Here is a 54,778-nt window from a genome sequence, read left to right on the forward strand (position 1 = left end):
CGGCATCGCCGAGCCGTAGGTGAGCACGACCGCCATCTGCAGGATCGTCTTCACCCGGTTGCGGATGTTGTCGGCCGTCGCGCCCGCGAACGTCTCTGCGCAGTCGCCGCCCTGCAGCAGGAAGGCGTGGCCCTGCGCCGCCGCGGCGAGCCGCTCGCGCAGCATGTCGACCTCGCCGGCGAAGACGAGCGGCGGCGCGCTGCGCAGCTCGCGGCGCACGTGCTCGACCGCATCCTCGTCCGGCCACGCGGGCTGCTGCTTGATCGGCAGCGCGCGATACGCGTCGAGGCCGTGCTCGAGGGAGCGTCGCTCGTCCGGGTCGGTGATCGCGATGGTGTCGGTCATGCCAGCCTCTGCTTCATGCGGCGCCGAGCGCGCCGCAGATCAGTCTAGCGAGCGGGTCATCGCCCGCGCTTCGCGGCGAGCGCGCTGCGCTCTGCCTCGACGCGCGACTTCACGCTCGACGCGTACACGTCGACGTACTCCTGGTCGGAGATGCGGTTGAGCGCCACCATGATCTCGTCGGTGATGGAGCGCAGCACGAAGCGGTCGCCCTCGAGGTTGTAGTAGCGCGAGAAGTCGAGCGGCTCGCCGAAGATGATGCCGATGCGGCCGACCTTGGGCAGCCTGCGGCCGATCGGCATGATCTTCTCGGTGTCGACCATGACGCACGGCACGACCGGGACGCGGGCGTCGAGCACCATGCGGGCGACGCCCGTGCGGCCTCGGTACAGCTTGCCGTCGGGGCTGCGCGTGCCCTCGGGGTAGATGCCGATGAGGCCGCCGTCCTGCAGCTGCTGGAGCGCGGCGTTGAGGCTCTGCGAGCTCTTCTCGCCGCCCGAGCGGTCCATCGGCAGCTGCCCGACCGCGAGGAAGAACCAGCGCACGAGCTTGCCCTTGAGACCGGGGCCGTTGAAGTAGTCGGACTTCGCGAGGAACCAGACGCGGCGGTCGATGACGAGCGGCATGAGGAAGGAGTCGATGACCGAGAGGTGGTTGCCGGCGATGATCGCGCCGCCGTGCTCGGGGATGTTGTCGAGGCCGACCACCCATGGCCGGAAGACGCGCGTCATGAACGGGCCAATCACCCAGTGCCGCAGCAGCCAGTAGAACATCGCACCTCCTTCGCGCCCCGAGCCTAGGGCAGGTGTGGACGCCCGACGGACATGCGCCCCGCCTGCCGCCGACCGGCGCGCTCGACCATAGGATGAGCCCAACGCACGACAGCCGAAGGAGTCGCAGTGCCAGAGATCACCGTCCCCGAGGGCGTCATGCCGCCGGTCGTCGCCGCTGACCCGGAGGCGAACGTCACCGACCTGCTCGAGGAGACGCTCCTGAACCACCCGGACGCGCCGCTCTTCGCGGTGCCGGAGGGCGAGGGCTGGCGCGACATCCCGACGCGCGAGTTCCACCGCCAGGTGATCGCGCTCGCGAAGGGCTTCGTGGCGGCGGGCGTGCAGCCCGGCGACTTCGTCGGCTTCATGTGCAAGGTGCGCTACGAGTTCTCGCTCGTCGACTTCGCGCTCTGGTACGCCGGCGCCCGCATGGTGCCCGTCTATGAGACCTCCGCGCCCTCGCAGATCCAGTGGATCCTCTCCGACGGCGGCGCGACCCGCGTCATCCTCGAGGACGCCGACCTCGTCTCGCGCTTCGACGAGGCGCACGGCGACCTGCCGGCGATCACCGACGTGTGGCGCATCGACCGCGGCGACCTCGATCGGCTCGTCGAGCGCGGCGTCGACGTGCCCGACGACGAGATCGAGCGGCGCCGCTCGATGGCCCGCGGCAGCGACCTGGCGACGCTCATCTACACGTCGGGCTCCACCGGCCGCCCCAAGGGCGTCATGCTCACGCACGCGAACTTCGTCGAGCTGTGCCGCAACGCGCGCGTCGTGATGGCGGATGTCGTGGGCCCCGGCACGTCGACCCTGCTGTTCGTGACGCAGGCGCACGTCTTCGCCCGCTTCATCTCGGTGCTCGCGATCGCCGCGAGCGTGCGCGTCGGCCACCAGTCCGACACCAAGAAGCTGCTCGCGTCGCTCGGCTCGTTCAAGCCGACCTTCTTCCTCGCCGTGCCGCGCGTGTTCGAGAAGGTCTACAACGCGAGCGAGCAGAAGGCCGAGGCCGGCGGCAAGGGCAAGATCTTCCTGCGCGCCGCGCACGTCGCGGTCGCGCACTCGAAGGCGCTCGACGCCGGCCACGTGCCGCTCGGCCTCAAGCTGCAGTTCGCGCTCTTCGACCGGCTCGTGCTCAACAAGCTCCGCACCGCCATGGGCGGGCAGGTGCGCTACGCCGTCTCCGGCTCCGCGCCGCTGTCGACGTTCCTCGCGCACTTCTACCGCTCGCTCGGCATCCGCATCCTCGAGGGCTACGGCCTGACCGAGACGACGGCGCCGCTCACCGTGAACGTGCCCGACCGCTTCAAGATCGGCACCGTCGGACCGGCGCTGCCCGGCAACGGCGTGAAGATCGCCGAGGACGGCGAGGTGCTCGGCAAGGGCGTCGCCGTGTTCGACGGCTACTGGCACAACGAGCAGGCGACGAAGGATGCCTTCACCGAGGACGGCTGGTTCCACACCGGCGACATCGGCTCGCTCGACGCCGACGGCTACCTGACGATCACGGGCCGCAAGAAGGAGCTGCTCGTCACCGCCGCGGGCAAGAACGTCGCCCCGAACACGCTCGAGGACCCGATCCGCTCGAACACGATCATCGGTCAGCCGGTGGTGGTCGGCGACCAGAAGCCGTTCATCGCCGCCCTCATCACGCTCGACGGCGAGATGCTCGCGACGTGGCTCGACAACCACGGGCACGACCGCACGATGTCGCTCGAACAGGCGGCCGCGCATCCCGCGGTCGTCGAGGAGGTGCGCAGCGCCATCCAGAAGGCGAACACGCTCGTCTCCCGCGCCGAGTCGGTGCGGAAGTTCGCGATCCTGCCGGTCGAGTTCATCGAGGCCAACGGCCACCTGACGCCGAAGATGTCGATCAAGCGGCAGAACATCATGGACGACTTCAAGGCGCAGATCGACGACATGTACGCGTCGAACTCGACCGCGCACGACGTCGGCGCGTGACCGGCATCGCATGATCGTCCCCGCCACCGCCCACGGCACCGCGGCGGTCGCCGACCACTACGACGAGCTCGACGCGGTGTACCGCAGCCTGTGGGGCGAGCACGTGCACCACGGGCTGTGGACGACCGGGCGCGAGCGGCCGGCCGAGGCGGTCGAGGCGATGGTCGACGCGGTCGGCGAGCGCCTGCGGCTGCAGCCGGGTGCGGCGTGCGTCGACATCGGCTGCGGCTACGGCGGCACCGCGCGGCGGCTCGCGGCGACGCGCGGGGTGCGGGTCGTCGGGTTCACGCTCTCGGGTGAGCAGGCGAGGCACGCCGCCACGATCCCTGCCGCCGACGTCGACATCCGGGTCCGCGACTGGCTCGACAACGGCCTCCCCGACGCCTCGGCCGACGCCGCGTGGGCGATCGAGTCGAGCGAGCACATGGCCGACAAGCAGGGCTTCTTCGACGAGGCGCACCGCGTGCTGCGGCCCGGCGGCCGCCTCGTCGTCTGCGCGTGGCTCGCCGAGACGGGCGCGCGCGGATGGAAGGTCCGCCACCTGCTCGAGCCCATCTGCAGCGAGGGCAGGCTGCCCTCGATGGGCACGCGCGAGGAGTACGCCGCGATGGCGCGCACCGCGGGCTTCGAGGTGGTCGGCTACGACGACGTCAGCCGCCGCGTCGCCCGCACCTGGACGATCTGCACCGGCCGGATGCTGCGCGCGGTCGTCGTAGACCCCGAGATGCGCCGGCTCGCCCGCACCGCGCGCAACCGCGTCTTCGCGCTGTCGCTCCCCCGGCTGATGCTCGCGTACCGCACCGGCGCGATGCGCTACGGCATCTTCACGCTCGAGAAGCCGGCCTAGTACCAGGGAGCCTGGCGCACCTCGGCCATCGCGACCGAGCGCATCGGCTTCTCGAGCGCCTGCAGGTACAGCTTTCCGTCGAGGTGGGCCACCTCGTGCTGCAGCATCTGCGCCATGAGCCCCTCGCCCTCGAGCACGACCTCCGCGCCGTCGAGGTCGACGCCCTCCACGCGGCAGAACGGGTGCCGCGGGGTCGGGAAGCCCAGCTCCGGCACCGACAGGCAGCCCTCGTCGACGAGCACCGGCTCGCCGCGCACCTCCACGATGCGCGGGTTCAGCACGTAGCCGACCTCGCCATCGACGTTGTACGAGAAGGCGGCCTTCGCGACGCCGATCTGGTTGGCGGCGACGCCCGCCCGACCGGGCACCTGCACCGTGTCGAGCAGGTCCTGCACGAGCGCGGCGGTCGCAGGCGCCGCCGGGTCGACCGCCGCGGCGCGCTCGCGCAGCACCGGGTCGCCGAAGACGCGGATGTCGCGGACGCTCATGCCGGGCGCACCACCGCGATGAGGTCGCCGGCCTCGACGGGCGTCGTGCCGGTGAGCGCCATCCGCTCGACCGTGCCGGCGATGGGCGTCGTGATCGCGGCCTCCATCTTCATGGCCTCGATCGTCGCGATCGGGTCGCCCGCGGCGACCGTGTCGCCCTGCGCGACCTTGACCGTCACCGCGCCCGCGAACGGGGCCGCGACCTGGCCGGGCACCGAGGCATCCGCCTTCTCCGCCCGCGGCTTGTCGACCGTGACCGAGCGGTCGCGCACGTACACCGGGCGCAGCTGTCCGTTCAGCACCGTCATGACCGTGACGATGCCGTCGTCGTCGGGCTGGCCGACCGCCTCGAGCTCGACGTTGAGGGTCACGCCGCGGCCGATGCCGACCTGGTGCTCCTCGCCCGGCTGCATGCCGTAGAGGTAGTCGATCGTGTCGACGACCGACAGGTCGCCGAACTGCGCGCGCGTCTCCTTGAACGCCCGCGTCGGGCCGGCGAAGAGCAGCTCGTTGAGCGCGTCCTGCCGGTCGGCGCCGGGCGTCTCGAGGCGGGTGCGCTGCTCGCCGGTGAGCGGCGTGATCGAGATGTCGACGTCGCGCCCCTCGAGCACCTTCGAGCGGAACGGCTCGGGCCAGCCGCCCGGCAGGTCGCCGAGCTCGCCGGCCATGAAGCCGATGACCGAGTCGGGGATGTCGTACTTGCGCGGGTCGCGCTCGAAGTCGTCCGGGTCGACGCCCTGCGCGACGAGCTGCAGCGCGAGGTCGCCGACGACCTTCGACGAAGGCGTCACCTTCGTCGGCCGGCCGAGGATGCGCGACGCGGCCGCGTACCAGTCCTCGATCTTCTCGAAGTCGTCGGCGAGGCCGAGCGCGATCGCCTGCTGCCGCAGGTTCGAGAGCTGGCCGCCCGGGATCTCGTGGCGGTACACGCGGCCGGTGGGGCCGGGCAGGCCCGACTCGAACGGCTTGTAGAGGCGGCGGACCGCCTCCCAGTAGGGCTCGAGGTCGCTCGCGGCGTCGAGCGAGAGCCCGGTGTCGCGGTCGGTGTGCGCGACGGCGGCGATGAGCGCCGAGAGCGAGGGCTGGCTCGTCGTGCCCGCCATCGGCGCGCTCGCGACGTCGACGGCGTCGACGCCCGCGGCGGAGGCGGCGAGCAGGGTCGCGAGCTGGCCGCCCGCGGTGTCGTGCGTGTGGAGGTGCACAGGCAGGTCGAAGCGCTCGCGGAGCGCGGCGACGAGCTTCGACGCGGCGCCCGCGCGCAGCAGGCCCGCCATGTCCTTGATCGCGAGCACGTGCGCGCCGGCGTCGACGATGCGCTCGGCGAGCGCGAGGTAGTAGTCGAGCGTGTAGAGGTCCTCGGCGGGGTCGAGCAGGTCGCCGGAGTAGCAGAGCGCCACCTCCGCGACCGTCGTGCCGGTCGCGAGCACCGCGTCGATCGCGGGGCGCATCTGGTCGACGTCGTTGAGCGCGTCGAAGATGCGGAATACGTCGATGCCCGTCGCGGCGGCCTCCTCGACGAAGGCCTCGGTCACCTCGGTCGGATACGGCGTGTAGCCGACGGTGTTGCGGCCGCGCAGCAGCATCTGCAGCGGGATGTTCGGCATCGCCTCACGGATGGCGACGAGCCGCTCCCACGGGTCCTCGCCGAGGAAGCGCAGCGCGACGTCGTAGGTCGCGCCGCCCCACGCCTCCATCGACAGCAGCTGCGGCGTCATGCGCGCGACGTGCGGCGCGACCGCGACGAGGTCGGCGGTGCGCACGCGGGTGGCGAGCAGCGACTGGTGGGCGTCGCGGAAGGTGGTCTCGGTGACGCCGAGCGAGGTGCGCTCGCGGAGCGCCTTCGCCCAGCCGGCCGGGCCGAGCTCCTGCAGGCGCTGGCGCTCGCCGTCGGGCGCGGGCGCCTCGAGGTCGATCGCGGGCAGCTTGATCGCCGGGTTGATGACGTCGACGGCCTCGCCGTTCGGCTGGTTGACGGTGACGTCGGCGAGCCAGGCGAGCACCTTCGACGCCCGGTCCTTCGGCGGGTTGATGCGCGTGAGCTCGGGGTGCTCGTCGATGAAGTGCGTCGACACGTCGCCGGCGCGGAAGTCGGGGCTGTCGAGCAGGTTGAGCAGGAACGGGATGTTCGTGGCGACGCCGCGGATGCGGAACTCGCTCACCGCGCGGTGCGCGCGGCGGATCGCCGTGTCGAGGTCGCGGCCGCGGCACGTGACCTTCGCGAGCATCGAGTCGAAGTGGGCGCTCACCTCGGTGCCGGGGTTGATCGTGCCGCCGTCGAGGCGCACGCCCGCGCCGCCCGGCGAGCGGTACGCGGTGATGCGGCCGGTGTCGGGGCGGAAGCCGTCGGCGGGGTTCTCGGTCGTGACGCGGCACTGCAGCGCCGCCCCGTGCATCTGGATCTGGTCCTGCGTGAGGCCGAGGTCGGCGAGCGACTCCCCCGCGGCGATGCGGATCTGGCTCGCGACGAGGTCGACGTCGGTGATCTCCTCGGTGACCGTGTGCTCGACCTGGATGCGCGGGTTCATCTCGATGAAGACGTGCTGGCCCTCGCGCTCGCCCGCGGTGTCGAGCAGGAACTCGACGGTGCCCGCGTTCACGTAGCCGATCGAGCGCGCGAAGGCGACCGCGTCGCGGTAGAGCGCGTCGCGCTGCTCCTGCGAGAGGTTCGGCGCCGGCGCGAGCTCGACCACCTTCTGGTGGCGACGCTGCACCGAGCAGTCGCGCTCGAACAGGTGCACCGTCTCGCCCGACGCGTCGGCGAGGATCTGCACCTCGATGTGTCGGGGGCGCACGACGGCCTGCTCGATGAACATCGTCGGGTCGCCGAAGGCGCTGTCGGCCTCGCGCATGGCGGCCTCGAGCGCGTCGCGGAGGTCCTCGCGGCGCTCGACGAGGCGCATCCCGCGGCCGCCGCCGCCGGCGACGGCCTTGCAGAAGACCGGGAAGCCGAGCTCATCGGCGCCCGCGACGAGCGCCTCGAGGTCAGTGGTGGCCGGGGTCGAGGCGAGCACGGGCACGCCGGCCGCGATCGCGTGCTCCTTGGCCGTCACCTTGTTGCCGGCCATCGCGAGCACCGTCGGGCCTGGGCCGACGAACGTGATGCCCGCCTCGGCGGCGGCGGTCGCGAGCTCGGGGTTCTCGCTCAGGAAGCCGTAGCCGGGGTAGATGGCGTCGGCGCCGGCGTCCTTGGCGACGCGGATGATCTCGCTCACCGTGAGGTAGGCGCGCACCGGGCGGCCGGGCTCACCGATCTGGTACGCCTCGTCGGCCTTCTGGCAGTGCAGCGAGTTGCGGTCCTCGTGCGCGTACACCGCGACCGTGCGGATCCCCAGCTCGTTGGCGGCCCGGAAGGCGCGGATCGCGATCTCGCCACGGTTGGCGACAAGCAGCTTCGAGAACATGGCGGATTCCTCCGAGAGGTGCGGCGACGCGGTCTTTCCAATCTAGTGCCGCTAGGCTTGGCCGCCGTGCACGTACTCTCGATCAGCTCCCTCAAAGGCGGTGTCGGCAAGACGACCGTGACCCTCGGTCTCGCCTCCGCAGCCTTCGCCAAGGGCCTCCGCACGCTGGTGGTCGACCTCGACCCGCAGTCGGACGCCTCGACCGGCATGGACATCGAGATCGACGGGCGCCTCAACGTCGCCGACGTGCTCGCGAACCCGAAGGACAAGATCGTCCAGCAGGCGATCTCGCCGTCCGGGTGGACGCAGGGCCACGGCGGCACGATCGACGTGCTGATCGGCTCGCCGTCCGCGATCAACTTCGACGGCCCGCACCCGACCATCAAGGACATCTGGAAGCTCGAGACGGCCCTCACGACCGTCGAGGACGACTACGACCTCGTGCTCGTCGACTGCGCCCCGTCGCTCAACGCCCTGACGCGCACCGCGTGGGCCGCCTCCGACCGCGTGCTCGTCGTCACCGAGCCCGGCCTGTTCTCTGTCGCCGCCGCCGACCGCGCGCTGCGCGCGATCGAGGAGATCCGCCGCGGCCTCAGCCCGCGCCTGCAGCCGCTCGGCATCGTCGTGAACCGCGCCCGCCCGCAGTCGCTCGAGCACCAGTACCGCATCCAGGAGCTCAAGGACATGTTCGGGCCGCTCGTGCTCGAGACGATCCTCCCCGAGCGCACGTCGATGCAGCAGGCGCAGGGCGCTGCCCGCCCGCTGCACGTGTGGCCCGGTGAGGGCGCGCAGGAGATGGCGCTCCAGTTCGACGAGCTGCTCCAGACCGTGCTCACCGCCTCCGGCCGCGCCGGCGACGAGGCCGCGTCGGGCCGCAAGGTGCCCGCGCCGACCGCAGCCGTCGACGCGACGGCGGCCGCCGAGCTCGAGGCCGCGGCGGAGGCCGACGCCTCGTCGACGAGCGCCTCGGCGCCCGCAGCCGACAAGCACCAGTAGGAGCGCCCGCTCCGCGAGTGGCGATCGAGCCGCCGCCACGACGAGTGTCGACTTCCGGTCAGCGTGTCGCGACACTCCCGCAGCAACCCGACACTTCCGCCCGGGTAGCGGCACCGACGCGCCGCGAGTGTCGACTTCCGGTCAGAGTGTCGCGACACTCCCGCAGCAACCCGACACTCGCACCTACGACACCGCGCGCACGACGGGACGGTTTCAGCGCAGCGCGCGGAGCACCTGCATCCCTGCGTCCTTCATGCCCAACCGGCCCGCGGCCGGAACCGGGCGTCAGGCCGTCCGGCTCCGGCGCGCGCGGCGCGCCGCGAGCTCGTCGACGTGGCTGTCGTCGACCGGGGTGACCTCGAGCTCGATGAGCTGGGTCTCGACCTCGCGCAGCACCTTGCCGACGGCGATGCCGAACACGCCCTGGCCGCGGCCGAGGAGGTCGATGACCTCGTCGCTCGAGGTGCAGAGGTAGACGCTCGCGCCGTCGGAGATGAGCGTGGTCTGCGTGAGGTCGCGCACGCCGGCCTCGTGGAGCTGCTGGATGGCGACGCGGATCTGCTGCAGCGAGATGCCGGTGTCGAGCAGGCGCTTGACGAGCTTCAGCACGAGGATGTCGCGGAACGAGTAGAGGCGCTGGCTGCCGGAGCCGTGCGCGGGGCGCACGGTCGGCTCGACGAGCCCGGTGCGCGCCCAGTAGTCGAGCTGGCGGTAGGTGATGCCGGCGGCGTCTGCGGCGATCGCGCCGCGGTAGCCCACCGCGTCGGTCTCCTGCGGCAGCCCGTCGGTGAACAGCAGGCCTGCCTCGAAGCGGCCGCCCTCGGTGGTGCCGGTGCTGCCCTGGGTGTCATCCCGGCTGCCGTCACGCATGGCCGTTCCTTCCGCTGGCTGGGCTCAACCTTCAAGAAGAGATTGAGTGTTCGGCCCTACCGTAGCGACCCGCTCCCCCGTCGCCCCGCATCTGGCTCGCGGTTCGGCGTGTCGGAGCCGAGTCTACGCCCTGGCGCCCACGCGCGCCCTCAGGCGTCGAGCGCGTCGCGCGTGAGGAGCTCGCGGACCGACTGGATCTGGCCGGCGAGGTCGCGCGCAGCCTCGGCCGCCTTCGCCTGGCTGCCCGTCTCGCGACGGCCGCGCATGGGCTTGAGGGCCGACTCGATGAGCGCCGCCTCGCGCTGCGCCGACTGGCGCATGCCGCGCAGGTGGCGCGGCTCGATGCCGTAGCGCTGCAGCTCGACGAGCGCGCGCAGCGCCTGCACCGCCTCGTCGCCGAACGGCTCCGCACCGGGGAGCAGCTGGGCGGAGAGCGCGTCGGTGAGCAGCTGCTTCGAGGCGCCGGCCTCGGCCTGCAGCTCCGCGCGCGACAGCCGGCGCTCGGCGGTGAGGATCGACGGCGCCTCGACGCGCACGTTGGCGCCCGGGATCTGCGGCGTGCGGCCTTGGTCGATGTCGTCGAGGTGACCGAGGATCACCTTGAGCGGCAGGTAGTGGTCGCGCTGGAGCGTGAGGATGTAGCGCAGCCGCTCGAGGTCGGCGGCGTCGAACTTGCGGTACCCCGACGGCGTGCGCTGCGGCGAGATGAGCCCCTGGTCCTCCAGGAACCGCAGCTTCGACGGCGACAGGTCGGGGAACTCCGGTCCGAGCTTCGCCAGCACCTGACCGATCGAGAGGAGGCCGGCAGGCTTCCTCGCGGCTTGGGCGCTCACGCCCGGGCGTCGAGGTCGAGGCGGGAGCGGTAGAAGGTGAGGCGGAACTTGCCGACCTGGACCTCGGCACCGTCGCGCAGCACGGCGCGGTCGACGCGCTCGCCGTCGTGGTACGTGCCGTTGAGGGAGCCGAGGTCGCGCAGCTCGAAGGTCGTGCCGTCGCGCGTGAACTCGGCATGACGACGCGAGACGGTCACGTCGTCGAGGAAGATGTCGGCGTCGGGGTGACGACCGGCGATCGTGGAGTCCTGGTCGAGCAGGAAGCGCGCGCCCACGTTCGGGCCGCGTCGCACGACGAGGATGGCGGAGCCCGACGGCAGCGATGCCACGGCCTCGCGGTCCTCCGCCGAGGTGCCCGACAGCATCGCGGCGAGCTGCGCGCGATAGTCGTCACCCCACGACTGCGTGCTCTCGCCGTCGCCCCTGGGCGGGTCCTGCTCGGTCATGCGCTTCCTCCACGCGATGGCGCCGGCGGTCCGGCGGTGACGATCAGCATACGGTCTCGAGGCGGCGTCCGGACTCGGAGCCGGCGTCGCCTGAGAGGCCCACCCTAGCGAACCCCGCGGGCTCGTGGCGCCGTCACGGCAGCCCCGCGAACTGGCGCAGCAGCGCGGCCGTCGCGGCGGCCGCGGCGACCGCCACGATGAACGGCGCGCGCACGGCGAAGAGCCCTGCCGCGACCGCGACCGCGGGGATGCGCGCGTCGAGCACGATGCCCTCGTCGCCGCCCAGCATCTGCACGGCGACGAGCCCCGCGAGCAGCGACACGGTGAGCAGCTCGAGCGTCCGGCGCGGCCGCGGCTGGTCGAAGAGCCGCGGCGGCACGGCGTAGCCGAGCAGCTTGATCGCGAGCACCGCGATGCTCGCGAGCAGGATGAGGTGCCAGGTCGTCATGGGCGCCCGCCTCGCGGATGCGTCGGACCGGCGTGGCGGGAGCCGTGCACCTCGGCCGGACCCGGGTCGGGCAGCCGCGACTCGTGCTTCGGCCCGAGCCAGTTCGTCAGCCCGACGACGACCCCGATCGCCGCGGCCACGATCACCGGAAGCCCCGCGGGCAGCACCGGCAGCAGCGACGCCGCGACCACCGCACTCGCCGCGGCGACCGCGATCGCCTGCCGCGCGCGCAGCCGCGGCCAGAGCAGGCCGACGAACGCGGCCGCGGCAGCCGCGTCCAGCCCCCACTGCTTGGGGTCGCCGAGCAGGTCGCCCAACAGCGCTCCCGCGAGCGTCGCGAGGTTCCACCCCACCCAGATGCCCACGCCCGTGACCCAGAAGCCGACCCGCTGGGCGCGCGCGTCGGGCTGCGCGAGCGCCACGGCCGTCGACTCGTCGATCGTCACGTGCGCCGCGACCGGGATCATCGCGCCGCGGGGCGCCACCACCCGGCGCATGCTCATGCCGTAGAGCGCGTTGCGCAGCCCCAGCATCGCCGCGCTCGCGACGCCCGCGATGCCGCCGCCCGCGGCCATCACCCCGATGAACGCGAACTGCGAGCCACCCGAGAACATCAGCGCGCTCAGCACCATCGTCTGCCACAGGTCGAGCCCCGCTGTGATCGAGAGGGCGCCGAACGAGAGCCCGTAGGCGCTCGTGGCGATGACGACGCTGAGCCCCGCGCGCCACGCGCGCCGCTCCGCATCCGTCTGCACCGGACCAGCGTACGTTGAGGGCATGCACCTGATCGTCGGCGACGACCGCCTCGCGCGCCCGGTGTGGGCCGCGTCCGACCCGCTGCTGCGCGACTACTACGACCGCGAGTGGGGCATGCCCGTGCGCGACGAGACGGGCCTCTTCGAGCGGCTCTCGCTCGAGGCCTTCCAGTCGGGGCTCTCGTGGTCGACCATCCTGCGGAAGCGCCCGGCGTTCCGCGCGGCGTTCGCGGACTTCGACCCGGATGCCGTCGCCGCGTTCGACGACGCCGACGTCGCGCGGCTCATGGACGACGCCGGCATCGTGCGCAACCGCCGCAAGATCGACGCCACGATCGGCAACGCGCGCGCCACGGTGGCGCTGCGCGCGGAGGGCGGGCTCGCGGCGCTCGTCTGGTCGTTCCAGCCGGAGTCGACGCCTGCGCCCGAGACGTTCGCCGACGTGCCGACGCAGTCGCCGGAGTCGATGGCGCTCTCGAAGGAGCTCAAGCGTCGCGGCTTCGCGCACGTCGGCCCCACCACGATGCACGCGCTCATGGAGGCGGTCGGGATCGTCGACACCCACCTGGTCGGCTCGCACCGGCGCGGCTCGAGCGGCGTCTGGACGGCAGAGGGGCGGCGAGCATGAGCCGCATCCTCATCGTCCAGTCGCGGCCCGAGGACGACGTCGCCGCGGCAGAGCTCGAGGCGATGGTGCGCTTCGGGCGCCTCGACGAGGCCCGCGTCGAGCGCATTCGCCTCGACCGCGACCAGCCCGCCATCGACCTCGCCGGCGTCGACGCCGTGCTCATCGGCGGCGGCCCCGCGAACTTCAGCGACGACCCGGAGCTGCGGCCCGCCGCGCACGCGGGCGTCGTGCCGTGGCTCACCGCGCTCGCGACGCAGGTGATCCGCGACGACATCCCCTACCTCGGCGCGTGCCTCGGCCTCGGCGCGGTCGTGCACGCGCTCGGCGAGCGGATGGTGCGGGGCATCGCGGAGTCGGTCGCCCCCGTCGAGCTGAGCCTCGTGGGCGAGGACTGGCTCATCGAGGGCCTCCCCCGCGCGTTCACGGCCTTCGGCGGCCACAAGGAGGGCATCCGCGAGGCGCCTGCGGGCTCGGTCGCGCACCCCGTCACGACGCTCGCCGTCTCCGCCGCGTGCGTGCACATGCTGCGGGTGGGCGAGCACGTCGTCGCGACGCAGTTCCATCCCGAGCTCGACGCCGACGGCCTCGAGCAGCGCATCCGCGCCTACCGCGACCACGGCTACTTCTCCCCCGACGAGGTCGACGACCTCGTGCGGGCCGGCCGGGCCGCGCACGTCGAGCATCCGCAGACGATCCTCGCTCGCTTCGCCGAGCGGTACGGGCTCACGCGATGACCCGGGTGGTCGCGGCGTTCGACGCGTTCAAGGGCAGCCTGACGGCGCTCGAGGCGTGCGAGGCCACCGCCCGCGGCGTGCGCGCCGCGGTGCCCGGCGCCGAGGTCGTGCTCGTGCCGATGGCGGACGGCGGCGAGGGCAGCCTCGACGCGCTGCTCGCGCGCGGCGGCGAGCTGCGGTCGACCGAGACCGTCGACGCGATCGGCAGGCCCGCGGTCGCGCAGTGGACGCTCGACGGCGGCCACGCGGTGATCGAGCTCGCGCAGGCCGCGGGCCTGCCGCAGGTCGAGGACGCGCCGCTCCGCCCGCTCGAGGCGTCGACCGCCGGGCTCGGCCGCGTCGTGCTCGACGCCCTCGATGCGGGCGCGACGGAGCTGACGCTGCTGCTCGGCGGGTCCGCCACCACCGACGGCGGCGCCGGGGTGCTCACCGCGCTCGGCGCACGGCTGACGGATGCCGCGGGCAGCCCCGTCAACGCGGGCGGCGGCGGCCTCGGCGCGCTCGAGCGCATCGACGTGACGGCGATCGATCCGCGAGCGCTCGCCGCGCGCTGGCGCTTCGTCACCGACGTCGACGCACCCCTCACCGGGCCGCGCGGTGCCGCGGCGGTCTTCGGGCCGCAGAAGGGCGCGACGCCCGCCGATGTCGCGACCCTCGACGCCGCCCTCGGCCGGCTCGCGGGCGCCGCGGCCACCGCGCTCGGCGTCGAGCGCGCGGCGATCGCCGACGTGCCGGGCGCCGGTGCGGCCGGGGGCGCTGCGAGCGTGCTGCGCGCCCTCACCGGCGGCGAGATCGTCGCGGGCGGCGCCTGGTTCGCGGGGCTCGTCGGCCTCGACCAGGCGGTCGCCGGCAGCGCGCTCGTGCTCACCGGCGAGGGCAGGTTCGACGGCCAGTCGGCGGGCGGCAAGGTCGTGTCGGTCGTGCACGCCGCCGCGCGAGCGCAGGGCGTGCCGCTCTGCGTGCTCGCCGGTGCGGTCGACGCGGACGCCGCCGCGGCGATGGGGGTGCCGGCGATCTCGATCGCGGCCGGGCCGGCGGACCTCGTCGGGCTGCAGCGCGACGCGGCCGACCTGCTCGCCGCGGCCGCCGCATCCGTCGCGCGGCTCGCCCTCCGCTAGGCAACGCGAGCCGGCACGCGACGGCTGGACACGCCGCGCGCGGGGAGTCAGACTGCGTGCATGGATGAGGCGGACACGCCGATCCGCACGCCTGACCAGCGGCTGCGCGTCTTCGTCAGCTCCACGCTGAAGGAGCTGGCCGCCGAGCGCCAGGCGGTCCGGTCGGCGATCGAGGGGCTGCAGCTCGCGCCGGTGATGTTCGAGCTGGGATCCCGGCCGCACCCGCCCCGGTCGCTCTACCGCTCCTACCTCGCGCAGAGCGACGTCTTCGTGGGCATCTACGGCGAGCGCTACGGCTGGGTGGCGCCGGGCGAGGCGGTCTCGGGGCTCGAGGACGAGTACGCCCTCTCGGGCGAGCTGCCGTCGCTCATCTACGTGCTCGACCCCGCGCCCGAGCGCGAGGCGCGGCTCGCGGCGCTGCTCGACCGCATCCGTGCGGACGACCGTGTCTCGTACCGCGCCTACCGCGACCCCGGCGAGCTCGCGACGCTCGTGCGGCAGGACCTCGCGACGCTGCTCGCGGAGCGCTTCGACGCCGGCCGCCCGCGCGGTGCGATGCGCGCCGACGCGATGCCGGGCATCCCGGCCCCCTACAGCGCGATCGTCGGCCGCGACGCCGAGCGCGACGCGCTGCTCGCGATGCTCGCGCGCCCCGACGTGCGGATCGTGACGATCGTGGGCGACGGCGGCATCGGCAAGTCGCGGCTCGCGATCGAGGTCGCGGGGGCAGCCGCGGCCGCCGGTCGCCCGGTCGCGTTCGCGATGCTCGAGACGATCACCGTGCCGGAGCGGGCCATCACCGTGATCGCCCGCTCGCTCGGCGTGCGCGACACCGGCGACGCGCCGCTCGAGCAGAAGGTCGTCGAGGCGCTCGCCGATCGCGACGTGCTGCTCGTGGTCGACAACCTCGAGCACGTGCTGGGCGCCGTCGGGCTGCTCGTGCGGCTCATCGGCGCCGCCCCGCGGCTGACGCTGCTCGTGACGAGCCGCTCGCCGCTGCGCGTGCGCGCGGAGCGGCTCTTCCCGCTCGGCCCGCTCGACGCCGCCGCAGCGGCCGCGCTCTTCGAGGAGCGCGCGGCCGCCGTCCGTCCGGGCTTCCGGCTGGGTCCCGAGAACGCGGCGACGGTCGCCGAGATCTGCCGCAGGCTCGACGGCAGCCCGCTCGCGATCGAGCTCGCCGCCGCGCGCATGGTGTGGATGCCGGTCGACGAGCTGCTGCGCCGGCTGGAGTCGGCGCTCACGCTCCTCGTCGGCGGCGCGCGCGACCTGCCCGAGCGCCAGCGGGCGCTGCGCAGCACCATCCAGTGGAGCGTCGACCTGCTCGATCCGAGCGCGACCGAGGCGCTCACCGCGCTCGCCGTGCCAGCCGGCCCCTTCGCGGGCAGCACCGCGGAGCAGGTGCTCGGTGCCGCCGGCATCGCCGACCCGACCGCCGCGATCACTGCCCTCGCCGAGGCGAGCCTGCTGCGCCACGAGGACCATCGGGGCGCGCCGATGCTCGCGCTGCCCGTGCTCGTCCGCGCATTCGCACGGGAAGCCGGACCCGCGTCGCTGCTCGAGACCGCCAGGGCGGCGTGGATCGACCACTACCGGCGGGTCGCGTCGGATGCGGAGGCGGCGATGCGCGGCGCGTCGCAGCTCGCGACGCTGCGGCGGCTCGACCTCGAGGCCGAGAACCTCGGCGGCGTCGTGCGGCTGCTGCTCGACGACCGCCGGCTCGACGACGCGGCCGAGCACGCGTGGTCGCTCTACCTGTACCACTGGATCGCCGGCCACCTCGGTCTCGTGCGCGAGTGGATGACCGAGCTGCTCGCGCTCGCCGAGCGCGAGTCGATCCCGCTCGGCGTGCGCACGCGAGCGATCGCGCTCTACTACACCCACGCCATCCGCTTCTGGCAGGAGCCGACCTCGGACGTCGTGCCCGGGATGCAGGCGTCGCGCGACCTCTTCGCGGAGGCGGACGACCCCGGCGGCGCGGCCCTCGCCGACGTCTCGATCGGCCTGGGGCTGCTGACGCTGCCGGACGGGCCCGACGTGCCGGCCGCGACCGCAGTGCTCGAGCGCAGCCGCGCCGGCTTCCGTGCGGTCGGCGACGCGTGGGGCGAGGCGATGACGCTCGTGATGCTCGGACGGATCGCGCTGCTCACCGGCGACATCGGCGGGGCGCGCGAGCGCTTCGAGGAGAGCCTCGCGCTCGCGACCGCGCAGCACGAGCTGCTCGGCATCGGCATCGCGCGCAACCACCGCGGCTGGGCGCGGCTGTTCGCGGGCGACGTCGAGGGCGCGGCGGACGACCTCGGCACGAGCCTCGACGAGTCGCTCGCGCTCGGGCATGACGAGGGCGTCGCCTACGGCCTCGAGGGATTTGTGGGGGTGCGCGGCGCCCAGGGCGACGCGGCGACCGCCGGCGTGCTGCAGGGCGCGGCGCAGGCGCTCCGGCGCCGGAAGGGCGCGCTCAACCGCAGCGGGTTCGACTTCTCGACCATGGTCGTCGCGCGGCTGCGGGATGGCGGGGCTGGCGACGCGTTCGACGCCGCGGCCGAGCGCGGCGCGACCATGCCGCTCGTCGACGTGCTCGCGCTGGTCCGCGCAGAATGACCGAGCGGCCGCTGCCGGCGACGCGCTGGGTCGCGCTCGCGATCGTGCCGTTCCTCGTCGTCGCCGTCGTCGTGCTCTTCGCGGCCCCCGAGCGCACCGGCGAGCTGTTCGCGTGGCCGATCGCGCCGCCGCTCTCGGCGTTCCTGCTCGCCTCCGCGTACCTCGGCGGCATCGCCTACTTCCTCGCCGTCTGGCGCACGCCGAGCTGGCACCGCGTGCGGCACGGGCTGCCGGCGGTGGCGGTGTTCGCCTCCGCCCTGCTCGTCACGACGCTGCTGCACCTCGACCGCTTCTCGTCGAACCTGCCGTTCGCCGTGTGGCTCGTGCTCTACGCGACCACGCCGATCGCGATGGTGTGGCTGCTCGTGCTCCAGCGCGGGCACGATCCCGGCGCGCGGCAGGGCGCCGTGCCCCAGGCCGACGTGGCGATCCCGGCCGCGGTGCGCGTCGCGCTCGCGGCGATCGGGCTCGCGGCGCTCGCAGCCGGCGCCGCCGCGCTCGTGGCGCCCGCGTGGCTCGCAGAGCTCTGGGCATGGCAGCTCACGCCGCTCACCGCTCGCGCGACCGGCGCCGTGCTCACCCTCACCGGCGTCGTGAACCTCGCGATGCTGCGCGACCGGCGCTGGAGCGCCTTCCGCATCCTGTACGGGGCGCAGCTGCTGAGCCTCGCCGCGATCGTCGTCTCGCTGCTCGTCCGCCGCGACGACCTGCTGTGGGACCGCCCCCTCACGGTGCCGTTCCTCGCGCTCGTGGCCGCCGCCGCCCTCGCCTACGCCGCGGTCACCGCGTGGTGCGAGCTCCGGCTGCGACGCGCGAGCACCGCAGCCTGACTCAGGCCGCCGCGTCCCGGAGGCCGCCCGCCGCCTCGAGCAGCTCGATCGCGCGGATGCGCTCCGCGGTCGTGCCGTGGACGGCCATGATCAGCTCGTCGGCGTCGGCCTCCACCTGGAAGCGGCGGAGGGTCGCCACCGCCTCGTCGCCGGTGCCGAGCGCCGTGTTGCGCACCATCGTCGCGATGTGCGCCGCCTGCGGGCTCGCGGCGAGCGCGTCGAGCTCGTCGTCGCCGACCTGCTGCGCGATCGGGCTGTCGCGCAGCAGCAGGCCGCGCACGCGCGCCCGCACGAGCTCGCGCTGCATCTGCATCGCCTCGTCGCGCGAGGGCGCGACGACCGCGTTGATGCCGGCGATCACGAACGGCGCGTCGAGCTGCGCGCTCGGCTCGAACCGCTCGCGGTAGACGGCGACGGCCTGGTGCAGGGCGTCCGGGGCGAAGTGCGACGCGAAGGCGTACGGGAGGCCGAGCGCCGCCGCGAGCTGCGCGCCGAAGAGCGACGAGCCGAGGATCGTGAGCGGCACGTTCGTGCCGTGGCCGGGCACCGCCTTGATGCCGGGCACCGTCGGCGTGCCCGACAGGTAGCCCTGCAGCTCGACGACGTCCTCCGGGAACCGCTCGGAGGCGCGGATGTCGCGGCGCAGCGCCGTCCACGTGCGCTGGTCGGTGCCCGGTGCGCGGCCGAGGCCGAGGTCGATGCGGCCGGGGTGCAGCTCGGCGAGCGTGCCGAACTGCTCGGCGATCACGAGCGGCGAGTGGTTGGGCAGCATGACGCCGCCCGCACCGAGCCGGATCGTCGACGTGTGCGCGGCGACGTGCGCGATGAGCACGCTCGTCGCGCTCGACGCGATCGTCGCCATGTTGTGGTGCTCGGCGTACCAGACGCGGGCGTAGCCCAGGCGCTCGGCAGCCTGGGCGAGCTCGACGGAGCCGGCGAGGCTGGCGCCTGCGGTCTCTCCAGGGGCGATCGGGGCGAGATCCAGCACAGACAGACGCATCCGCCCAGCCTAGGCCGGGCGGATGCCGGGCGTCGGCGCCCTTCGCTCTCAGCGGATCAGATCGCCTCGAGCACGACCGCGGAGCCCTGGCCGCCGCCGCCGCAGATGCCGCTCGCGCCGATCGCGCCGCTGCCGAGCTGCTGCAGGCGGCGGGCGAGGTGCCCGACGATGCGTGCGCCGGAGGCGCCGATCGGGTGACCCAGCGAGACCGCACCGCCGTTGGCGTTGACGATCTCGGGGTCGACGCCGAGCTGCCTCGTCGACGCGACGCCGACCGCCGCGAACGCCTCGTTGATCTCGACCGCCTGCAGGTCGCTCGTCGACTTGCCCGCTCGTCCGAGCGCCTGCTCGATCGCGTCCGCCGGCTGCGAGTGCAGCGACACGTTCGGGCCGGCGACGAAGCCGGTGGCGAGCACGCGGGCGAGGCCCGTGATGCCGTGCTCGCTCGCGTAGGCGTCCGACACGAGCACGACCGCAGCGGCGCCGTCGGTAATCTGCGACGCGTTGCCGGCGGTGATCGACCCCTCCGGAGTGAACGCGGGGCGCAGCGCGGCGAGCGACTCGACGGTGGTCTCTGCGCGCACGCCGTCGTCGACGGCCACGGTCACGGTCTTCCGGCCGGCCTTCGCCTCGAACGGCACGATCTCGCCGTCCAGCGTCCCGTCGGCCTGCGCGCGCACGAGGCGGGCGTGCGACGCGGCGGCGAACTCGTCCTGCTGCTCGCGGGTGACCTCGAACGCCGCGTTGTAGCCGTCGGTCGACTCCCCCATCGGCACGTGCTCGAAGGCATCCGTCAGCCCGTCGAACTGCATCGTGTCGGTGAGCGAGAGCTGCCCGAACTTCGCGCCCGCGCGCATCGGCGCGGCGTGCGGCGCGAGCGTCATCGACTCCTGGCCGACGGCCACGACGACGTCGGCCTCGCCGAGCTGGATCATGCGGTGGCCGGTGACGATCGCCTCGGTGCCCGAGAGGCACACCGCGTTGACGCCGAGCGCGGGCACGGTCATCGGGATGCCGGCACCCACCGCCGTCTGGCGCGGCGGGTTCTGCCCCACCGCGGCCTGCAGCACCTGGCCGACGATGACGGCGTCCACCTCGGTCGCGGCGATCCCGGCCTTCTCGAGCGCATGCTTGGCCGCGTGGGCGCCGAGCGCCGTCGAGGGCACCTGGGCGAGCTGTCCGAGGAACTTGGCGAACGGGGTGCGCGCGTAACCGGCGATGATCGTCTCGGGCATGGGGCTGCTCCTTCGCAGTCGGGATGCGACCAGGGTACCCGCGCTCATCCGGTCTGGGAGTGCGGGGCCGCGACCGGCTTCGACTCGGGCGACCCCCGCTCGCGCAGCCAGATCGAGGCCCAGACGATCGCCGCGACGGCGAGGAACTCGCTCTGCCAGTTCTGCATCGACTCGAACCAGAACTGCGACGTGCCGAGGTAGCCCAGCACCGAGACCGGCTCGCCGCCGTGCTGCAGCTGCTCCTCGTTGTACGCCCCGGCGCCGCCGATCGCGTGGAGGGCCATCGACAGCAGGAACAGCACCGAGAAGAAGATGAGCAGCGAGTGCTCGTAGAGCCGCAGCACCAGCCCGCCGCGCCGCACCGGCCGGGGCGTCTCTGCGGTGACGCGCGCGTGCCGCGGGTCCTCGTCGACCGGCTCGTCGGCATCCGGGTCCTTCGACTCCGCGGAGCCGCGCTGGAACAGGTAGGCGGTGAGCAGCACGTACGACGCCATCTGCAGGAACTCGGACTCCCAGTTCTCGAACGTCGCCTCGGCGAAGTCGGGCGTCGCGAGGTAGGCGAGCGGCGAGACCGGCTCGCCGCCGTGCTGCAGCTGCTCGTCGGATGCGACGGCCGCGCCGGTCACGACCATCGCGGCGAGCGTCGCGATGAAGATGCCGAGCAGCACGAGCAGCAGCCCGTGGTCGCGCAGCCAGCTGCTGGAACGGAAGCGCCTCGTCATCAGCTCTCCTCTCCCGGAAGGTGCGCTCACGGTACTCCCGGGATCAGGGAGTACAACGGGAGTCCCGACGAGAGGAGTCGCAGCGATGAGCGACCAGCAGAGCCCCGACGAGCGCACCGTCGACCCCGAGGACCGCGACGCGCAGCCGCTCGACGAGCAGCAGCAGGACGCCGAGACCGAGGAGGACACCGCCTCGGGCGGTGCCCCGCAGCCGCCGGCCTGACGACGGCAGCACGAAGGGCCGGGCGCGCTGCCCGGCCCTTCGTCGTGTCAGGCGAGGGTCAGCGGTCGGTGCGCTGCTCGTCCGCCGGCCACTGGTCGGCGGTGTCCTCGTGCCCCGCGGTCTCGTCGGGCTGCGCGCCCTCCTGGTACCACTGCTGCGCGGAGTCCTGGTGCCCGCCCTCGGTGGCCACCTCGTCGGCACCTGCGGTGCCGGCGGTCGTCTCCGCGCTCGCGCCGGCGCCGCCGCTCGCCTCGCCCGCGATGTTCACCATCCACAGCACGCCCCAGCGGTCGACGAGCATGCCGAAGGTATCGCCCCACGGCGACTCGACGAGCGGCTCCAGGACGTTCGCGCCGTCGCGGAGCGCCTCCCAGTAGCGGGTCAGCGCGGCGGCGTCGTCGCCGGAGAGCGAGACCTGCTGCGTGCCGGTCGGCTGCGGCATCGTCGGGGGCGTGTCGGCACCCATGAGCGTGTGGCCGTCGGCGGTCGTGAGCTGCGCGTGCATGACCAGGTCGGCGTCGTCGGCGCCCTGGCTCATGCCGGACTCACCGAAGGTGCTGACGACCAGGTCGCCGCCGAACACGCCGTGGTAGAAGTTCATCGCCTCGCGCGCTTGGCGGCCGAACGCGAGATAGGGGTTGAGCAGGGTTGCCATGCGGACTCCTCGGTCTTGACTCCGTGCGGCGGTCGGCCGCGTGCCGCCAGCATGGCGCAGCCGCACCCCGTGCGCCAGAGCGGAGGCTGGACGGACCGGGATGCGCGGTCGCGTAGCGTTGCAGGCATGACCGACTCGACGATCCAGGTGTACGGCGCCGACTGGTGCAGGGACTGCCGACGCACGAAGCAGCAGCTCGACGGCCTCGCCGTCGACTACGCCTACATCGACGTCGAGCACGACGACGTTGCGGCGCAGCGCGCGCAGCAGATCGCCGGTCGGATGAACATCCCGGTCGTCGTCTTCCCCGACGGCACCCACCAGGTGGAGCCGTCGAACGCCGACGTCGAGGCGAAGCTGCGCGAGCTCAGCCTGCTCTGAGCCGCGTCACGCGGGGAGCGGCAGCCGCAGCTCGGCCGTGAGCCCGCCGTCGTCGTTGCGCGTGAGCTCGACGTCGCCGCCGTTGCGACGGGCGAGCTCCGCGACGATCGCGAGGCCGAGCCCCGTGCCGGCCACGTTCGCCCGCTCCGCGCCCGGTGCGCGGTAGAAGCGCTCGAACGCCTGCGCGAGCTCCTCGTCGGTCATGCCCGGCCCGGTGTCGGCGACCACGAGCAGCGCCATCCCGTCGTCCTCGCTCGCGGCGAGGCGGATGCGGCCTCCCTCGGGCGTGAACTTGATCGCGTTCATCAGCAGGTTCGTGATCGCCCGCAGCACGTCGCCGCGGGCGCCGAGCACGAGCACGTCGCCGGGCGCGATCGAGACCTCGATCCCCTTGGGGTCGCTGACGACTCGCAGGTTGGCGACGACCTCCTCGAACACCGCAGCGCCGCTCAGCTCGTCCAGGTGCTGCGGCCTGGTCGGCGCGGTCGCGCCGCCGCTGAGCGTGAGCAGGTCCTCGACCAGCTCGGCGAGGCGGTGCGCGTTGCGGTCGATCACGTCGAGCCAGCCGCGCTTCGCGGGGGCGACGGCCTCGGAGTCCGCGAGCAGCTCGGTGTACCCGACGATGCTCGTGATCGGCGTGCGCAGCTCGTGGCTCGTCGTCGCGAGGAAGTCGTCGCGCTGGCGCTCGAGCTCGGCGCGGATGGAGCGCGCCGACTCACGCTCGACCTCCGCCTCGACCTGCGTCTGCTGCGCCTGCAGGATCGAGGTCACGTCGAGCAGCTGCACCGCGAAGCGGTCCTCGTCGCCCTCGATCGCGTTGGCGGCGACGGTGATCGAGCGGCCGCCGACGGTCGTGACCGAGGTCTGCTCGGCGCTGTGCAGCGCCTGGACCGCGGCCGCCTCGATGCGGCCGGCCCACACGTCCCGATGCCCCAGCTCGGCGTCGAGCAGCGAGCGCGCCGCGCGGTTGGTCCAAACGACCTGCGTCTCGTCGGCGCGCCGCACCGCGATGGCGAGGCCGATGCGCGCGTCGACGAGGCTGCCGCTGAGCAGCAGCGTCGAGGCGTCGAGCCGGCGTGAGAGGGCGCGCAGCTCGTACTGCGCCGCGCACAGCACCACACCGAACCCGGCGAAGCTCACCAGGAGCACCTCGAGCAGCGCGGCGCCCTCGACGAGGCCGATCGCCTCGCCGCTGAAGGGACCGCCGCCGGCGAGCGTCAGCACGAGCATCGCGAGCGACGCGACGAGCGTCTCGAGCAGCACGAGCCGGATCGGGAACCGGAAGGCCGCCCATGCCAGGAACGGGTAGAGCGTGAAGGCGAGCGGCAGCGACACCTCGGGGTGGAACACGACGGCGAGCGCGAGTGCGAGCAGCGACGCCTGCACGCTCATCTCCAGCACGCCGGCGCGCACCGGGATGCGCGGGGGCAGCGCGGCGAAGGGCGCGATCGTGAGCATCGCCGCCGCGTGCGACGCGGCGACGAACGGCGCGGTCGGCCAGAGCTCGCCGTCGCCGACGAGGGCGCGCGCGGCACCGATGAGCGCACCCCCGACGACGGCGGAGACCGCGGTCGCGCACGCGAACCGCAGCGCGGCCCGCAGCGACGAGAGGCGGAAGGTGTGCCGCCACGCCTGCAGCACGCCGAGCGCGGCCGCCGTGCCGATCGTGTCCGCGACGCCGAACGCGATCGCGAGCGGGAGCGGCCGGCCGCCGATCGCGTTCGCCGCGGCGGTGGTGACGAGCGCGAGCGCGAGCGCGAGCGGGATGCGACCGGCCGGCTGCAGCATGGCGAAGCCGAGGGCGATGCCGGCGGCCGGCCACCAGACGGCCACGCCGGTGCCCGGCGGCGCGAAGGCCGCACCGCCGACGCCGGCGACGAGGAGCAGCGCGGCGGCGAGCACCCAGCCCCACCACGGCACCGGACGGTGCGGCGGATGCGCGGCGTCCGCGTACGGCGCCGCCGCTGCCGGCGTGGTGCTCATGAACCAGAAACCTACGCGCCCCGACGCCCCGCGCGGCGCACGACGCCGCCGTACGCTGGTTCGGAGCGAAGGAGCACGGCCATGCGAGACCGCACCCGCCCCCGCGCGTCGACGCGTGCGGCCGTCGTCATCGGCGTGGTCGCCCTGACCGCGACCGCCTGCGCACCGGCCGAGCCGGCGATGCCGAGCCTCAGCCCCATCGCGACGGGCGCGCCGACCGAGCCCGAGCCATCCGCCGCCTTCGACCGAGGATCGCTCGAGGCGCCCGCCGAGGTGGCGACCGGGCTCGAGGCGCCGTGGTCGATCGCGTTCACCGACACCGGGGCCGCGCTCGTGAGCGAGCGCGACTCCGCCACGATCCTCGAGCTGACGCCGGGCGGCGGGTCGACGGCCATCGTGCAGGTCGCGGGCGCGGCGCCGCGCGGCGAGGGCGGGCTGCTCGGCATCGCCGTCGGCGATGGGCACCTCTACGCATACGTCACGACCGCCGAGGACAACCGCGTGCTGCGCACGACCGTCGCGGGCGACCCCGGCAGCCTCGTCTTCGGCGAGCTCGAGACGGTGCTCGAGGGGCTGCCCGCCGCGGGCAACCACAACGGCGGTCGCATCGCCTTCGGCCCGGACGGCATGCTCTACGTCACCGCGGGCGATGCCGGCGAGCCCAGCAGGGCGCAGGATCCCGAGAGCCTCGCGGGCAAGATCCTCCGGCTCGAGCCCGACGGCAGCATCCCCGCCGACAACCCGATCCCCGGCTCCGCCGTCTACTCGCTCGGGCACCGCAACCCGCAGGGGCTCGCGTGGGACGACGACGGTGCGCTCTGGGCGACCGAGTTCGGCCAGGACACCTGGGACGAGCTCAACCGCATCGAGCCGGGCGCGAACTACGGCTGGCCGACCGTGGAGGGCATTGCGGGCGACGAGCGCTTCGCCGATCCCGTGCAGCAGTGGCCGCCCAGCGAGGCGAGCCCGAGCGGCATGGCGCACGCCGACGGCCGGCTGTGGATCGCGAACCTCCGAGGGGAGTCGGTGCGCGAGGTCGACCTCGGCTCCCCCGCCGAGTCGACCGTGCATTGGCTCGGCCGCTTCGGGCGGATGCGCGACGTCGTCGCCGCGCCGGACGGCGCGCTCTGGGCGCTCACGAGCAGCACCGATGGCCGCGGCTCGCCGGCCGCGGGCGACGACCGCATCCTCGCGTTCGCGCCGTAGCCGGATCACGCCTGCCGGAGCATCCCCTCGACGTCGGGCAGCGACGCGAAGCCGGTGAACGTGCCGGCGGCGGCGATCTCCCTCGCGACCTCGAGCCATCCGCCCCACGCCGCCCGTGCGAGCGTGCCGCCCACGCTGATGCGCCGCACGCCGATGCCGGCGGCCTCTGCCACCGTGATGAACGGCGCGTTGATGAGCAGGTTCACCGGCTTGGGCGCGACCGCGTCGACGATCGCCACGACCTCGTGGAGCGTGCTGATCCTCGGCGCGTAGAGGCAGTCGGCGCCGGCGTCGGCGTAGGCGCGGAGCCGCCGGATCGTGGCGTCGAGATCGGGCACGCCGACGACGAAGCCCTCGGAGCGGGCCGTGAGCACGACGCCCGAGCCGCTCTCGTCGATCGCGGCGCGGGCTGCCGCGACGCGCTCGACGGCGAGCCCGAGGTCGTGCAGCGGCCGGTCGGCGTCGCCGGTCGAGTCCTCGACGGAGAGGCCGGCGATGCCGGTCGCGGTCGCCGCGAGCACGTTCGCGTGGACCCCGTCGGGGTCGACCGCGAAGGCGCCCTCGAAGTCGGCGTTCAGCGGCACCGCGACGGCCTGCGCCAGCGAGCGCAGGTGCGCGAGGGTCGCGTCGAGCGAGAGCCCGTTGTCGGGACGGCCCGCCGACCACGCAGCGCCCGCGCTGGTGGTCGCGAGCGCCGGGAAGCCCATCCGCTCGAGCACGACCGCGCTGCCGACGTCCCACGGGTTCGGCATGACGAACGTGCCGTCCTCGTGCAGCCGGCGGAACTCGGCGACCTTCGCGGTGGTCGGCATCGCGTCCCTCACCTTCCAGCGGCACCGTACGGCGGCCTGCAACGCGCCACAAGGTGCCGGTTCCGCGTCAGAGCTCCTCGTACACCCGCGGGTCCTGGTCTGCGAGCCGGCCGTCGGGGCGCCCGAGCGCGGTGATGGCCGCGACCTCGTCGTCGGTGAGCGTGACGTCGACCGCGCCCAGGTTCTCGCGCTGGCGCTCTGTCGACGCCGCCTTCGGCAGCGGCACCGCGCCGCGCGCGACCGCCCACGCGAGCACGACCTGCCCGGCGGTCGCCCCGTGCGCGGCGGCGATCTCGGTGATCTCCGGCCGGTCGAGGATGTCGTTGCCCCGTCCGAGCGGGCTCCACGCCTGGGTGATGATGCCGTGCTCAAGGTCGAAGGCCAGCTGCTCCTCCTGCGGGAAGTACGGGTGCAGCTCGATCTGGTTCACCTCCGGCAGCACGCCGGTCTCCGACCGCAGCCGCTCGAGGTGCTCGGGCAGGAAGTTGCAGACGCCGATCGCACCCACGAGGCCGCGCTCCTTCGCTTCGACGAGCGCGCCCCACGCCTCCACGTACTGCCCGATCCTCGGATTGGGCCAGTGGATGAGGTAGAGGTCGAGCGATGCGAGGCCCGTCCGCGCGACGCTCTCCTCGATGGTCGCGATCGCGGCGTCGTGCGCGTGGTGCCGTCCGGGCAGCTTCGACGTGACGATGAGGTCGCACCGATCGACGCCATGGCGGTCGGTCGCACGGGCGGCGGCGCCGACCGAGCCCTCGTTCTCGTAGTTGAAGGCGGAGTCGAGCAGCCGGTAGCCGCCCTCGATGGCGCGCTCGATCGCCGCCGACCCCGTCTGGCCCTTGAGCCGGTAGGTGCCGAAGCCGAGCACCGGGAGGGTGAGGCCGCTGTGCGCGGTGGTGGTGGGGATCATCGGATGCTCCTCTCGCGTGCACCCTACGCGGGGCGGCCGTCAGTGGTGCGCGGGATGCCGCCGCTCGAGCGCTGCGCCCTCGACGTCCACGTTCGGGATGATGCGGTCGAGCCAGCGGGGCAGCCACCACGCGCCCTTGCCGACCAGGTGCATGATCGCCGGCACCAGCAGCATGCGCACCACGAACGCGTCGAGCAGCACGCCGAGCGAGAGCCCGAGGCCCATCGCCTTGATGATGACCGACTCCGAGGCGATGAAGCCCGCGAAGACGGCGATCATGATGAGGGCGGCCGCGATCACGACGCTGCGGCCGGCCCGGAAGCCGCGCGCGACCGCGAGGCGCGCCTCCGCGCCGTGCACGTACGCCTCCCGCATGCCGGTCGTGAGGAAGAGCTGGTAGTCCATCGCCAGCCCGAAGAGGATGCCGACGAGGATGACCGGCAGGAAGCTGAGGATCGGGCCCGGCTGGTGCACGCCGAAGAGCTCGCCGAGCCAGCCCCACTGGAACACCGCGGTGACGGCGCCGTAGGTCGCGAAGAGCGAGAGCACGAAGCCGCCGGTGGCGATGAGCGGCACGAGCAGCGAGCGGAAGACCATCACCATGATGAGGAACGAGAGCCCGACGACGACGGCGAGGTAGAGCGGGAGCGCGTCGGCGAGACCCTCGGAGATGTCGATGTTGCTCGCGGCCTGGCCGGCGACGCCGAGCGCCATGTCGCCGTCGACCGGCGGCATCGTGCGCAGCTCGCGCACGAGCGCCTCGGTCGACTCGCTGTTGGGGCCCTCGGCCGGCACGACCTGGAACACCGCGAGGCGCTCGTCGTCCGAGACGGCGATCGGGGCGACCGCGACGACGTCGTCCTGCGCGGCGAGCTCGCGCGCGACGGCGAGCTGCCGCTCCTCGACCTCGAGCTCGTCGAGGTCGCCCGGCAGCGCGGCCGTCACGAGGAGCGGGCCGTTCTGGCCCTCGCCGAAGGCAGCCTCGGTGAGCGTGAACGCGCGATAGGCGGTCGAGTCGGCAGCCTCCGAGCCGCCGTCGGGCAGGCCGAGGCGCATCGAGAGCGACGGGACGGCGATCGTGAGCAGCACCGCGACCGCCAGCACCGCGCTGATGATCGCGCGTGCGTTCGACATCGGGCGCACCGCCTGGAGCGCATCCGCCGTGGACCCGTCGGCCTCGGCCGCGGCGGCCTTCTCGATCGCGCGACGGCTGAGGATGCGACGGCCGGCGAGGCCCAGCAGCGCGGGCGTGGCCGAGATGGCGATGAGCACCGCGACCGCGACGCTCACGGCGCCCGCGACGCCCATCAGGCCGAGGAAGGGGATGCCTGTGATGCCGAGCGCGAGCAGCGCGACGATCACGGTGATGCCGGCGAAGACGACCGCGTTGCCCGCGGTGCCGTTCGCGAGCCCGATCGACTCGACGACGTCGGCGCCGCGCAGCAGCTGCTTGCGGTGCCGGTAGATGATGAAGAGCGCGTAGTCGATCCCGACCGCGAGGCCGAGCATGAGGCCGAGGATGGGCGTCACCGACGCCATCTGCACGAGGCCGGAGAACGACAGCATCGCCATCGCGCCGATCGCGACGCCGAAGATCGCGGTGACGATCGGGAGCGCCGCCGCGAGCAGCGAGCCGAGCACGACGACGAGCACGACCGCCGCGAGCGCGACGCCGACCGCCTCGCCGACGCCGACGATCTCCGGCACGCCCTGCGCGATGTCGGTCGAGAACGAGATCTCGACACCGTCGATCGGCTGTGACAGGAAGTGCGCCATGGTGGCGTCCTTCGACTCCTGCGGCAGCTCGAGGCGCGTCTCGGTGTACGAGACGGTGACGAGCGCCGTCGCGCCGTCGTCCGAGACGAGGCGGATGCCGTCGGCGAGCTCGAGCAGCTCGGCGCCGCGCTCGAGGCGGGCTGCTTGGGTCTCGAGCTCGGCCTGGCCCTCGTCGAGCTGGACACGCTGCTCCTCGACGATCGTGCGCTGCGCGTCGAGCTGCGCCTGCTGGACGTCGAGCTGGGCGGTCGGGAAGCCCGCGGCCTCCGCCTGCGCGCGGCCGGCGTCGAGCGCGGTCTGGCCGGCCTCGAGCTGGGCGGCGCCCGCCTCGAGCTGTGCGCGGCCGTCGTCGATCTGCTGCTGTCCGGCCTCGAGCTGCGCGCGGCCGTCCTCGAGCTGGCGCTGCTGCTCGGCGCGCTCCTCCTCGGTGGCGAAGGGGTCGTTCACCGCGGCGACGTCGGGCAGCCCCTCGGCGCCGTCGATGAGCGCGGTGACCTGCTCGCGCTGCTCGTCGGTGATCGCGCCATCGGTGGCGTGCACGACCACGGTGCCCGTCGCGCCGGCGAAGTCGGGCAGTTCCTGCTCGAGCTCCGCGATCACGTCGCCGGAGGCGGTGCCGGGGATGTCGAAGCTGGACGAGAGCCCCTTGAAGCCGACCAGGAAGCCGCCGACGGCGACGCCGAGGATGACGATCCAGGCGATGAGGACCGTCCACGCGCGACGTGCGGCGAACGTTCCGAGGCGGTGCAGCAGCTCGGCCAATGGGTGCCCTTCCAGCTCCGCGAGAGCGCGTGGCCGGGCCAGGCGCTCCCGACTCCGACAAGCCCGCCTAAGATAACACGCAACGTCTCGTCTATTCCTGACCCTGAGGAGGACCCGTGGCTCTCCCCCGCACCGGCCCCGTCCGCAGCGAGCCGGCGCGCGTCGCGATCCTCGACGCGACCGCCGCGCTCTTCGCCGAGGTCGGCTACGACCACCTCACGATCGAGGGCATCGCCGCGCGCGCGGGCGTCGGCAAGCAGACGATCTACCGCTGGTGGGGCTCGAAGGGACCGCTGGTGGCCGAGTGCCTGCTCGAGGGCCGGCTGCTGCCCGGCCGCCTCACGCTGCCCGACACCGGCGACGTGCGCGCCGACATGGCCGCGTGGCTCACGACCGTCTTCCGCGTCATGGAGGCCGAGCAGCGCCTCGTGCTCTCGCTCATCGCGGCAGCCGCTGAGCATCCGGAGGTGGGCGCGGGCCTCCGCGACAGCCTCACGGGCTCCGCGTCGATCTCCGGCCGGCTGGACGCCGCGATCGGGACGACCGCCAACCTCCAGCCGGGCGCGCTGACCGGCGAGCTCGCGGAGGCGCTCATCGGCGCGGTGGTGCTGCGCGCGCTCAGCCGCGAGCCGGCCGGGCCGGCCGACGCCGAGCGCCTGCTCGACGCCGTGCTCGGCGCTCCGACCGGCTGACCGCCGAGGCTAGGGCCGCAGCAGCACCTTGCCGACGCGGCCGGGGGTCAGGCTCGCGAGCACAGCGCCCCGCACGTCGTCGAACCCGTGCACGCTCGAGACGGGCAGCGTCAGCTCCCCCGCGCCGATCCGCTCCGAGAGCTCGGCGAAGAGCCGCTGCTTGAGGGCCGGCGCCATCTGCCGGCTCACCACGCTGCCCCAGAAGCCGCGCACCGTCGCCTGCTTGAAGATGAGGTCGCCCGACGACAGTTCGAGGGTCGGCGAGCCCATCGCGCCGAACGCCACGAGCGTGCCGCCCTCGGAGAGCACCGACAGCACGTCGCCTGCCGACGAGCCGCCGACCGAGTCGACGCCCGCGACGATCGGCGCGCCGCCCGTGATCGTGCGGATGCGATCGGCCCAGCCGTCCTCGGAGGTCGCCACGATGTCGTCGATGCCCGCGTCGCGCAGCTCGTCGACACCCTCGGGCCGGCGCACGAGACCGACGACGCGCACGCCGCGCGCTCTCGCGAGCTGCGCGACCATCCGGCCGACCGCGCCGTTCGCCGCGTTCTGCACGATCCACTGCCCAGGCTCGAGCGAGAGGTCCTCGAGCAGGCTGATGGCGCTGAACGGCATCGCGACCAGCTGCGCGGCGGCCTCGCCGGGCAGCCCCGCCGGGGCAGCCATGAGCGCAGCCGCATCGGCGACGAACTGCTCGGCCCAGACGCCGAAGATGCCGCCCGCGATCACGCGGTCGCCGACCGCGAGCGCCTCGACCCCCTCGCCGACCGCGTCCACCACGCCGACCGCCTCCGTGCCGCTCGCCGCGGGCAGCTCCGGCTTGAAGCCGTAGGTGCCGCGTACGGTCCAGAGATCGTGGTTGTGGATGGTGGCGAGCGTCGTGCGCACGCGCACCTGACCGGGGCCGGGCTCGGGGGTGGGGCGATCGGCGACGTGCAGCACGTCCTCCGGCTCGCCGAACTGCTCATGGACGATGGCACGCATGGGTGCTCCTCTCGGTCGGTGTGTCAGGTAGGTCGGTCGGTGCTCACGCCGCCGGGCGGCGACGCGCGCGCCACCGGCGACGAAGCGCATCCCATGCGCCGGTCGACCAGAGGGCGACCGCGACGAGCACGGGCTGGAAGAACAGGCGGCCGAAGCGCGCGGCGTCGGAGTCGAGGCCGAAGCCGTCGCGACCCTCCGCCCACTGCGCGATGTTGCCCGGGAAGACCGCGACGAAGAACGCGGCGACGATCCATCCCACGAGCGCGCGGTGGCGCAGGACGACGATGAGCGCGATGCCCAGGACGATCTCGACGACGCCGGACGCCAGGACGGTGACGTCGGGGTCGAGCGGCACGAAGCCCGGCACCTGCGCCTGGAACTCGGTGCGGGCGAACGTGAGGTGGCCGATGCCGGCGAAGGCGAGCGCCGCACCGAGCAGCACCCGCACGATCGCGCGCGCCACGTCAGTCGTCCGAGACGGCGATGGAGACCTCGATGTTGCCGCGGGTCGCGTTCGAGTAGGGGCAGACGGTGTGGGCGGCGTCGACGAGCTCGCGAGCGCGGTCCTCCGCGACCCCGGGCAGCACGACCTCGAGGTGCACCGACAGCTGGAAGCCGCCGGAGCCGTCGGGGCCGATCTGCACGCGGCTGCCGACGCTCGAGTCGTTGAGGCGCTCGCGCTGCGACCGCGCGACCGACTGCAGGGCGGAGTGGAAGCACGCGGCGTAGCCGGCGGCGAAGAGCAGCTCGGGGTTGGCGCCCGCGCCGGAGCCGCCCATCTCCTTCGGCACGGCCATCTCGAGGTCGAGCCGGCCGTCGACCGTCGTCACGCGGCCGTCGCGGCCAGCTCCGGTCGACAGTGCCTCTGCGGTGTACAGCACGTCCATGGTGCTCCTCTCGTCTCGACGGCGCGGATGCGTCGTTATCGTCCTCCGGTGACCGACGAGGGATCGTCGGTCACCGCGTGCATCGATGCCGTGATGCCGTGCAGGGTCGCCAGCATCCGCTCGCCGTCGACGTCGCCGTCGAGGCCGAGCCCGCGCGCCACCGCGGACGGGATGTGCGCGAGCTCGGCCCGGAGCTCGGCGCCGCGCGCGGTGGGGCGCACCTCCACGACGCGGGCGTCGGCGCTGCTGCGCTCGCGCACGACGAGGTCGTCGCGCTCCATGCGCGCGAGCAGCGGCGACAGCGTGCCGCTGTCGAGCTGCATCTGCTCGCCGAGGTCCTTCACGCTCTGCGGTCCCTCGACCCACAGCGTGACGAGCACGAGGTACTGCGGGTACGTGAGCCTCCACGGCTCGAGCAGCGCGCGGTACGCCTGCGTCGTGGCCCGGGCGGCGGAGTAGAGCGCGAAGCAGACCATCTGGCCGGTCACGGGCTGCGGGGGCATGGCTCGAGCCTCGCACAGAAATCGATTGTGCACAACTGATTGCCCCCAGTGCTTCGGTTACGGTCGCGTCATGCGCTCCTCCGTCCTCGCCTGCACGGGCCTGCTGACGCTGACGCTCGCACTCACCGCCTGCTCGGCGAGCGCTCCGCCGACAGACCCGGACGACGAGCCGTACCTGGTCGCGTCGCGCACCGATCTCGAGACGTCGCTCGTCGATGATCCCGCGCGATACGGGGTCGTGCTTGCCGGTGGCATCGGCATGGGTGGCGCACACCTGGTCATCGACGGGTCGGTCCTGCGCTTCGGCGACTCGCTCGATCTGCCTCGCCACGAGTCGTTCCCCATCGATGACGCCCCCGAGGCGTACCGCGCCGCGTGTCCTGCTGTCACCGGCCTGATCGGCATCGGGCCCTGACGGCTCAGCGCTCCGGTTCGCGCCGCGCCCGCATCTGCGCGAGGGGCAGCGCGAGCCGCGGGTTGCCCTCGAGCACCGCCTCGTGCCGCTGCAGGAAGTCCCAGTAGGCCTCGGTGAACGCCGACTCCTTCGCGGCACGTGCGGACGGCCACCAGCGGCCCATCCGCTGCAGGTAGGCGCCGCCCGAGACGTAGGGCTTGGTGCCGACCATCCCGCCGTCGGCGAACTGGCTCATGCCGAAGACGTTGGGCACCATCACCCACTCGTAGGCGTCGACGAAGAGCGAGAGGAACCATCGGTTCACCGATGCCGGCGCATAGCCCTCGAGCAGGAACCAGTTGCCGAGCACCATGAGCCGCTCGATGTGGTGCGCGTAGCCGTGCCGGAGCACGCGCTCGAGCACCGCGCGGACGGGGACCGGCAGATCGTCCGGGATGCCGTCGCCGGTGTATCACCACGGCTCGAGCTCGCGCGCGAGCCCGAGCGCGTTCGCGCCGTCGAGCTCGGGATGCGCGCGGTACATGCCGCGCATGTACTCGCGCCAGCCGATCACCTGGCGCACGAAGCCCTCGAGCGACGGCAGCGGCACGTCGCCGCTCGTTTCGAGCACCGCATCGACGACGTCGTGCGGGGTGAGCAGCCCGAGGTTGAGCGCGGGCGTCAGCACCGAGTGGAAGAGCACCGGCTCGTCGGCCGCCATCGCGTCCTCGAAGCGCCCGAAGTCGGGCAGCCGCTCGTCGACGAACGCGCGGAGCCACGCGCGCGCGTCCTCGTGCGTGACCGGGAGCCAGAAGTCGCGCGCGTCGCCCGGGTGGTCGGGGAATCGCTCGCGCACCTCGTCGATCACCTCGAGCGTGATCGCGTCGGGCTCGAGCCGCGGCACGGGCGGGATGTCGATGCCGCCCTTCGGCAGCGGCTCGCGGTTGTCGACGTCGTAGTTCCAGCGACCGCCGGCGGGGCTCTCGCCCTCCATGAGGATGCCGGTGCGCTGGCGCTGCCAGCGGTAGAAGTCCTCCATGCGTGCCCGCGGATGGTCGCGGAACCAGGCGTCGAGCTCGGGCTCGGGCGTGAGGAACGCCCGGTCCGCCCAGCGGCGCGTGCGGATGCCGGCCCGCGCCGCGATGCGATCGATGCGCCGGTCCACGCCACGGTCGGCGGCGCGCATCCACGCCAGTCCCTCGGCGCCGTGCCGCTCGATGAGCCGGGTGACGCCATCGGCGAAGGCGAGCCCCTCCCCGAGGCGAACGGTGCGCACGGTGCGGCCCTCGCGCTCCAGGCGGTCGACCATGTGGCGCATCGCCGAGAGCACGAGCACGATCTTGTGCTGGTGGTACGGCAGCCGGTCGAAGAGCGCGGCCGACTCGACGAGGAACAGCTCGTCGATCTCGTCGTCGTCGAGCGCGGGATGCCGGTCGAGCAGCTGCGTGCCGAGGATGAGCGCGGCCTTCATCGCGCGCGTCGGGCCTTCGCCGCTGCCGCGCGACAGGAGCGCGAGCAGTAGCGCACCTGCTCCCACTGATCGCGGCTCGCCCAGCGCTTGCGATCCTCGAACGGACGGCCGCAGTGCTCGCACGGCTTCTGCTCGCGCGGTGGGCGGGGCATGGCGACAGTGTGCCGGATGCCGCTGACTGCGCTGGTCAGCGCGCGTCGTCGTAGACGGGCATCCGCTCCCCCACCCCGACCCGCAGGTCGAGCCGGTTGCCGGGTGGCGGCATCGGGCAGACGTAGTGGTCGCTGAAGGCGCACGGCGGCAGGAACGCGCGGTTGAAGTCGAGCGTCGTGACGCCGTGCTCGTCGGGCAGCCGGGGACGCAGGAAGCGGAACGGGTACTGCTCGTCGCCCGCGGCGTCGGCGAAGACGACCGCGAGCTCACCATCGCCACGAGTCGCGATGAGCGAGCGCTCTCGGCCGCCGAGCTCGAACGCGAGCGTGCCGGCGTCGCTGCGGGTCGTCCGGTGGCCGTCGACCGCCTCGACCTCGAGCGGCTCGTCGTTCGGCGTCCAGCGCGCCGTCACCACCCACGCGGGGTCGGGTCGATGCGTCGCGATCTCGCGCAGGCGCACCCGGCGGTCGGTGTGCGGGTCGATGCGCCGCAGCGCCGGGATGCCCTCCCGCACGAAGGCGCGCAGCAGCACGTCGCCGGCGACGAGCGTCTCGCCCGCGTGGAGGGTCACGGTGTCGGCGACCTCCGCGCCGTCGCGATGCCGGTAGCCGGATGCCTGCAGACCCGTCCCGACGACGAGGTCGCCGTCCGCGCGCCAGCGGCCGTCGACGCCGTCGACCGCCTGGTCGGCGTCGCTGAGCCAGACCGTCGCCGCGAGCGCCGCGATGCCGTGCGGGCCGGCGACCGTGCGCCAGCGCACCGCCTGCCAGCGCCGCCATGCTTGCTCGAACTGCGCTGCGTCCTCGAGGTCCGCTGCGTCGTCGACCTGGGAGTCCGTCACGGCCCCGAGCCTAGACTCGGAGGGTGACGTTCACCGGCAGCATCATCGCCGTCGCCGAGTCGGATCCCGGGCGGCTCGCGCTCGCCGGTGACGGCGAGCGCATCACCTACGGCGACCTGCGCGCCGAGTGCACGCGCATCCGCAGCGGCATCGAGCAGCTGCTCGGCGGGCCCGCCGCGACGCCTGCGGGGCGCACGAGCGCGGAGACCGGCGGCGTGCCGATCATCGCGGTCTCGCTGTCGCGCGCGATCGACATCGCGCGCTGGATCAGCGGCGTGACGTCGTTCCGGGCGATCATCGCCGTGCTCGACCCGCTGTGGCCGGAGGAGCACCGGCTCGAGACCATCCGCCGCGTCGATCCGGCGATCGTCGTGACCGACGACGCGAGCTTCGAGCACGCGCTGGCCGGGCTCGAGCGCTGGAGCGGCACCGCCGTCTCGCTCGACCGCTTCGACGCGGTCGCGGCGGATGCGCCGGCCTCGGCCGGGCCGGAGGTGCGCCCGCGCGACGAGCCGTTCCTGCTGCTGTTCACCTCCGGCACGACCGATCTGCCGAAGGGCTTCCTGCGCACGCGGGGCAGCTGGGACATCAACGTGGGCGTGAGCCGCGCGTTCCTCGGCGCCGAGGAGGGCATGCGCACGCTCGCGCCGGGGCCGGTGTCGTACAGCCTCACGCTCTACGCGCTCGTCGAGGTGCTGGCGACGGGCGGGTCGCTGCACCTGCAGTCGGGCTTCGACGCGGTCGCCGCGGTCCGCACGATCGAGGAGGAGCGCATCGAGCGCTTCGTCGGGGTGCCGGCGATGCTGCTCGCGCTCGTCGCGGCCGCCGAGCGCTCGACGTCGGGCGCGCGAGCGCTCGCGTCCCTCCGCACGGTCATCACCGGCGGCGCCAACCAGGGCGAGCGCATCCGCACGGTGTTCGAGGCCGCGGTCCGGGGCGCGCGGCTGCGCAGCTACTACGGGGCCTCCGAGATCGGCTTCATCGGCTACAGCGACGTCGGCGACGGCACGCGGCTCACGCCCTTCGACGGCGTCGAGCTGGCCGTGCGCGACGACGCGGGGCGGTCGCTCCCAGACGGCGAGATCGGCACGCTGCACGTGCGGGTCGCGTCGGCGGTCGAGCGCTACGTCTCGGCGACGAGCGCCGAGCGCATCACCGATGCCGGCGGCTGGTCGAGCGTGCACGACCTCGCGGCGCTCGCGGACGGCGCGATCGAGCTCGCAGGGCGCGCGGGCGACATCGCCGTCTCGGGCGGCCACAAGGTGTCGCTGCCCCAGGTCGAGCGCGCGCTCGCGACCGTGCCCGGCTGCGAGTCGTGCTGCGCGGTGGCCCTGCCGGATGCGTCGCTCGGCGCGATCGTCGCGGTGGTCGTCGAGGGCGACCGCGACGCCGTGCCCCCGAAGCCTCAGATGCAGCAGGCACTGCGGCAGCTGCTCGCCCCGCAGTTCCTGCCGCACCGCTACTACCGCGCGGCCGCGCTGCCGCGCACCGCAGGCGGCAAGATCCGCCGCGTCGCGGTGGCCGACCTCATCGCCGACGGCACCGCGGAGCGGCTGTGAACGCGGCGGAGCGGCTGTGAACGCCCGCGCCTTCGTCACCGGCATCGGCGCGGTGACGCCGAACGGCCTCGGCATGGCGTCGACGTGGGACGCCGTCGTCAGCGGCCGCAGCGGCATCCGCGCCCTCGAGGGCATCGAAGTCTCGGACCTCGCGGTCAAGGTTGGCGGGCAGGTGCGCGGCTTCGACCCGCTCGCGCACGTCTCGCGGAGCGACGCCAAGCGGCTCGACCGGCACGCGCTCTACGGCGTCGCGGCCGCAGCCGAGGCGATGGCGGGCTTCGCCGCGCACGACCCGCACCGGTTCGGGGTGACCGCCGCGACCGGCTCGGGTGCGGTCTCGCTCACGCAGGAGGCAGTGCGGGCGCTCGACGCGCACGGCCCGCGCCGGGTGCCGCCCGGCGTCGTCGTCTACGGCGGGCCGGATGCGGCCGCGGCGTTCCTGAGCGAGCGGTACGGGGCGCGCGGGGCCGGCGTCGGCACCGCCGCGACCTGCGCGAGCGGCGCGGTCGGGCTCGGCGACGCGCTCCGTGCGATCCGTCACGGCTACGCCGACGCGGTGCTCGTGGTCGGCGCGGACGACTGCCTCAACCGTGTCAACCTCGCGGTGAACTCGATGCTCGGCGCGCTCGCGCCGGGCTTCGCCGACGAGCCGTGGCGGGCGAGCCGCCCGTTCGATCGGGCACGCAGCGGCTTCGTCATGTCGGCCGGCGCCACCGCGCTGCTCGTCGAGTCCGAGGAGCACGCGCGCCGCCGCGGGGCCGACGTGCTGGGCGAGATCGCCGGCTACGGCGTGACCTCCGACGCGTACCACGCGACCGCGCCGCGCCCCGACGGCAGCGGGGCCGCCGCGGCGATGCGCCAGGCGCTCGACGACGCGCGCTGCTCCCCCGCCGACGTCGACCACGTGAACGCGCACGGCACCGGCACGCCGCTCAACGACGCGATGGAGGCCGCGGCGCTCCGCACGGTCTTCAGCGCCGGGCTCGGCGCGGTGCCGGTGACGTCGACGAAGTCGACGACCGGCCACCTGCTCGGCGGCGCCGGCACGCTCGAGGCGGCGCTGTCCCTGCTCGCGATGCGCGACGGCGTCATCCCGCCGACGATCAACCTCGACGATCCCGCGTTCCCAGAGCTCGACGTCGTCGCGCACGTCGCTCGGCCGGCGGCGCTGCGCACGGTGCTGTCGACGTCGTTCGGCTTCGGCGGCCACAACGCCGCGCTCGTGCTGCGCGCGGTCTGAGGCGACGAGCGGCTCGGCTCAGAACGCCGGCGGCACTCCGAGGCCCTCGAGCACCTCGCGCACGCGGTCGCTCGTCAGCGCACGCTGCAGCGCGGCGATCGCCGGCGACTCCGCGTTGCCGGCGCGCGTGACGAGCGCCACCTCGAAGCGCTCGTCCTGCTCGACGACGAGCCCGTCGTCCTGCGGCGTCAGCCCGATCTGGCGGGCGAACGACGGCAGGTTGTAGACCGCATCCGCCTCGTCGTAGGCGGTGTTGAGCTGCAGCAGATCGACCTCGGTGATCTCGAGGTTCCGCGGGTTGTCGACGATGTCGCTCACGCGGGCGGCGAAGCGCTCGACCGCGGGGTCGAGGGTGATGATCCCGTTGTCGGCGAGCAGCTGCAGCGCGCGGGCGGCGTTCGCCTTGTCGTTGGCGATCACGACGCTGCCGCCGTCGGGCAGGTCGTCCAGCGACTCGAGGGTGCGGGAGTAGAAGGCGACGACCGTGGCGTAGACGGGCTGCACGACGACGAGATCGGCGCCGTTCCGCTCGTTGAACTCCTCCATGAACGACTCGAACTGCACGACGTTGGCGTCGATCTCGTCGTTCTGCACGAGCACGTTGGGCTGCACGTAGTCCGAGACGGGCACGAGCTCGACCTCGTAGCCCTCCTCGATCACCTCGGCGGCCGCCTCGACCGCGTCGGTCATGGGGGTCACGGTGGCCGCCACCCGGATGGTGACGGTCTCGGGCGCATCCGCGGCGCCCGGTGCAGCGCAGCCGGTGGCGAGCAGGCCGACGCCTGCCGCGAGGGCGGCGAGGGCGTGGCGGATGCGGTGGCGGGGTCGTGCGGATGCGCGGGTCATGGGAGCCTTCCGGGTCGTGCGGGTCATCGCTTGTCGAGGGCGCTCGAGACGCGCTCGCCGGCGGTCTGCAGCAGCAGGACGCCGATGATGACGATCGCGATGATCGAGTACATGAGGGGGTAGTCGTACTCCTGGTAGCCGAAGCGCAGGGCGAAGTCGCCGATGCCGCCGCCGCCGACGATGCCGAGCACCGTCGAGTAGGAGATGAGGCTGATCGCCGCGGAGGTCAGCGCGTAGACGAGGCCCGACCGCCCCTCGACGAGGAGGAAGTGCACGACCGTCTGCCGCACATCCGCCCCCATCGACCGGGCGGCTTGCAGCACGCCCGGCGGGATCTCGAGCAGGATCTGCTCGACGAGCCGCGCGTAGATGGCGACGCCCACGAAGCAGAGCGGGAAGGTGGCGGCCTCGGTGCCGAAGGTCGTGCCGTAGAGGGCGCGGGTGAGCGGGATCAGGAAGACGACGAGCAGCAGGAACGGGAACGAGCGGATGACCGACACGTAGAGGTTGGCGATCCGCCAGACGGGCTTGCGCTCGAGCGCACCGCCGCGTCGGGTGAGGAAGATGGTGACGCCGAGCGGCAGACCGATGATGACGGCCGCCGCGAGCGAGAAGGCGAGCATGTAGCCGGTCTCGGCGAGCGCGATGCCGATCTGGTCGGCGTTGGCGGCGAGGGATGCGAGCAGGTCGTTCACGCGCCGAGCACCCGCTGCGCATGCTCGAGGTAGCTCGCGTGCTCGCGGCCGTAGTCGGTCCTCGCGACCGGGAAGACGCTCCGCAGCGCGCCCTGCTCGAGCACCGCGACGCGGTCGCAGATCGCGCCGACCGCCTCGAGCTCGTGGGTGACGAGCACGACGGTCGTGTTGAAGTCCCGGCGGGCGTCGGCGAGCAGCTGCAGGATGCCCTCGGTCGTGCGCGTGTCGAGCGCGCTCGTCGGCTCGTCGGCGAGCAGCAGCCCGGGCCGCGTGACGAGCGCGCGGGCGATCGCGACGCGCTGCTGCTGCCCGCCCGAGAGCTGCGCCGGGTAGCGGTGGGCGCGATCGGCGAGGCCCACGTAGTCGAGCAGGCTGTCGACGAGCGCCGGGTCGTTCGTGCGCTGCAGCTTGAGCGGCAGGGCCACGTTCTGCCGCACCGTGCGGTTCGACAGCAGGTTGAAGCCCTGGAACACCATCCCGATGCGACGGCGGAGCGCGCGCAGCTCGCGGGTCGCGAGCGCCGCGGGATCGGTGCCGAGCAGCCGGATGCTGCCCTCGGAGGGGTGCTCGACGGCGTCGAGCAGGCGCAGCAGCGTCGACTTGCCGGCGCCCGACTCTCCGATCACGCCGATGATCTCGCCGCTCGCGATGTCGAGCGTGACGTCGCCGAGGGCGCGCGTCGTGCCGTAGCTGACCGTGACGTGCTCGAGGGAGGCGACCGGGTCGCTCGTGGGCATGCGTCGGCCTTCTCTCGCGCGGCGGGCATTGTTGGGCTCAGTCCAACAATAGCGGTCGGCGCAGACGCCCGGTGCGAACCGGTGCTCGGCTCCCGCAGTCGCGCGCTGCCACGACCGCAATCCGCCGAGGGCGCGCTCTCACCTGGGGTTCGACGGAGCGCCGCCGGGCACTCACTCAATTCGAGCAGAGCCATGCCCAGGCTGGCGGCGGCACTCACGCCTCTTGCACACGTCCAGGCGGCTGGTCGTAGCGCAGTCGAACGATCGAGCGGCAACTGACTGCCGCCTCATAGTGGTTCATCTCAGCCGATGCGCAGCCATATGGCAGTTGCACAAGCCGCACTGCTGCGCGGTCAAGCTCGCAGGCAGAGGACAACAGCTCGCCCGAGACCGAGATTGGAACGCGATGGCGAGACTACCCAGACGTCGAAGTCGGAGTCGGAGTCGGAGTCTGTGACGGCTCTGCAGCCCCCGAGCCCGACTGCGTCATCATGAAGAGTGAGATGACGAGCACAACGACGCCAAGCAGGAACGCCATCACGCCCCATGCGCCGATTCGTCGGAATCTTCGTTCGGGCCGCGCTGAGAATGCAATCGATGCGAAGCGCTTGATGAACTTCCAGACTTCCTGGAAGAACGACCCGACTACATCATTGACGAACCCCCCAGGTGAGTGCGGCGGCATGAACACTTGACCCCAGTGCGTCATCGACAGCACTCCTGCGAGCACGATCGCTAGCACTCCGACACCCGCGAGAGCGCCACTCGACCATGCGATGGCGTTGACTATAGGTCCCATGCTTTCACCTCTTCTGATGATACGAAGCTCCCGGGCGGAGCGTCGGAATCCTCACGCCATGTTGCTAGTCGCGAGGGTAGAGCCCCATTGCTCCCTTTATGTCCCCGGGAGTCAAAGTCAAATCGAGCGTTCCAACGCCGCCGCAGAAGTAATGCATCACCGACTTCGGGTCATACGGGCCAAACGAGAATATGTTCTGATCCTTCTCCTCAGGACAATCCGCGGGCGCACCGGCGAGGATGTGCTCGTGTCGGAACCCCATGATGTGCCCGAGCTCGTGCCGCATGATGCCGACGCGGTCGAAATTCAAGTCGTCGCTGAAAAAAGACGGATCAATCAACACCTTGCGACGAGCAGGCGGTTGCGTTGGGAAAAACGCCGACGCGACGAACTCTCCACCCGCATCGATGAACCGAACGACGAAGACGAGTCGCTCGCTGATGTCTCGCGCACTAGCGGCGAGATCGGTGAACTCGTCGAATTCCACTTCGTGCGTGAATTCGATGGCGCACACGGACTCCCAGGCGGCCGCTGCATCAGCCATACTTTCCCGCGCCACTCGGTAGGTATCGCGGTCAGGGAAAGAATTCCTCAGGACGCAGTAGCGTAGGACCGTGCCGCGATCCCAGCGCACCGGTCGACCCTTGAGCAATATGCCAACCAGGTCGGAGTCCCCCCAAGTCTGCGACGGCACGAGATCCGCTCGCTCTGAACGCAACGCGTGGAGGATGAGTTCATCGTCATCGAGTAGCAAGTCACCCTCAACGACGTGCAGCGCCTGGCCCCCGACAGTGACCCGCTTGGATCGCGAGGACAGCGCGCGAAACTTAGGCGACACTTCCCCCGTTGATCGCAAGTGCGGTGACTCGTCGAACAGCTCTGCCGCAAGGGTCCGGTCTCGATCAAGCATGCGCGCCTCGCAAACTTCTAAGCGACTCGCCCTGTATGCCACGTTGCCTTCCGGGAGTTCCCGAGAGGTCTCGTGCCAGGACGCCTCCAAAGCAGATCGGTAACACTGTGTGAGAACCATGACGAATGCCCGGGGCTCGCGTCAAGCCCCACGGTGGGAGCCCGGGCGCCTGGTGAGCGTTCAATGACCGTTGACGGGCGCCCGCTGAAGTTCCTCCTCTGCATGAGCGGGATAGTGCACGCCGCTGTCAAGGCCCCGGGTCGAACTTCGAGAGTGCGGTATTCCGCTGATGCTCTCGCACCTGGTAGCGATGTTGCCGCTGACGATGGTGGCGGTGCAGCGATGCCCGCACCGACCGCACGCCGCAAACCTAACCGGAGAAGCGCCCTGCGGGCCGAAGTCGCTACCTCCTCGTCGCGATGAATCAATGCCGCCCACGCTGGCCGCTCGAGCGAACGCAGGTCAACCCCGACGGGATCTCGCCCGTCGTCCCATCCGCGGATCACCCGTCCACGTTCACGGCAGTAACGTCAACGAGATGGGAGTATGCAACTCCGCTCGACCGCTGAGCAACTACACGACGTCGGGAACCGACATGACCCAGCAGCTCACCCGCAGGCAGCGCCTGCGCGAGTGGAACGAAAAGTTCATCGTGGAGGAGCGCCGGCTCAAGCCGGCGGCGCGGAGGCGGCTCTACGTCACCGCCGCGGTGCTCGCGGTGGTGGGCGCGGTGCTGTTCGCGACGCTGCTGATCGGCGTCGTCACGCAGACCGGGTTCGAGCGCCTCGACGTGCCGGTCGACGCCTGGTTCGACCAGTTTCGGTCACCGGACACCACCACCGCGATGATCGTGCTCGCGATCATCTTCGGTCCGGTCGCGCTGCCGATCATCGTGCTGGTCGTCGTCGTGACCTGGTCGATTACCGCGAAGCACCTCTGGCGGCCGCTGCTGCTCGCGGGCGGCATGCTGACCGGCGTGCTCCTGGCGCTGACGATCGCCCCGATCGTCCAGCACCCGCGCCCGCCAATCGGCGAGATGCTGTTCGGGCCGGACCACACCTTCTCGTTCCCCTCGGGGCACGTGCTGGGCGCATCGGACTTCTTCCTGCTGCTCGCGTTCCTGATCGCGAGCAGGCTGCAGAAGACGTGGTTCACGGTGCTCGCCGTGGCGGTGGCGATCGCCATGATCGTCGCGCAGGCGGCCGGGCGGATCTACCTCGGCTACCACTACCTGACGGATGTCTCGGCGTCGATCGCGCTGTCGATGGTGATCGTCGGCGCGGTGATCGCGATCGACACGAAGCGGACCGTGAAGGTGCCCGGCGAGCAGCTGTCGGCCACGCCCATCGTCGCGGAGCGCTGAGCACGACCGCTGCCGCGTCACTCGGAGCTTCGAGCATCCTTCCGAAGGTCGGGCTCTGCCCGCAGTGCGTCGGCGATCTCCTCCTCCGGACGCGGCGCCTCGGCCTGGTCGGCCTCGAGCTCCGGGATGCTCGGCTCGCCGGGGCTCGGGACGTGGTGCTCAGCCGCGTGCTCGTCGTGGGACATGTGGACCCCTTCCGTCGATGACGGCCACAGCGTACGCGGTGCCGCCGGCCCGAGACGACGATGAGGCTCCTCCCGAAGGAAGAGCCTCATGATGGTCGGGCTGACAGGATTTGAACCTGCGACCCCCTGACCCCCAGTCAGGTGCGCTACCAAGCTGCGCCACAGCCCGTCGATCTTGCGATCGAGCTGCCCGAAGGCAACTGCAACAGACTAGCGCATCCGTGGCGAGGCGGCGGCACGGCCAGCACCCATATCGCGTGGTTCGCGCTTGTCCACAGGGGCGTGATCGTGTCAGTGGCCGGTGGGAGACTGCGCCCATGTCGACGGAGATCCAGGCCTCGCGGTGGCCGACGCACCGGCAGCTGCCGGTGCCGCTCGACCCCGCCGCGGCCGAAGGGCCGATGTGGCTGCGGGGGCCGCGACCCGGAGATGTCGCCGAGTCCGGCGCCCCCGCGGTGACGCCGGTCGAGACCGGTTTGGCGCTCGAGGCCGTGCCCGCGCCGACCGTGCAGGACGTGCGCGCGTCGGCGATCAAGATCGTGGTCGACCTCGATGCCGCGATCGCGGGGCTGCAGGCGATGCGCACGCACGCGCTCGCCGGGCTCGGGCTGCTCGCGCTCGAAGAGGCAGGCGACGCGCACCTCGACGCCGGCATCGTCATGCGCGACCTCGCGAACGAGCTCGCCCTCCGCCAGCGCCGCAGCGACCGCACCGTCGAAGCCGAGATCGACCGCGCCATGCGGACCCTCGACGAATGGCCCGCAACCCTCCGCGCCTGGGGCGAGACCCGCATCCACCAGGGCCACCTCCGCGTCATCACCGACATCGGCGCACCCCTCAAGACGCCAGAAGCCCGCGCGCAGTTCGAGACGGCGCTGCTGCCCGTCGCCGAGACCACCACGCCGGCGCGGCTCGCGAAGATCGCCCGCCGCGAGCTGGAGCAGTTCATCGAGGAGCCGCTGGTGGAGCGGCACCGCGTCGCCAGGGACGGGCGCGAGGTGTTCGTCACCGACCTCGCCGACGCCATGTCGAAGATGGTGCTGTACATGCCGACCGTGCTGGCGCACGGCATCCTCGACCGGGCGACCGAGATGGCGCAGGCAGCGGGCCCGGACGATCCGCGCACCATGGACCAGCGCCGCGTCGACGCCTGCTGCGACCTGCTCCTCACCGGCGAGCCCACCGACCCGGCACTCGCGGGCATCCGCGCGCAGGTCTCGATCGTCATCCCCGCGACCGTGCTGCTCGGCGACGACAGCAGCGGTGACAGCGCCAGGCTGCGCAGCGGCGCGCTCGTCGACCCCGACACCGCCCTATGGCTCGCCGGGGTGACGAAGACCTGGACCAGGGTCTTCACCGACCCCGTCAAGGGACACGTCATAGCCGTCGACACGTATCGCGTGTCTCGCAAGGTGCGGCGACTGCTGCGCGAGCGCGACCAGCGGTGCCGATGGCCCGGCTGCTGCGCCAAGGCGGAGCACGCCGACATCGACCACACCATCGCCTGGATCGACGGCGGGAAGACCACACCCGGCAACCTCGCCCATCTCTGCCGACGACATCACATGCTCAAGGGAGCCGTCCTCCCGGCCGCCAGACGATGGAAGGTCACCCAGATCGAACCCGGCGTGCTGCGGTTCGAATCGCCCATGGGCGCCGTCTACGTCGACCAACCCGAGCAGGTCGGGCCACGCTTCACGGAGAGCTACACCGAATGGCTCTGGCGAGGCACGTTCGGGCCAGCACCGCAGGCGCCGTTCTAGCTTGTGGCGAGCCCCGAGCGGCGCCGCACGAAGTCGGCCAGGTCCGCCGACTGCGCGACGCGAGACGGCTCGTGGACGTACATCATGTGTCCGGCCTCGTAGTAGCGGTGCTCGAGGTTGTCGCGCAGGGCCTCGGGGATCTGCAGGTGCGCGACCGAGTCCTCGGCCGCCGAGAACGGCGTCGCACCGTCGAACCAGCCGTAGGCGAAGTGCACGGCGAGGTGCGGGTTCTGCCGCATCGCGCGGGAGAGCCGGTCGATCACGTAGACGGGCGCGTTCTCGAACTCCTTGTAGCTCCACTGCTCGTTCACGTTGAGCCCGAACACGTGGAACGGCCCCGTGTCGCGCACCCCCAGGTCGTGGTGCAGGTAGTGCTGGAACGCTGCCGCGTACGGGCCGAGGATCGCGTCCATCGACGGGTCGGCGTCCATGTGCTCGGCGATGCCGCTCGCGGCTGGCCCCGTGAACCGCGAGTCGAGCCGGCCGACGCTCAGCCCGCGGTCGCGCAGCAGCTCGCCGAAGTATCGCCAGTGCTCGATGCGCAGATCGGCGCGATCGATGTACGACTCGCTGAGCCCCGTGAGCCGCGCCAGCGTCGCGATCGCCGCCGCCCGCTCCTCGGCGGTCAGTCGCGCACCGCGCGTCAGCACCCACGGGTAGTCCCGCGCGGCGTACTCGCGCGCCTCCTCGACGACCTCCTCGAGCGATCGCCCCGCGTGGAAGCCGTGCTGCCAGGCGGTCGCCGCGTAGAACGGCAGGTACATCGCGTGCGCCCGGTCGCCGCCGCGCTCGAAGTTCGCGGTCGAGAAGTCGAGCACGCTCGAGATAAGCAGCAGCCCGTTCAGGTACATGCCGAGCTGCTCCTGCAGCAGCTGCGCGAGCCCCGCCGCGCGGGTCGTGCCGTACGACTCCCCCGCCAGGAACTTCGGGCTCATCCAGCGGCCCTCCGCGGTCACCCATTGGCGGATGATCTCGGCCACCGACTCGATGTCGGCGGTGAACCCGTGGAACTCCTTCGCCTTCTGCCCCTCCACGGGCCGCGAGCGCCCGGTCGACACCGGGTCGATGAAGACGAGGTCGGAGACCGCGAGCAGCGACTCCGGGTTGTCGACGAGGCCGTAGGGCGGCGCGGCGAGCGATCCCGCGTCGCCCATGACGACGCGCTTCGGACCGAGCAGGCCCATGTGCAGCCAGACGCTCGCGGATCCGGGCCCGCCGTTGAAGGCGAACGTGACGGGCCTGGTCGTGGGGTCCGCGTCGTCGGCCGTATAGGCCGTGATGGCCACCTGCGCCCGCGGCTTCCGGCCGCGGAAGACGTCGTCCTCGACCTTCTCCTGCCACAGCACCACCCGGCCGGCGCGCGCCGTGTACGCGAGCTCGCCCTCGGCGGTCGTCAGCGTGTGCTTCGTGATGACGAGCTCGTCGACCGCGTGCACCTCCGCCGTCTTCGTCGCGTCGTCGGTGGGCTTGGCATCGGTGCTGTCGGTCACCCGACCGACACTACCGAGGCGGCGTCAGACCCGCTCGATCACCATCGCCGAGGCCATGCCGCCGCCCACGCACAGCGTCACGAGCGCGCGCCGGCCGCCCCGCCGCTCGAGCTCGTCGAGCGCGGTGCCGAGCAGCATCGCGCCGGTCGCGCCGAGCGGGTGCCCCATCGCGATCGCGCCGCCGTTCACGTTCGTCCGGTCGGCGTCGATGCCCGTCTCGCGCATCCAGTGCAGCACGACGGATGCGAACGCCTCGTTCACCTCGAAGAGGTCGATGTCGTCGATGCCGAGGCCGGCCCGCGCGAGCACGCGCTCGGTGGCGGCGACGGGCCCGGTGAGCATGAGCGTCGGGTCCGAGCCGATCGACGTCGCCGCCACGATCCGAGCCCGCGGCGGGAGGCCGAGCGATGCCGCGGCGGCCTCGCCCGCGATCACCACGAGCCCTGCCCCGTCGACGATGCCTGACGAGTTGCCCGCCGTGTGCACGTGCTCGATCCGCGCGAGCTCCGGGTGCCGCTGCCGCACGACCTCGTCGAACCCGCCCTCGCCGAACGCCGCGAACGCGGGCGCGAGGCCCGCGAGCCCCTCCAGGGTCGTGCCGGCGCGCGGATGCTCGTCGCGGTCGAGCAGCACCGCGCCGTCGCCGGCGACGACCGGCACGATGGACCGCGCGAAGCGCTGCTCGTCCCACGCCGCCGCCGTGCGCTGCTGCGACTGCAGCGCGAAGCGGTCGACGTCATCGCGCCCGAAGCCGTCGAGCGCGGCGATCGCGTCGGCGCTCACGCCCTGCGGGATGAGGCTCCACGGCTCGAGCGCCCTCGCATCGGTCGCGTACGGGCCACCGTCGCTGCCGAGCGGCACGCGCGTCATCGCCTCGACGCCGCCGGCGACGATCAGGTCGTCGAAGCCGGCCGCGATGCGCGCCGCCGCAGCCGTGACGGCCTCGAGGCCGGATGCGCAGTACCGGTTCACCTGCATGCCGGGCACCGCGTCCGGAAGGCCGGCCGCGTGCACGGCCGCGCGCGCGAGCACGCCGCCCTGCTCCCCCACGGCTGACACCGTCCCGAGCACGACGTCGTCGATCCGGTCGGCGGGGATGCCGCGCGCCTCGAGCGAGGCGAGCAGCCCGGCCGCGAGCCGGACAGGGTGCACCTCGGCGAGCGCGCCGCGGCGGCGGCCGCGCGGCGTGCGCACGGCGTCGAGGATGAACGCGTCAGCCATGGAGCAGCCGCCCGCCTCCGACGACGGCGAGCCGCGGCGGCACGCGCACGAGCGCATCCATCGCGTGCTCCGCCTCGACGAGCACGACATCCGCCCGTGCGCCGACGACGAGGTCGTGCTGCTCGCGGCCCGCGAACCGCCCGGCACCCCGCGTGGCGATCTCGACCACGCGGCGCAGGTCCTCGTCGCGCACGAGCGACGACGCGCGCGCGTACTGCCACGCGATCCCCAGGGTGTCGCCGGTGCCGTAGGGGCTCCACAGGTCGCGGATGCCGTCGGTCCCGAATGCGAACCCCACCCCGGCCGCGTCGAGCTCGTGGAGCGGCAGCTGCGGCAGCCGCAGCGGTGCGACGGTGGTGAAGGTGATGCCGAGCTCGCCCATCGCCTGCAGCAGGTCCCGCCGCCGCGCGTCGGGCAGCTGGGCGATGGCGAAGCCGTGCGCGATGTTCACGCGCCCCTCGAGGCCGAGCGCCTGCGTGCGCTCGACGATGAGCTCGAGCTGGAAGGCGCCGAGCTCGGCCGCGTCGTGCAGGTGGATGTCGATGCCGACGCCGTGGCGCTCCGCGATGGCGAAGATGCCGTCGAGCTGGCCGACCGGGTCGCGATCGATCGACGCCGGGTCGAGCCCGCCGACGTGCTCCGCCCCGGCCGCAGCAGCCGCGTCGAGCAGCTCGAGCACGCCGGGCCGCCGCAGCACCCCGTCCTGCGGGAAGGCGACGATCGTCGCCTCGATGGCACCGTCGTATGCCGCGACGGCCTCGCGCACGACGTCGATACCGCGCGTGCCGAGCTCGAGGTCGACGTCGACGTGCGTGCGCAGGAGCGTCGTCCCGTGGCGCACGTGCGCGTCGAGCACGGCCGCCGTGCGCTCCACGCTCGGGATGCCCAGCTCGGCGCGCCGCGCGCGCTCGTGGCGGATGCGCCCGTCGGTGCCGCCCCCGCCGCCGTACGGCTGCCACGGCAGCCCGAGCCACGACTTGTCGACGTGGGCGTGCGCGTTGACGATCGAGGGCAGCGCGAGGAGCCCCCGACCGTCCAGCGCCCGTCCCGGCGAGGGAGGCGCTGCGGGGTCGTGCGGCACGACGGCGCCGATCCGGTCCCCGTCGAGTTCGAGGTCGACGGCGGCACCGCCCCAGGGCCGCACGTTCGCGATCCGTGCGAGCCGCGACTCCTCAGCCATGCAGCGCCTCAGCCATCCGGCGCCTCAGCCGTCCAGCGCCTCGCGCAGCGCGCGCTCGACGCGGGCGGCGAAGCCGGTCACGCGACCGTGCAGCCCCTCGGCGCGCGACGCGATCCGGTCGCGGTTCAGCAGGTGCGGCGGCCCGGTGCGGATGATGTGCGAGCACGCGAGGTCCTCGCAGATGTAGGTGCCGATCGAGCTGCCGGTGTCGCCGCCGGGTCCAGCGAGCCGGGCGCTGAACATGCGCACCTGCGTCGCGGGCTGCGTCGAGTGACAGAGGGCGCACATCGCGGCGATGCCGGGCCGCATGCCGCCGGGCGCGGCGCGCACGACGAGGCCGACGAGCCGGTCGCCCTGCCAGAGCACCATGTAGCCGAGCCGCGACGAGTGCGGGTCGCGCCAACCCAGGTACTCCCGCTCGGCCCAGATCGTCTCGTGCAGTCCGGGGATTGGCAGCTGGTCGAGCTCGCGCGGCGTGGCGTTCACGAAGCACGCCCGGAGCTCGGTCTCGGTCACCTCGCGCATGGCGTCGAGGCTAGCGGACGCCCCTGGACGAGGAGGGGGTTTGCCGCCGTCGGGCCTCCACCCAGGAGAGTCCCGACGGCGGCAAGTCTGTGTCAGGCGGGCAGCAGCTGCCGCGCCTTGGCCATCTGGTCGGCCATGTGCTCGATAACGCGCACGACCTGCGACGAGTAGCCGTACTCGTTGTCGTACCAGACGTAGAGCACGAGGTGCCGGCCGGTCGCGATCGTCGCGAGGCCGTCGACGATGCCCGCCCGGTTGTTGCCGACGAAGTCGGTCGAGACGACCTCGGCGGAGTCGGTGAAGTCGATCTGCGCGCGCAGCGCGCCGGTGAGCGACGTCCGCCGCAGCAGCTCGTTCACCTGGTCGCGGTCGACGGGCCGCTCGAGGGTCAGGTTGAGGATCGCCATCGACACGTCGGGCGTCGGCACGCGGATCGCGTTGCCGGTGAGCTTCCCCTCGAGGGCGGGGAGCGCCTTCGCGACCGCCTTCGCCGCGCCGGTCTCGGTGAGCACCATGTTGAGCGCCGCCGAGCGGCCGCGCCGCGCGCCCTTGTGGAAGTTGTCGATGAGGTTCTGGTCGTTGGTGTACGAGTGCACCGTCTCGACGTGGCCGTGCTCGATGCCGTACGCCTCGTGGACGACCTGCAGCACCGGCGTGATCGCGTTCGTCGTGCACGACGCCGCGGTCACGATGGTGTCGCTCGCCGCGATGTCGTCGTGGTTGACGCCGAAGACGATGTTCTTGAGCGGGCTCTTGCCGGGCGCGGTCAGCACGACGCGCTCGACGCCCGGGCGCTGCAGGTGCTGGGAGAGCCCGGCCTCGTCGCGCCACCGCCCGGTGTTGTCGACGACGATCGCGCGGTCGATGCCGTGCGCCGCGTAGTCGACCGTGGTCGGGTCGTCGGAGTAGATGACCTGGATGAGCGTGCCGTTCGCGAGGATCGTCGACGCCTCGCGGTCGATCTCGATCGTCCCCTGGAAGGCGCCGTGCACGGAGTCGCGGCGCAGCAGGCTCGCGCGCTTCTCGAGGTCGTCCTCGCCGCCGCGGCGCACCACGATCGCGCGCAGGCGAAGCCCGAGGCCGCTGCCCGCGTGGCCGATGAGGATGCGGGCGAGCAGGCGACCGATGCGGCCGAAGCCGTAGAGGACGACGTCGGTCGAGTCGTCCTGCGACCACGACGGCAGCTCGGCGACGTGGTCGCGCACCCATGCCTCGAAGCCGTCCGCCGGCGCCTCGCCGAGGATCAGCCCCAGGTCGAGGGAGATGCCGCGGAGGCCGAGCTCGTCGACGATGCGCAGCACGCGGATCGAGTCGTCGATGCTCAGCACGCGCTCGTCGACGCGGCGCGCCCACCGGTGGGCCTTCAGGATGTCGACCGGCGACTGGTTGACGAGCTTCTTGCCGTGCACGTGCGTGACGACGTCGCGCTCCCGGTAGAGGCGGCCGAGGATCGGCACCGCGGACTCTGCGAGGGCGAGGCGGTCGAGCCACGCCTGGTGGGCGGTCTCAACTGCAGGGGATGACGTCGTGGGCACATCTTCACGATAGGCAAGGCCGCCAGGCTGCCTCGGCCGTTCCGAGCGTCAGGATGCGTGCAACGTCACGGTGGCGAAAGTTCCGCGGAACTTTCCCCGGTGCCACTCAGTCGACGTAGGACTTGCCGAGCTTCCAGTAGCCGGTGAACGTGATGCGGCGCTTGTCGATGCCGCGGTCGCGCACGAGGTGGCGGCGGGCGCCGGTCGCGAGCGACTGCTCTCCCGCGTTGTACGCGTAGCCGAACTCCTCGGGCATGCGCAGCCCGCGCAGCTCCTCGAGCGCGGCCTGGCCTTCGCGCACGTCGCCGCGCTCGACCCAGCGGATGTCGATGCCAGCCGGGCGGGCGAAGTCCTGGATGTCGTCGCGGTGGCCGATCTCGATGACGGCGGTGCCGCGCGCGTCGTCGGCGAGCGAGCCGCAGATGCCCGCGATCGCCGGCAGCACCGACTCGTCGCCGACCATCAGCACCTCGCCCTCGAGGCCGTCGTCGTTGTAGAGCAGGCCCTCGTCCAGCAGCACGGCGCGCTCGCCCGGTCGCGCGGCGATCGCCCACGCGGCGCCGGGGCCCGGGTCCTCGTGGCAGACGAAGTCAATGTCGAGCTCACCCGAGTCGAGGCGGAAGTCGCGCACGGTGTAGTTGCGGATCCATGGCCGGTGCGATGCGCGCATCGCCAGGTACTGCGGGAACCAGGTCGACGGGCTCTTCGGCACGCGCAGCTCGTCCTGGTCCTCGCGGCGCATGAAGAAGCGGAACCACTGGTCGTAGCCCTGCGGCGTCATCGCGTGCACCTCGTCGCCACCGAGGGTGACGCGACGGATGTGGGGCGACACCTGCTGGTTGCTGAGCACCTCGAGCTCGACGAACTTCGGTGCGACTGCTGCGACGCGCTCTGGTCCCGCCATGATGCTCCTCGGTGCTTCATCCTGTGGTGCGCCTCAGGTGAGGCAAGCCTTACCTGACAATGTAGCAAAGGGTCGGGACCGCCGTACGATCGAGGGAATGCAGCTCACTCCCCCTCGACGCCTCGCCGCGCTCTTCACCCTCGCGCTCGGCGGATTCGGCATCGGCACCACCGAGTTCGCGACCATGGGCATCCTCCCGCTCGTCGCGGCCGACCTCGTGCCGGGCTTCGGCGCCGATCCGGCGGCCGGCATCGCCCACGCGGGCTGGATCATCACCGCCTACGCGCTCGGCGTCGTCGTGGGCGCCCCGCTCGTCTCGATCTGGGCGGCGCGGATGTCGCAGCGCACCCTCGTGCTGCTGCTCGTGGCCGCGTTCGCGGTCGCCAACCTCGCGAGCGGGCTCATGCCGAGCTTCGAGCTCACGCTCGTCAGCCGCTTCCTCGCCGCGATCCCGCACGGCGCCTACTTCGGCGTCGCCTCGCTGCTCGCGGCGCGCATCATGGGGCCCGGCAGGCAGGGCGCCGGCGTCGCGCTCGCGCTCTCGGGCCTCACGATCGCCAACGTGATCGGCGTGCCACTCGGCACCTGGCTCGGCCAGGTCGCCGGCTGGCGCTGGACCTACGTCGCCGTCGCGGTCATCTTCGCCGCCACCCTCGCCCTCGCGCTCGCCTTCCTGCCGCGCGTCCCGGGCGACCCGACGCGCAGCGCGCGCCGCGAGCTCACGGCCTTCCGCAACCCACGGCTGTGGCTCATGATCGCCGTCGCGTGCATCGGCTTCGGCGGCTTCTTCGCCGTCTACTCCTACGCGGCCGAGATCGTCACGCGCGTGGCGCTGCTCCCGGAGTCGGCGATCGCCTGGCTGCTCGCGACCGTCGGCCTCGGCATGACGATCGGCAACATCATCGGCGGCTGGGCGAGCGACAAGAGCATCCGCCGCACGATCATGATCGCGTTCCCCCTCTTCATCGTCACGCTCGTGCTGCTCGCGCTGCTCGGCACGATGCCGGTCGCGCTCTACGTGCTCGCGTTCTGCTTCGGCGGGTCGAGCTCCGCGCTCATCCCGACCATCCAGGCCCGCATCATCCGCACGGCGGGCGAGGCCGAGCTGCTCGGGGCCGCGACGAACCACGCGGCCTTCAACGTGGGCAACGCGCTCGGCGCGGCGCTCGGCGGCGCGGTCATCGCGGCGGGCTTCGGCTACCTCGCGCCCGCGTGGCTCGGCGTCGTCCTCGCCGCCATCGGCTTCGGGCTCGCGCTCTGGAGCCTGCGCGTCGACCGGGGCCCCGACACCGCCGCGCACTCGATCGTCGCCACCGTCCTCGGGCCCACGACCGCGGGCATCGAGGTGATCGACCGATGAGCGACGAGGAGCAGCGCAGCGACACCTGGTCGACCGTGCTGTGGGACGACGAGGTCACGCTGCAGCCCTACGTCGTCCACGTGCTGATGCACCGCTTCGGCCTCGCCCGCGAGCGCGCGCTCGAGCTCATGGAGCTCGCGCAGCGCGAGGGCCGAGCCGTCGTCGCGCACGGCTCCCGCGAGGAGCAGGAGATGCACGTCGCCGGCCTCCACGGCGACGGGCTGCTCGCGACGCTCGAGCGGGCCGCCTCGTGAAGTCCTGGCAGGCCGACGGCGACGGCGCCGCGTGCTCGATGCTCGCGGAGGAGGCCGACATGCTCGCGACGCTCGGCCGCCAGGTGCTCGGGCTGCACCGCGCCGTCATCGACCGCACGGCCGTCGAGTCCGACCCCGTGATGGCCCGGCTCTACCCCGACGCCTACGAGGATGCCGCCGATGCGGCCGAGTTCCGCCGGTTCGCCTCCGGCGACATCGCCTACGCGCGCATGCAGTCGATGACCCGCATGGTCGTCGACCTCGAGTCGGCGCTGCCGACCGAGGAGGGCGGCGACGTCGTGCGCATCGAGGTCGACCCGGAGGGCGCGGATGCGTGGCTGCGAGCCCTCGGCGAGGTCCGGCTCGTGCTCCACGTGCGCACCGGGCAGGACAGGGCAGAGCTGCCCGACGACGTCACCGACGACGACATCGCGCAGCTGCGCGACGTGATCGACTGGGTGGGCTTCGTCCAGGGGACGCTGCTCGAGGCGCTGGATGGGAGGATGCAGGGATGAGGTTCCTGTCGATCCAGTCGCACGTCGCCTACGGC

General features: G+C 72.8%; 57 protein-coding genes and 1 tRNA gene (2 of these 58 running past the window's edge). 21 read left to right on the forward strand and 37 right to left on the reverse strand.

All coding sequences use genetic code 11. The features are described from left to right. Positions 1-345, reverse strand: partial view of a class II 3-deoxy-7-phosphoheptulonate synthase gene (locus tag ABIB37_RS13960; protein ID WP_123697619.1) — the 5' portion only. It extends 1,038 nt beyond the left edge of the window; only the first 345 of its 1,383 coding nucleotides appear in the window; it begins with the start codon at positions 343-345; the stop codon falls past the left edge of the window. Positions 346-401: 56 nt separating this feature from the next. Beyond that, positions 402-1,115, reverse strand: a complete 714-nt coding sequence (locus tag ABIB37_RS13965; RefSeq protein ID WP_354261356.1) for a lysophospholipid acyltransferase family protein — start codon at positions 1,113-1,115, stop codon at positions 402-404. Positions 1,116-1,271: 156 nt separating this feature from the next. Here ABIB37_RS13965 and ABIB37_RS13970 point away from each other — a divergent pair, with 156 nt between their 5' ends. Beyond that, a complete protein-coding gene (locus ABIB37_RS13970) occupies positions 1,272-3,077 on the forward strand; it encodes an AMP-dependent synthetase/ligase (protein WP_354261638.1) in 1,806 nt (601 codons plus the stop codon). A 10-nt stretch (positions 3,078-3,087) separates the two neighbouring features. Further along, entirely contained in the window at positions 3,088-3,924 is an 837-nt protein-coding gene (locus tag ABIB37_RS13975; RefSeq protein WP_354261358.1) for a class I SAM-dependent methyltransferase, read from the forward strand. On the opposite strand, the gene ABIB37_RS13980 is transcribed toward ABIB37_RS13975, so the two are convergent. Then, a complete protein-coding gene (locus ABIB37_RS13980) occupies positions 3,921-4,412 on the reverse strand; it encodes a peptide deformylase (protein ID WP_354261360.1) in 492 nt (163 codons plus the stop codon). The genes ABIB37_RS13975 and ABIB37_RS13980 overlap by 4 nt on opposite strands. Further along, positions 4,409-7,813 (reverse strand): pyruvate carboxylase, encoded by a 3,405-nt coding sequence (locus ABIB37_RS13985; protein ID WP_354261362.1) that lies wholly within the window; start codon positions 7,811-7,813, stop codon positions 4,409-4,411. Before ABIB37_RS13985 ends, ABIB37_RS13980 begins: the two co-directional genes overlap by 4 nt. A 66-nt stretch (positions 7,814-7,879) precedes the next feature. Here ABIB37_RS13985 and ABIB37_RS13990 point away from each other — a divergent pair, with 66 nt between their 5' ends. After that, a complete protein-coding gene (locus tag ABIB37_RS13990) occupies positions 7,880-8,809 on the forward strand; it encodes a ParA family protein (protein ID WP_354261364.1) in 930 nt (309 codons plus the stop codon). A gap of 285 nt (positions 8,810-9,094) precedes the next feature. On the opposite strand, the gene ABIB37_RS13995 is transcribed toward ABIB37_RS13990, so the two are convergent. From ABIB37_RS13995 to ABIB37_RS14015, 5 genes are all read right to left on the reverse strand, one after another. Continuing rightward, positions 9,095-9,679, reverse strand: a complete 585-nt coding sequence (locus tag ABIB37_RS13995; protein ID WP_123697613.1) for a MerR family transcriptional regulator — start codon at positions 9,677-9,679, stop codon at positions 9,095-9,097. Positions 9,680-9,828: 149 nt separating this feature from the next. Next, entirely contained in the window at positions 9,829-10,512 is a 684-nt protein-coding gene (gene ftsR, locus ABIB37_RS14000) for a transcriptional regulator FtsR (RefSeq protein ID WP_354261366.1), read from the reverse strand. Next, positions 10,509-10,958: an FHA domain-containing protein gene (locus ABIB37_RS14005; RefSeq protein WP_354261368.1), complete on the reverse strand. Its 450-nt coding sequence runs from the start codon at positions 10,956-10,958 to the stop codon at positions 10,509-10,511. The genes ftsR and ABIB37_RS14005 overlap by 4 nt, the downstream gene beginning before the upstream one ends. Before the next feature lie 133 nt (positions 10,959-11,091). Continuing rightward, positions 11,092-11,406, reverse strand: a complete 315-nt coding sequence (locus ABIB37_RS14010) for an AzlD domain-containing protein (protein WP_354261370.1) — start codon at positions 11,404-11,406, stop codon at positions 11,092-11,094. Beyond that, positions 11,403-12,185, reverse strand: coding sequence for an AzlC family ABC transporter permease (locus tag ABIB37_RS14015; RefSeq protein ID WP_502914057.1), 783 nt, complete (start codon positions 12,183-12,185; stop codon positions 11,403-11,405). The genes ABIB37_RS14010 and ABIB37_RS14015 overlap by 4 nt, the downstream gene beginning before the upstream one ends. Here ABIB37_RS14015 and ABIB37_RS14020 point away from each other — a divergent pair. From ABIB37_RS14020 to ABIB37_RS14040, 5 genes are read left to right on the forward strand one after another with little or no spacing between them, the layout of a single operon-like run. Beyond that, complete coding sequence (locus ABIB37_RS14020) at positions 12,184-12,789, forward strand: DNA-3-methyladenine glycosylase I (RefSeq protein ID WP_354261374.1); 606 nt, start codon at positions 12,184-12,186, stop codon at positions 12,787-12,789. The genes ABIB37_RS14015 and ABIB37_RS14020 overlap by 2 nt on opposite strands. Then, positions 12,786-13,523: a glutamine amidotransferase-related protein gene (locus ABIB37_RS14025; protein ID WP_354261376.1), complete on the forward strand. Its 738-nt coding sequence runs from the start codon at positions 12,786-12,788 to the stop codon at positions 13,521-13,523. The genes ABIB37_RS14020 and ABIB37_RS14025 overlap by 4 nt, the downstream gene beginning before the upstream one ends. After that, positions 13,520-14,641, forward strand: coding sequence for a glycerate kinase (locus tag ABIB37_RS14030; RefSeq protein ID WP_354261378.1), 1,122 nt, complete (start codon positions 13,520-13,522; stop codon positions 14,639-14,641). Before ABIB37_RS14025 ends, ABIB37_RS14030 begins: the two co-directional genes overlap by 4 nt. 60 nt (positions 14,642-14,701) lie before the next feature. Further along, the gene (locus tag ABIB37_RS14035; RefSeq protein ID WP_354261380.1) at positions 14,702-17,239 is read left to right on the forward strand and encodes an ATP-binding protein; all 2,538 of its coding nucleotides are present in this window, start codon (positions 14,702-14,704) and stop codon (positions 17,237-17,239) included. Further along, positions 17,236-18,069, forward strand: a complete 834-nt coding sequence (locus tag ABIB37_RS14040; RefSeq protein WP_354261382.1) for a hypothetical protein — start codon at positions 17,236-17,238, stop codon at positions 18,067-18,069. Before ABIB37_RS14035 ends, ABIB37_RS14040 begins: the two co-directional genes overlap by 4 nt. A 1-nt stretch (position 18,070) precedes the next feature. Here the strand turns inward: ABIB37_RS14040 and ABIB37_RS14045 are convergent, their stop codons facing one another. From ABIB37_RS14045 to ABIB37_RS14055, 3 genes are read right to left on the reverse strand one after another with little or no spacing between them, the layout of a single operon-like run. Then, positions 18,071-19,069 (reverse strand): LLM class flavin-dependent oxidoreductase, encoded by a 999-nt coding sequence (locus ABIB37_RS14045; protein WP_354261384.1) that lies wholly within the window; start codon positions 19,067-19,069, stop codon positions 18,071-18,073. Between the two features lie 56 nt (positions 19,070-19,125). Next, on the reverse strand, positions 19,126-20,304 hold the full coding sequence (locus tag ABIB37_RS14050) for an acetyl-CoA C-acyltransferase (RefSeq protein ID WP_354261386.1): 1,179 nt from the start codon (positions 20,302-20,304) through the stop codon (positions 19,126-19,128). A gap of 44 nt (positions 20,305-20,348) precedes the next feature. Next, positions 20,349-21,026: a DUF6766 family protein gene (locus tag ABIB37_RS14055; RefSeq protein ID WP_354261388.1), complete on the reverse strand. Its 678-nt coding sequence runs from the start codon at positions 21,024-21,026 to the stop codon at positions 20,349-20,351. An 85-nt stretch (positions 21,027-21,111) separates the two neighbouring features. Between ABIB37_RS14055 and ABIB37_RS14060 the strand changes: the two genes are divergently transcribed. Beyond that, positions 21,112-21,249, forward strand: a complete 138-nt coding sequence (locus tag ABIB37_RS14060; RefSeq protein ID WP_170165608.1) for a hypothetical protein — start codon at positions 21,112-21,114, stop codon at positions 21,247-21,249. Between the two features lie 58 nt (positions 21,250-21,307). Here ABIB37_RS14060 and ABIB37_RS14065 read toward each other — a convergent pair whose 3' ends face one another. Further along, complete coding sequence (locus ABIB37_RS14065; protein ID WP_354261390.1) at positions 21,308-21,904, reverse strand: VOC family protein; 597 nt, start codon at positions 21,902-21,904, stop codon at positions 21,308-21,310. A 126-nt stretch (positions 21,905-22,030) separates the two neighbouring features. Between ABIB37_RS14065 and ABIB37_RS14070 the strand changes: the two genes are divergently transcribed. Continuing rightward, a complete protein-coding gene (locus ABIB37_RS14070) occupies positions 22,031-22,285 on the forward strand; it encodes a glutaredoxin domain-containing protein (RefSeq protein ID WP_354261392.1) in 255 nt (84 codons plus the stop codon). A gap of 6 nt (positions 22,286-22,291) precedes the next feature. Here the strand turns inward: ABIB37_RS14070 and ABIB37_RS14075 are convergent, their stop codons facing one another. Continuing rightward, entirely contained in the window at positions 22,292-24,268 is a 1,977-nt protein-coding gene (locus tag ABIB37_RS14075) for a sensor histidine kinase (protein WP_354261394.1), read from the reverse strand. Between the two features lie 81 nt (positions 24,269-24,349). On the opposite strand from ABIB37_RS14075, the gene ABIB37_RS14080 reads away from it, so the two are divergent. Next, positions 24,350-25,474: a PQQ-dependent sugar dehydrogenase gene (locus ABIB37_RS14080; RefSeq protein WP_354261396.1), complete on the forward strand. Its 1,125-nt coding sequence runs from the start codon at positions 24,350-24,352 to the stop codon at positions 25,472-25,474. 5 nt (positions 25,475-25,479) lie between these two features. Here ABIB37_RS14080 and ABIB37_RS14085 read toward each other — a convergent pair whose 3' ends face one another. The 3 genes from ABIB37_RS14085 to ABIB37_RS14095 all read right to left on the reverse strand — a co-directional run bounded on the left by ABIB37_RS14085 (position 25,480) and on the right by ABIB37_RS14095 (position 29,734). Beyond that, positions 25,480-26,286, reverse strand: coding sequence for an isocitrate lyase/PEP mutase family protein (locus ABIB37_RS14085; RefSeq protein ID WP_354261398.1), 807 nt, complete (start codon positions 26,284-26,286; stop codon positions 25,480-25,482). Positions 26,287-26,353: 67 nt separating this feature from the next. Next, positions 26,354-27,196 (reverse strand): aldo/keto reductase, encoded by an 843-nt coding sequence (locus ABIB37_RS14090; RefSeq protein ID WP_354261400.1) that lies wholly within the window; start codon positions 27,194-27,196, stop codon positions 26,354-26,356. Positions 27,197-27,235: 39 nt separating this feature from the next. Then, a complete protein-coding gene (locus ABIB37_RS14095) occupies positions 27,236-29,734 on the reverse strand; it encodes an MMPL family transporter (protein WP_354261402.1) in 2,499 nt (832 codons plus the stop codon). 116 nt (positions 29,735-29,850) lie between these two features. On the opposite strand from ABIB37_RS14095, the gene ABIB37_RS14100 reads away from it, so the two are divergent. Then, positions 29,851-30,426 (forward strand): TetR/AcrR family transcriptional regulator, encoded by a 576-nt coding sequence (locus tag ABIB37_RS14100; protein ID WP_354261404.1) that lies wholly within the window; start codon positions 29,851-29,853, stop codon positions 30,424-30,426. 9 nt (positions 30,427-30,435) lie between these two features. On the opposite strand, the gene ABIB37_RS14105 is transcribed toward ABIB37_RS14100, so the two are convergent. The 4 genes from ABIB37_RS14105 to ABIB37_RS14120 are packed head-to-tail and all read right to left on the reverse strand — an operon-like array spanning position 30,436 to position 32,803. Further along, positions 30,436-31,413, reverse strand: coding sequence for a zinc-binding dehydrogenase (locus ABIB37_RS14105; RefSeq protein ID WP_354261406.1), 978 nt, complete (start codon positions 31,411-31,413; stop codon positions 30,436-30,438). A 43-nt stretch (positions 31,414-31,456) separates the two neighbouring features. Continuing rightward, entirely contained in the window at positions 31,457-31,876 is a 420-nt protein-coding gene (locus tag ABIB37_RS14110) for a DoxX family protein (RefSeq protein ID WP_354261408.1), read from the reverse strand. A 1-nt stretch (position 31,877) separates the two neighbouring features. Next, on the reverse strand, positions 31,878-32,300 hold the full coding sequence (locus tag ABIB37_RS14115) for an organic hydroperoxide resistance protein (RefSeq protein WP_354261410.1): 423 nt from the start codon (positions 32,298-32,300) through the stop codon (positions 31,878-31,880). Between the two features lie 35 nt (positions 32,301-32,335). Beyond that, positions 32,336-32,803: a MarR family winged helix-turn-helix transcriptional regulator gene (locus ABIB37_RS14120; protein WP_354261412.1), complete on the reverse strand. Its 468-nt coding sequence runs from the start codon at positions 32,801-32,803 to the stop codon at positions 32,336-32,338. A gap of 70 nt (positions 32,804-32,873) precedes the next feature. Here ABIB37_RS14120 and ABIB37_RS14125 point away from each other — a divergent pair, with 70 nt between their 5' ends. Then, the gene (locus tag ABIB37_RS14125; protein ID WP_354261414.1) at positions 32,874-33,218 is read left to right on the forward strand and encodes a hypothetical protein; all 345 of its coding nucleotides are present in this window, start codon (positions 32,874-32,876) and stop codon (positions 33,216-33,218) included. 4 nt (positions 33,219-33,222) lie between these two features. Here ABIB37_RS14125 and ABIB37_RS14130 read toward each other — a convergent pair whose 3' ends face one another. From ABIB37_RS14130 to ABIB37_RS14145, 4 genes are read right to left on the reverse strand one after another with little or no spacing between them, the layout of a single operon-like run. Further along, positions 33,223-33,621: a cryptochrome/photolyase family protein gene (locus ABIB37_RS14130; protein WP_354261416.1), complete on the reverse strand. Its 399-nt coding sequence runs from the start codon at positions 33,619-33,621 to the stop codon at positions 33,223-33,225. A 48-nt stretch (positions 33,622-33,669) separates the two neighbouring features. After that, positions 33,670-34,668 carry a cryptochrome/photolyase family protein gene (locus ABIB37_RS14135; RefSeq protein WP_354261418.1) on the reverse strand — a complete coding sequence of 333 codons (999 nt, stop codon included), beginning with the start codon at positions 34,666-34,668 and terminating at the stop codon, positions 33,670-33,672. Then, a complete protein-coding gene (locus ABIB37_RS14140; RefSeq protein WP_354261420.1) occupies positions 34,665-34,820 on the reverse strand; it encodes a DUF2256 domain-containing protein in 156 nt (51 codons plus the stop codon). The genes ABIB37_RS14135 and ABIB37_RS14140 overlap by 4 nt, the downstream gene beginning before the upstream one ends. A gap of 35 nt (positions 34,821-34,855) precedes the next feature. Further along, positions 34,856-35,662 carry a DUF1684 domain-containing protein gene (locus ABIB37_RS14145; protein ID WP_354261422.1) on the reverse strand — a complete coding sequence of 269 codons (807 nt, stop codon included), beginning with the start codon at positions 35,660-35,662 and terminating at the stop codon, positions 34,856-34,858. Positions 35,663-35,685: 23 nt separating this feature from the next. Between ABIB37_RS14145 and ABIB37_RS14150 the strand changes: the two genes are divergently transcribed. Then, a complete protein-coding gene (locus ABIB37_RS14150; protein ID WP_354261424.1) occupies positions 35,686-37,221 on the forward strand; it encodes a class I adenylate-forming enzyme family protein in 1,536 nt (511 codons plus the stop codon). Between the two features lie 16 nt (positions 37,222-37,237). Beyond that, positions 37,238-38,461, forward strand: a complete 1,224-nt coding sequence (locus ABIB37_RS14155) for a beta-ketoacyl-[acyl-carrier-protein] synthase family protein (RefSeq protein WP_354261426.1) — start codon at positions 37,238-37,240, stop codon at positions 38,459-38,461. 18 nt (positions 38,462-38,479) lie between these two features. On the opposite strand, the gene ABIB37_RS14160 is transcribed toward ABIB37_RS14155, so the two are convergent. From ABIB37_RS14160 to ABIB37_RS14175, 4 genes are all read right to left on the reverse strand, one after another. After that, complete coding sequence (locus ABIB37_RS14160) at positions 38,480-39,307, reverse strand: MetQ/NlpA family ABC transporter substrate-binding protein (protein WP_354261428.1); 828 nt, start codon at positions 39,305-39,307, stop codon at positions 38,480-38,482. A 23-nt stretch (positions 39,308-39,330) separates the two neighbouring features. After that, on the reverse strand, positions 39,331-40,002 hold the full coding sequence (locus ABIB37_RS14165; protein WP_354261430.1) for a methionine ABC transporter permease: 672 nt from the start codon (positions 40,000-40,002) through the stop codon (positions 39,331-39,333). Then, positions 39,999-40,739: a methionine ABC transporter ATP-binding protein gene (locus tag ABIB37_RS14170; RefSeq protein ID WP_354261432.1), complete on the reverse strand. Its 741-nt coding sequence runs from the start codon at positions 40,737-40,739 to the stop codon at positions 39,999-40,001. The genes ABIB37_RS14165 and ABIB37_RS14170 overlap by 4 nt, the downstream gene beginning before the upstream one ends. Positions 40,740-41,602: 863 nt before the next feature. Beyond that, positions 41,603-42,448: a zinc metalloprotease gene (locus ABIB37_RS14175; RefSeq protein ID WP_354261434.1), complete on the reverse strand. Its 846-nt coding sequence runs from the start codon at positions 42,446-42,448 to the stop codon at positions 41,603-41,605. A gap of 289 nt (positions 42,449-42,737) precedes the next feature. Here ABIB37_RS14175 and ABIB37_RS14180 point away from each other — a divergent pair, with 289 nt between their 5' ends. Further along, complete coding sequence (locus ABIB37_RS14180; RefSeq protein ID WP_354261436.1) at positions 42,738-43,811, forward strand: phosphatase PAP2 family protein; 1,074 nt, start codon at positions 42,738-42,740, stop codon at positions 43,809-43,811. A 17-nt stretch (positions 43,812-43,828) separates the two neighbouring features. Here the strand turns inward: ABIB37_RS14180 and ABIB37_RS14185 are convergent, their stop codons facing one another. Together ABIB37_RS14185 and ABIB37_RS14190 are read right to left on the reverse strand one after the other, a co-directional pair. After that, positions 43,829-43,996: a hypothetical protein gene (locus tag ABIB37_RS14185; protein ID WP_354261438.1), complete on the reverse strand. Its 168-nt coding sequence runs from the start codon at positions 43,994-43,996 to the stop codon at positions 43,829-43,831. A gap of 92 nt (positions 43,997-44,088) precedes the next feature. Then, positions 44,089-44,165: transfer RNA gene (locus tag ABIB37_RS14190), tRNA-Pro, on the reverse strand. Positions 44,166-44,313: 148 nt separating this feature from the next. On the opposite strand from ABIB37_RS14190, the gene ABIB37_RS14195 reads away from it, so the two are divergent. Beyond that, positions 44,314-45,759, forward strand: coding sequence for an HNH endonuclease signature motif containing protein (locus ABIB37_RS14195; protein ID WP_354261440.1), 1,446 nt, complete (start codon positions 44,314-44,316; stop codon positions 45,757-45,759). On the opposite strand, the gene ABIB37_RS14200 is transcribed toward ABIB37_RS14195, so the two are convergent. From ABIB37_RS14200 to ABIB37_RS14225, 6 genes are all read right to left on the reverse strand, one after another. Next, the gene (locus ABIB37_RS14200) at positions 45,756-47,249 is read right to left on the reverse strand and encodes a S10 family peptidase (RefSeq protein ID WP_354261442.1); all 1,494 of its coding nucleotides are present in this window, start codon (positions 47,247-47,249) and stop codon (positions 45,756-45,758) included. The genes ABIB37_RS14195 and ABIB37_RS14200 overlap by 4 nt on opposite strands. A gap of 24 nt (positions 47,250-47,273) precedes the next feature. Further along, a complete protein-coding gene (locus ABIB37_RS14205) occupies positions 47,274-48,470 on the reverse strand; it encodes an acetyl-CoA C-acetyltransferase (protein ID WP_354261444.1) in 1,197 nt (398 codons plus the stop codon). After that, positions 48,463-49,650 (reverse strand): amidohydrolase family protein, encoded by a 1,188-nt coding sequence (locus ABIB37_RS14210; protein ID WP_354261446.1) that lies wholly within the window; start codon positions 49,648-49,650, stop codon positions 48,463-48,465. Before ABIB37_RS14210 ends, ABIB37_RS14205 begins: the two co-directional genes overlap by 8 nt. A gap of 24 nt (positions 49,651-49,674) precedes the next feature. Next, a complete protein-coding gene (locus ABIB37_RS14215) occupies positions 49,675-50,175 on the reverse strand; it encodes an FBP domain-containing protein (protein ID WP_354261448.1) in 501 nt (166 codons plus the stop codon). Between the two features lie 92 nt (positions 50,176-50,267). Continuing rightward, positions 50,268-51,710 (reverse strand): glyceraldehyde-3-phosphate dehydrogenase, encoded by a 1,443-nt coding sequence (locus tag ABIB37_RS14220; protein WP_354261449.1) that lies wholly within the window; start codon positions 51,708-51,710, stop codon positions 50,268-50,270. A 106-nt stretch (positions 51,711-51,816) separates the two neighbouring features. Beyond that, positions 51,817-52,614, reverse strand: coding sequence for a siderophore-interacting protein (locus ABIB37_RS14225; protein WP_123697574.1), 798 nt, complete (start codon positions 52,612-52,614; stop codon positions 51,817-51,819). Positions 52,615-52,711: 97 nt separating this feature from the next. On the opposite strand from ABIB37_RS14225, the gene ABIB37_RS14230 reads away from it, so the two are divergent. The 4 genes in view from ABIB37_RS14230 to pdxY are tightly spaced (each overlapping or abutting the next) and all read left to right on the forward strand, a layout consistent with a single transcriptional unit that may run on beyond the window. Beyond that, entirely contained in the window at positions 52,712-53,974 is a 1,263-nt protein-coding gene (locus ABIB37_RS14230) for an MFS transporter (protein WP_354261451.1), read from the forward strand. Then, positions 53,971-54,228 (forward strand): ATP-dependent Clp protease adaptor ClpS, encoded by a 258-nt coding sequence (locus ABIB37_RS14235; RefSeq protein WP_354261453.1) that lies wholly within the window; start codon positions 53,971-53,973, stop codon positions 54,226-54,228. The genes ABIB37_RS14230 and ABIB37_RS14235 overlap by 4 nt, the downstream gene beginning before the upstream one ends. Continuing rightward, the gene (locus ABIB37_RS14240; RefSeq protein ID WP_354261455.1) at positions 54,225-54,743 is read left to right on the forward strand and encodes a DUF2017 family protein; all 519 of its coding nucleotides are present in this window, start codon (positions 54,225-54,227) and stop codon (positions 54,741-54,743) included. The genes ABIB37_RS14235 and ABIB37_RS14240 overlap by 4 nt, the downstream gene beginning before the upstream one ends. Continuing rightward, positions 54,740-54,778, forward strand: partial view of a pyridoxal kinase PdxY gene (pdxY, locus tag ABIB37_RS14245; RefSeq protein ID WP_354261457.1) — the 5' portion only. 813 nt of this gene lie beyond the right edge of the window; the window shows 39 of its 852 coding nt (coding positions 1-39); its start codon is at positions 54,740-54,742; its stop codon lies off the right edge, out of view. The genes ABIB37_RS14240 and pdxY overlap by 4 nt, the downstream gene beginning before the upstream one ends.

The sequence above is a fragment of the Agrococcus sp. UYP10 genome, from assembly GCF_040547205.1.
GTDB classification, from domain to species: Bacteria; Actinomycetota; Actinomycetes; order Actinomycetales; family Microbacteriaceae; genus Agrococcus; species Agrococcus jenensis.

Bases quoted from the DNA above. Each gene is read 5' to 3' on its own strand.
- ABIB37_RS13965 (WP_354261356.1), bottom strand. From the start codon at position 1,115: ATGTTCTACTGGCTGCTGCGGCACTGGGTGATTGGCCCGTTCATGACG.
- ABIB37_RS13970 (WP_354261638.1), top strand. From the start codon at position 1,272: ATGCCGCCGGTCGTCGCCGCTGACCCGGAGGCGAACGTCACCGACCTG.
- ABIB37_RS13975 (WP_354261358.1), top strand. From the start codon at position 3,088: ATGATCGTCCCCGCCACCGCCCACGGCACCGCGGCGGTCGCCGACCAC.
- ABIB37_RS13980 (WP_354261360.1), bottom strand. From the start codon at position 4,412: ATGAGCGTCCGCGACATCCGCGTCTTCGGCGACCCGGTGCTGCGCGAG.
- ABIB37_RS13985 (WP_354261362.1), bottom strand. From the start codon at position 7,813: ATGTTCTCGAAGCTGCTTGTCGCCAACCGTGGCGAGATCGCGATCCGC.
- ABIB37_RS13995 (WP_123697613.1), bottom strand. From the start codon at position 9,679: ATGCGTGACGGCAGCCGGGATGACACCCAGGGCAGCACCGGCACCACC.
- ABIB37_RS14005 (WP_354261368.1), bottom strand. From the start codon at position 10,958: ATGACCGAGCAGGACCCGCCCAGGGGCGACGGCGAGAGCACGCAGTCG.
- ABIB37_RS14010 (WP_354261370.1), bottom strand. From the start codon at position 11,406: ATGACGACCTGGCACCTCATCCTGCTCGCGAGCATCGCGGTGCTCGCG.
- ABIB37_RS14020 (WP_354261374.1), top strand. From the start codon at position 12,184: ATGCACCTGATCGTCGGCGACGACCGCCTCGCGCGCCCGGTGTGGGCC.
- ABIB37_RS14015 (WP_502914057.1), bottom strand. From the start codon at position 12,185: ATGCCCTCAACGTACGCTGGTCCGGTGCAGACGGATGCGGAGCGGCGC.
- ABIB37_RS14025 (WP_354261376.1), top strand. From the start codon at position 12,786: ATGAGCCGCATCCTCATCGTCCAGTCGCGGCCCGAGGACGACGTCGCC.
- ABIB37_RS14030 (WP_354261378.1), top strand. From the start codon at position 13,520: ATGACCCGGGTGGTCGCGGCGTTCGACGCGTTCAAGGGCAGCCTGACG.
- ABIB37_RS14035 (WP_354261380.1), top strand. From the start codon at position 14,702: ATGGATGAGGCGGACACGCCGATCCGCACGCCTGACCAGCGGCTGCGC.
- ABIB37_RS14040 (WP_354261382.1), top strand. From the start codon at position 17,236: ATGACCGAGCGGCCGCTGCCGGCGACGCGCTGGGTCGCGCTCGCGATC.
- ABIB37_RS14045 (WP_354261384.1), bottom strand. From the start codon at position 19,069: ATGCGTCTGTCTGTGCTGGATCTCGCCCCGATCGCCCCTGGAGAGACC.
- ABIB37_RS14050 (WP_354261386.1), bottom strand. From the start codon at position 20,304: ATGCCCGAGACGATCATCGCCGGTTACGCGCGCACCCCGTTCGCCAAG.
- ABIB37_RS14055 (WP_354261388.1), bottom strand. From the start codon at position 21,026: ATGACGAGGCGCTTCCGTTCCAGCAGCTGGCTGCGCGACCACGGGCTG.
- ABIB37_RS14060 (WP_170165608.1), top strand. From the start codon at position 21,112: ATGAGCGACCAGCAGAGCCCCGACGAGCGCACCGTCGACCCCGAGGAC.
- ABIB37_RS14065 (WP_354261390.1), bottom strand. From the start codon at position 21,904: ATGGCAACCCTGCTCAACCCCTATCTCGCGTTCGGCCGCCAAGCGCGC.
- ABIB37_RS14070 (WP_354261392.1), top strand. From the start codon at position 22,031: ATGACCGACTCGACGATCCAGGTGTACGGCGCCGACTGGTGCAGGGAC.
- ABIB37_RS14075 (WP_354261394.1), bottom strand. From the start codon at position 24,268: ATGAGCACCACGCCGGCAGCGGCGGCGCCGTACGCGGACGCCGCGCAT.
- ABIB37_RS14080 (WP_354261396.1), top strand. From the start codon at position 24,350: ATGCGAGACCGCACCCGCCCCCGCGCGTCGACGCGTGCGGCCGTCGTC.
- ABIB37_RS14085 (WP_354261398.1), bottom strand. From the start codon at position 26,286: ATGCCGACCACCGCGAAGGTCGCCGAGTTCCGCCGGCTGCACGAGGAC.
- ABIB37_RS14090 (WP_354261400.1), bottom strand. From the start codon at position 27,196: ATGATCCCCACCACCACCGCGCACAGCGGCCTCACCCTCCCGGTGCTC.
- ABIB37_RS14105 (WP_354261406.1), bottom strand. From the start codon at position 31,413: ATGCGTGCCATCGTCCATGAGCAGTTCGGCGAGCCGGAGGACGTGCTG.
- ABIB37_RS14115 (WP_354261410.1), bottom strand. From the start codon at position 32,300: ATGGACGTGCTGTACACCGCAGAGGCACTGTCGACCGGAGCTGGCCGC.
- ABIB37_RS14120 (WP_354261412.1), bottom strand. From the start codon at position 32,803: ATGCCCCCGCAGCCCGTGACCGGCCAGATGGTCTGCTTCGCGCTCTAC.
- ABIB37_RS14125 (WP_354261414.1), top strand. From the start codon at position 32,874: ATGCGCTCCTCCGTCCTCGCCTGCACGGGCCTGCTGACGCTGACGCTC.
- ABIB37_RS14135 (WP_354261418.1), bottom strand. From the start codon at position 34,668: ATGAAGGCCGCGCTCATCCTCGGCACGCAGCTGCTCGACCGGCATCCC.
- ABIB37_RS14140 (WP_354261420.1), bottom strand. From the start codon at position 34,820: ATGCCCCGCCCACCGCGCGAGCAGAAGCCGTGCGAGCACTGCGGCCGT.
- ABIB37_RS14160 (WP_354261428.1), bottom strand. From the start codon at position 39,307: ATGACCCGCGCATCCGCACGACCCCGCCACCGCATCCGCCACGCCCTC.
- ABIB37_RS14170 (WP_354261432.1), bottom strand. From the start codon at position 40,739: ATGCCCACGAGCGACCCGGTCGCCTCCCTCGAGCACGTCACGGTCAGC.
- ABIB37_RS14175 (WP_354261434.1), bottom strand. From the start codon at position 42,448: ATGCTTGATCGAGACCGGACCCTTGCGGCAGAGCTGTTCGACGAGTCA.
- ABIB37_RS14180 (WP_354261436.1), top strand. From the start codon at position 42,738: ATGCTCTCGCACCTGGTAGCGATGTTGCCGCTGACGATGGTGGCGGTG.
- ABIB37_RS14185 (WP_354261438.1), bottom strand. From the start codon at position 43,996: ATGTCCCACGACGAGCACGCGGCTGAGCACCACGTCCCGAGCCCCGGC.
- ABIB37_RS14195 (WP_354261440.1), top strand. From the start codon at position 44,314: ATGTCGACGGAGATCCAGGCCTCGCGGTGGCCGACGCACCGGCAGCTG.
- ABIB37_RS14205 (WP_354261444.1), bottom strand. From the start codon at position 48,470: ATGGCTGACGCGTTCATCCTCGACGCCGTGCGCACGCCGCGCGGCCGC.
- ABIB37_RS14210 (WP_354261446.1), bottom strand. From the start codon at position 49,650: ATGGCTGAGGAGTCGCGGCTCGCACGGATCGCGAACGTGCGGCCCTGG.
- ABIB37_RS14215 (WP_354261448.1), bottom strand. From the start codon at position 50,175: ATGCGCGAGGTGACCGAGACCGAGCTCCGGGCGTGCTTCGTGAACGCC.
- ABIB37_RS14225 (WP_123697574.1), bottom strand. From the start codon at position 52,614: ATGGCGGGACCAGAGCGCGTCGCAGCAGTCGCACCGAAGTTCGTCGAG.
- ABIB37_RS14230 (WP_354261451.1), top strand. From the start codon at position 52,712: ATGCAGCTCACTCCCCCTCGACGCCTCGCCGCGCTCTTCACCCTCGCG.
- ABIB37_RS14235 (WP_354261453.1), top strand. From the start codon at position 53,971: ATGAGCGACGAGGAGCAGCGCAGCGACACCTGGTCGACCGTGCTGTGG.